At 58.6% G+C, this 57,671-nt stretch carries 46 protein-coding genes and 1 pseudogene (1 of these 47 cut by a window edge); 32 read left to right on the plus strand and 15 right to left on the minus strand.

Features of this window, described 5'->3' with window-relative positions; all coding sequences use genetic code 11:
- The 15 genes from mraY to ileS all read left to right on the plus strand — a co-directional run.
- Positions 1-131, plus strand: the final stretch of a protein-coding gene (mraY, locus tag HW450_RS11895; protein WP_182385825.1) for a phospho-N-acetylmuramoyl-pentapeptide-transferase. The gene continues 970 nt to the left of window position 1, outside the view; the window shows 131 of its 1,101 coding nt (coding positions 971-1,101); the start codon falls outside the window, past its left edge; its stop codon occupies positions 129-131.
- Complete coding sequence (murD, locus tag HW450_RS11900; protein ID WP_182385826.1) at positions 128-1,540, plus strand: UDP-N-acetylmuramoyl-L-alanine--D-glutamate ligase; 1,413 nt, start codon at positions 128-130, stop codon at positions 1,538-1,540. The genes mraY and murD overlap by 4 nt, the downstream gene beginning before the upstream one ends.
- Before the next feature lie 23 nt (positions 1,541-1,563).
- Positions 1,564-3,039, plus strand: a complete 1,476-nt coding sequence (locus HW450_RS11905; protein ID WP_232843266.1) for an FtsW/RodA/SpoVE family cell cycle protein — start codon at positions 1,564-1,566, stop codon at positions 3,037-3,039.
- A 2-nt stretch (positions 3,040-3,041) separates the two neighbouring features.
- Entirely contained in the window at positions 3,042-4,118 is a 1,077-nt protein-coding gene (gene murG, locus HW450_RS11910; RefSeq protein ID WP_182385827.1) for an undecaprenyldiphospho-muramoylpentapeptide beta-N-acetylglucosaminyltransferase, read from the plus strand.
- 79 nt (positions 4,119-4,197) lie between these two features.
- Positions 4,198-5,574 carry a UDP-N-acetylmuramate--L-alanine ligase gene (gene murC, locus HW450_RS11915; RefSeq protein ID WP_232843391.1) on the plus strand — a complete coding sequence of 459 codons (1,377 nt, stop codon included), beginning with the start codon at positions 4,198-4,200 and terminating at the stop codon, positions 5,572-5,574.
- Complete coding sequence (locus HW450_RS11920; RefSeq protein WP_182385829.1) at positions 5,575-6,249, plus strand: cell division protein FtsQ/DivIB; 675 nt, start codon at positions 5,575-5,577, stop codon at positions 6,247-6,249. It abuts the gene before it with no gap.
- A gap of 209 nt (positions 6,250-6,458) precedes the next feature.
- Positions 6,459-7,736 carry a cell division protein FtsZ gene (ftsZ, locus tag HW450_RS11925; protein WP_182385830.1) on the plus strand — a complete coding sequence of 426 codons (1,278 nt, stop codon included), beginning with the start codon at positions 6,459-6,461 and terminating at the stop codon, positions 7,734-7,736.
- Between the two features lie 11 nt (positions 7,737-7,747).
- Positions 7,748-8,470: a peptidoglycan editing factor PgeF gene (pgeF, locus tag HW450_RS11930; RefSeq protein ID WP_182385831.1), complete on the plus strand. Its 723-nt coding sequence runs from the start codon at positions 7,748-7,750 to the stop codon at positions 8,468-8,470.
- Positions 8,467-9,171 carry a YggS family pyridoxal phosphate-dependent enzyme gene (locus tag HW450_RS11935; protein ID WP_182385832.1) on the plus strand — a complete coding sequence of 235 codons (705 nt, stop codon included), beginning with the start codon at positions 8,467-8,469 and terminating at the stop codon, positions 9,169-9,171. The genes pgeF and HW450_RS11935 overlap by 4 nt, the downstream gene beginning before the upstream one ends.
- A gap of 50 nt (positions 9,172-9,221) precedes the next feature.
- Entirely contained in the window at positions 9,222-9,641 is a 420-nt protein-coding gene (locus tag HW450_RS11940; RefSeq protein ID WP_182385833.1) for a cell division protein SepF, read from the plus strand.
- Positions 9,642-9,965: 324 nt separating this feature from the next.
- Positions 9,966-12,104, plus strand: coding sequence for an alpha/beta fold hydrolase (locus HW450_RS11945; protein ID WP_182385834.1), 2,139 nt, complete (start codon positions 9,966-9,968; stop codon positions 12,102-12,104).
- A gap of 10 nt (positions 12,105-12,114) precedes the next feature.
- On the plus strand, positions 12,115-12,399 hold the full coding sequence (locus HW450_RS11950; RefSeq protein ID WP_182385835.1) for a YggT family protein: 285 nt from the start codon (positions 12,115-12,117) through the stop codon (positions 12,397-12,399).
- Positions 12,400-12,611: 212 nt separating this feature from the next.
- Positions 12,612-13,604, plus strand: coding sequence for a DivIVA domain-containing protein (locus HW450_RS11955; protein WP_182385836.1), 993 nt, complete (start codon positions 12,612-12,614; stop codon positions 13,602-13,604).
- A gap of 73 nt (positions 13,605-13,677) precedes the next feature.
- Positions 13,678-13,830, plus strand: a complete 153-nt coding sequence (locus tag HW450_RS11960; protein WP_182385837.1) for a hypothetical protein — start codon at positions 13,678-13,680, stop codon at positions 13,828-13,830.
- A 257-nt stretch (positions 13,831-14,087) separates the two neighbouring features.
- Positions 14,088-17,216 carry an isoleucine--tRNA ligase gene (gene ileS / locus HW450_RS11965; RefSeq protein WP_182385838.1) on the plus strand — a complete coding sequence of 1,043 codons (3,129 nt, stop codon included), beginning with the start codon at positions 14,088-14,090 and terminating at the stop codon, positions 17,214-17,216.
- A 423-nt stretch (positions 17,217-17,639) separates the two neighbouring features.
- Here the strand turns inward: ileS and HW450_RS11970 are convergent, their stop codons facing one another.
- The gene (locus tag HW450_RS11970) at positions 17,640-18,242 is read right to left on the minus strand and encodes a hypothetical protein (protein ID WP_182385839.1); all 603 of its coding nucleotides are present in this window, start codon (positions 18,240-18,242) and stop codon (positions 17,640-17,642) included.
- 94 nt (positions 18,243-18,336) lie between these two features.
- Between HW450_RS11970 and HW450_RS11975 the strand changes: the two genes are divergently transcribed.
- A complete protein-coding gene (locus tag HW450_RS11975; protein WP_182385840.1) occupies positions 18,337-19,188 on the plus strand; it encodes an EamA family transporter in 852 nt (283 codons plus the stop codon).
- On the opposite strand, the gene HW450_RS11980 is transcribed toward HW450_RS11975, so the two are convergent.
- The 5 genes from HW450_RS11980 to HW450_RS12000 form a co-directional block, all read right to left on the minus strand.
- Positions 19,091-19,732: a hypothetical protein gene (locus HW450_RS11980; RefSeq protein WP_182385841.1), complete on the minus strand. Its 642-nt coding sequence runs from the start codon at positions 19,730-19,732 to the stop codon at positions 19,091-19,093. The two genes, HW450_RS11975 and HW450_RS11980, sit on opposite strands and share 98 nt — an antisense overlap.
- 110 nt (positions 19,733-19,842) lie before the next feature.
- Complete coding sequence (locus HW450_RS11985; RefSeq protein ID WP_182385842.1) at positions 19,843-23,568, minus strand: multifunctional oxoglutarate decarboxylase/oxoglutarate dehydrogenase thiamine pyrophosphate-binding subunit/dihydrolipoyllysine-residue succinyltransferase subunit; 3,726 nt, start codon at positions 23,566-23,568, stop codon at positions 19,843-19,845.
- Between the two features lie 197 nt (positions 23,569-23,765).
- The gene (locus HW450_RS11990) at positions 23,766-27,512 is read right to left on the minus strand and encodes an ABC transporter ATP-binding protein (RefSeq protein WP_232843267.1); all 3,747 of its coding nucleotides are present in this window, start codon (positions 27,510-27,512) and stop codon (positions 23,766-23,768) included.
- A 3-nt stretch (positions 27,513-27,515) separates the two neighbouring features.
- Entirely contained in the window at positions 27,516-28,298 is a 783-nt protein-coding gene (locus HW450_RS11995) for a hypothetical protein (protein ID WP_182385843.1), read from the minus strand.
- A gap of 56 nt (positions 28,299-28,354) precedes the next feature.
- Entirely contained in the window at positions 28,355-29,167 is an 813-nt protein-coding gene (locus tag HW450_RS12000) for a shikimate 5-dehydrogenase (RefSeq protein WP_182385844.1), read from the minus strand.
- Between the two features lie 43 nt (positions 29,168-29,210).
- On the opposite strand from HW450_RS12000, the gene HW450_RS13170 reads away from it, so the two are divergent.
- The 3 genes from HW450_RS13170 to HW450_RS12015 all read left to right on the plus strand — a co-directional run bounded on the left by HW450_RS13170 (position 29,211) and on the right by HW450_RS12015 (position 31,120).
- Positions 29,211-29,933, plus strand: coding sequence for a (2Fe-2S)-binding protein (locus HW450_RS13170; protein ID WP_182385845.1), 723 nt, complete (start codon positions 29,211-29,213; stop codon positions 29,931-29,933).
- Between the two features lie 86 nt (positions 29,934-30,019).
- Positions 30,020-30,805, plus strand: coding sequence for a hypothetical protein (locus tag HW450_RS12010; protein WP_182385846.1), 786 nt, complete (start codon positions 30,020-30,022; stop codon positions 30,803-30,805).
- Between the two features lie 36 nt (positions 30,806-30,841).
- Entirely contained in the window at positions 30,842-31,120 is a 279-nt protein-coding gene (locus HW450_RS12015; protein ID WP_232843268.1) for a putative quinol monooxygenase, read from the plus strand.
- On the opposite strand, the gene HW450_RS12020 is transcribed toward HW450_RS12015, so the two are convergent.
- Positions 31,117-31,614, minus strand: coding sequence for a hypothetical protein (locus tag HW450_RS12020; protein WP_182385847.1), 498 nt, complete (start codon positions 31,612-31,614; stop codon positions 31,117-31,119). The two genes, HW450_RS12015 and HW450_RS12020, sit on opposite strands and share 4 nt — an antisense overlap.
- Before the next feature lie 88 nt (positions 31,615-31,702).
- Between HW450_RS12020 and HW450_RS12025 the strand changes: the two genes are divergently transcribed.
- Complete coding sequence (locus HW450_RS12025) at positions 31,703-32,920, plus strand: MFS transporter (RefSeq protein ID WP_182385848.1); 1,218 nt, start codon at positions 31,703-31,705, stop codon at positions 32,918-32,920.
- Positions 32,921-32,939: 19 nt separating this feature from the next.
- On the opposite strand, the gene HW450_RS12030 is transcribed toward HW450_RS12025, so the two are convergent.
- Positions 32,940-33,782, minus strand: a complete 843-nt coding sequence (locus HW450_RS12030; RefSeq protein ID WP_182385849.1) for a hypothetical protein — start codon at positions 33,780-33,782, stop codon at positions 32,940-32,942.
- A gap of 861 nt (positions 33,783-34,643) precedes the next feature.
- Here HW450_RS12030 and HW450_RS12035 point away from each other — a divergent pair.
- Positions 34,644-35,987, plus strand: coding sequence for an MFS transporter (locus HW450_RS12035; protein ID WP_182385850.1), 1,344 nt, complete (start codon positions 34,644-34,646; stop codon positions 35,985-35,987).
- A gap of 30 nt (positions 35,988-36,017) precedes the next feature.
- On the opposite strand, the gene HW450_RS12040 is transcribed toward HW450_RS12035, so the two are convergent.
- A complete protein-coding gene (locus HW450_RS12040; RefSeq protein ID WP_182385851.1) occupies positions 36,018-36,995 on the minus strand; it encodes a NaeI family type II restriction endonuclease in 978 nt (325 codons plus the stop codon).
- 52 nt (positions 36,996-37,047) lie between these two features.
- Between HW450_RS12040 and HW450_RS12045 the strand changes: the two genes are divergently transcribed.
- Together HW450_RS12045 and HW450_RS12050 are read left to right on the plus strand one after the other, a co-directional pair.
- Positions 37,048-38,106, plus strand: coding sequence for a DNA cytosine methyltransferase (locus HW450_RS12045; RefSeq protein ID WP_182385852.1), 1,059 nt, complete (start codon positions 37,048-37,050; stop codon positions 38,104-38,106).
- A gap of 263 nt (positions 38,107-38,369) precedes the next feature.
- The gene (locus HW450_RS12050) at positions 38,370-40,358 is read left to right on the plus strand and encodes a DEAD/DEAH box helicase (RefSeq protein ID WP_182385853.1); all 1,989 of its coding nucleotides are present in this window, start codon (positions 38,370-38,372) and stop codon (positions 40,356-40,358) included.
- Positions 40,359-40,412: 54 nt separating this feature from the next.
- Here the strand turns inward: HW450_RS12050 and HW450_RS12055 are convergent, their stop codons facing one another.
- From HW450_RS12055 to putP, 3 genes are read right to left on the minus strand one after another with little or no spacing between them, the layout of a single operon-like run.
- Positions 40,413-40,880, minus strand: a complete 468-nt coding sequence (locus HW450_RS12055; RefSeq protein ID WP_182385854.1) for a DUF2269 domain-containing protein — start codon at positions 40,878-40,880, stop codon at positions 40,413-40,415.
- Positions 40,881-40,919: 39 nt separating this feature from the next.
- Positions 40,920-41,552 (minus strand): HNH endonuclease family protein, encoded by a 633-nt coding sequence (locus HW450_RS12060; protein ID WP_182385855.1) that lies wholly within the window; start codon positions 41,550-41,552, stop codon positions 40,920-40,922.
- Between the two features lie 48 nt (positions 41,553-41,600).
- A complete protein-coding gene (gene putP, locus HW450_RS12065; RefSeq protein ID WP_182385856.1) occupies positions 41,601-43,151 on the minus strand; it encodes a sodium/proline symporter PutP in 1,551 nt (516 codons plus the stop codon).
- Between the two features lie 245 nt (positions 43,152-43,396).
- Between putP and HW450_RS12070 the strand changes: the two genes are divergently transcribed.
- From HW450_RS12070 to HW450_RS12085, 4 genes are all read left to right on the plus strand, one after another.
- Complete coding sequence (locus HW450_RS12070; protein WP_182385857.1) at positions 43,397-46,483, plus strand: DEAD/DEAH box helicase; 3,087 nt, start codon at positions 43,397-43,399, stop codon at positions 46,481-46,483.
- Positions 46,484-47,290, plus strand: a complete 807-nt coding sequence (locus HW450_RS12075) for an SWIM zinc finger family protein (RefSeq protein WP_182385858.1) — start codon at positions 46,484-46,486, stop codon at positions 47,288-47,290.
- Between the two features lie 67 nt (positions 47,291-47,357).
- Complete coding sequence (locus HW450_RS12080) at positions 47,358-48,479, plus strand: metallophosphoesterase family protein (protein WP_182385859.1); 1,122 nt, start codon at positions 47,358-47,360, stop codon at positions 48,477-48,479.
- 6 nt (positions 48,480-48,485) lie between these two features.
- Positions 48,486-51,089 carry an AAA family ATPase gene (locus HW450_RS12085; protein WP_182385860.1) on the plus strand — a complete coding sequence of 868 codons (2,604 nt, stop codon included), beginning with the start codon at positions 48,486-48,488 and terminating at the stop codon, positions 51,087-51,089.
- A 33-nt stretch (positions 51,090-51,122) separates the two neighbouring features.
- Here HW450_RS12085 and HW450_RS12090 read toward each other — a convergent pair whose 3' ends face one another.
- Complete coding sequence (locus tag HW450_RS12090) at positions 51,123-51,650, minus strand: YceI family protein (RefSeq protein WP_182385861.1); 528 nt, start codon at positions 51,648-51,650, stop codon at positions 51,123-51,125.
- A gap of 288 nt (positions 51,651-51,938) precedes the next feature.
- Here HW450_RS12090 and HW450_RS12095 point away from each other — a divergent pair, with 288 nt between their 5' ends.
- Positions 51,939-52,397, plus strand: a complete 459-nt coding sequence (locus tag HW450_RS12095; protein WP_182385862.1) for a MarR family winged helix-turn-helix transcriptional regulator — start codon at positions 51,939-51,941, stop codon at positions 52,395-52,397.
- A gap of 99 nt (positions 52,398-52,496) precedes the next feature.
- On the plus strand, positions 52,497-52,727 hold the full coding sequence (locus HW450_RS12100; protein WP_182385863.1) for a PspC domain-containing protein: 231 nt from the start codon (positions 52,497-52,499) through the stop codon (positions 52,725-52,727).
- A gap of 57 nt (positions 52,728-52,784) precedes the next feature.
- On the opposite strand, the gene HW450_RS12105 is transcribed toward HW450_RS12100, so the two are convergent.
- Complete coding sequence (locus HW450_RS12105; RefSeq protein ID WP_182385864.1) at positions 52,785-52,961, minus strand: hypothetical protein; 177 nt, start codon at positions 52,959-52,961, stop codon at positions 52,785-52,787.
- Positions 52,962-53,116: 155 nt separating this feature from the next.
- Between HW450_RS12105 and HW450_RS12110 the strand changes: the two are divergent.
- Positions 53,117-54,176, plus strand: a pseudogene (locus HW450_RS12110) (IS1/IS1595 family N-terminal zinc-binding domain-containing protein).
- A 110-nt stretch (positions 54,177-54,286) separates the two neighbouring features.
- On the opposite strand, the gene HW450_RS12115 reads toward HW450_RS12110, so the two are convergent.
- Positions 54,287-55,174: an Lrp/AsnC family transcriptional regulator gene (locus tag HW450_RS12115; RefSeq protein WP_182385865.1), complete on the minus strand. Its 888-nt coding sequence runs from the start codon at positions 55,172-55,174 to the stop codon at positions 54,287-54,289.
- Between the two features lie 99 nt (positions 55,175-55,273).
- On the opposite strand from HW450_RS12115, the gene HW450_RS12120 reads away from it, so the two are divergent.
- Together HW450_RS12120 and HW450_RS12125 are read left to right on the plus strand one after the other, a co-directional pair.
- Complete coding sequence (locus tag HW450_RS12120) at positions 55,274-56,710, plus strand: MFS transporter (protein ID WP_182385866.1); 1,437 nt, start codon at positions 55,274-55,276, stop codon at positions 56,708-56,710.
- A 3-nt stretch (positions 56,711-56,713) separates the two neighbouring features.
- A complete protein-coding gene (locus HW450_RS12125; RefSeq protein ID WP_182385867.1) occupies positions 56,714-57,670 on the plus strand; it encodes an amidohydrolase family protein in 957 nt (318 codons plus the stop codon).
- Position 57,671 lies beyond the last annotated feature (1 nt).

Here is a 57,671-nt window from a genome sequence, read left to right on the forward strand (position 1 = left end):
ACCACCACTTCGAAAACGGCGGTTGGGCTGAAACCACAGTGGTGATCCGATTCTGGTTGCTGACGGCCATGGCCTGCATGGCGGGCTTGGCATTGTTCTATGGCGACTGGCTTGCGAACGCGAGGGTATGACCATGACCGTTTTGCCACAGGAAATACAAGGTGAGGTGCTGATCACCGGCGCCGGTGTTTCCGGAGCGGGATGTGCACGGATGCTCGCGGAACTGGGGGTTTCCGTCACCGTTGCTGATGATGACGAAACCGCCCGGCTGCGGCTGGCGGAGGCCGTGAGCGTCAAACACCTGTGCGTGGCGCAAGCAAGGGCGCGCCTGCGAGACTTTCAGTTGGTGGTGACGTCGCCGGGATGGAACCCGCGTACCGCTGTGCTTGCCGATGCCCACGCTGCCGGGATCCCCGTTATTGGCGATGTCGAGCTAGCTTGGCGCTTGGACCAGGCTGGAGTCTTCGGCGAGCCGCACACCTGGGTTGCTATCACCGGTACCAACGGGAAAACCACCACCACCGCCATGACCACGGCCATGCTACAGGCAGGTGGCCTAGCAGCGGCTTCGGTAGGCAATATCGGGGTGGCCATCGGCGACGCACTTCAGGCCCCGGAGCGTATCGACGTGTTGGTGGCAGAACTATCAAGCTTTCAGCTGCACTGGTCACATTCGCTGCGGCCGGCGGTCGGCTGCGTGCTCAATATTGCCGACGACCACATTGATTGGCACGGCTCCTTCCTGGAATATGCTGGGGCCAAAGCGAAGGCGTTGCTGGCAGAAGTAGCGGTCTTTGGAGCTGATGATCCCGCGGTTGTGGCGCAAGTTCAGCAGCTGGAGGCTTCACGCCAGCTCTCCGATACCCGGAAAGTGGGCTTCACGCTCGGGAAGCCGGGTGCGGACCAGCTGGGGATCGTCGATAAGCAGCTCGTGGACAATGCCTTCGCAGCAGATGAGGTGCTAGCCTCGGCCACCGGAATTTCCCCTGCGGGCCCGGCGGGACAACTCGATGCGCTGGCAGCTGCCGCGATCGCCCGTGCTTTGGGCGTGTCCGGCGAGGCGATTGCCACAGCACTCGCCAATTTCGAGGTGGCCGGTCACCGGGGCCAGATCGTTCATGAGCACGGTGGCGTCACCTTTGTAGACAACTCCAAAGCCACGAACCCGCATGCGGCCGATGCCGCGATGCGCGGTCTGGACAGCATCATTTGGATCGCCGGCGGGCAGCTCAAAGACGCCGACGTCAGCGAACTCGTGCGCACCCATGCTGCGCAGATTAAGCATGCGGTGCTGCTGGGCGTCGATAAGCAGCTGCTTGCCGACGCCCTCCGCGACGTTCGCCCCGACCTACCGATCACCCTGATTCAATCGTCCGACCCTGAGGAAGCAATGACGGACGCAGTGCGTGCCGCAGCCGACACCATGGCCGCTGGCGACGTAGTGTTACTGGCACCAGCTGCTGCATCGCTGGACATGTACACCGGGATGGGACAGCGAGGCGACATGTTCGCTGCCGCCGCCCGCGCGATAGCTTCCTAACGGTCCATCAAAGGAGTGAGACGATGACAGCGCCCGAACAAGCCCCACGTCAAGGCGTGTGGCACAGAGTGACTGGCGTGTGGAGCGATCTCAGTGCGCGCCCCCTAGCGAGCTACACCATGATCATGCTCGCCGTGGGTTTCCTCACCGTGCTGGGCGTGACAATGGTGTTCAGCTCCTCCATGACCTGGTCCGTCATCGACGGTAACTCCGTGTGGGCCACCGCGACCCGCCAGGCCACCATGGTGGTAGCCGGCATCGTGGCGATGTGGATGGCGATGCGAATCCGGCCGGTCACCGTTCGGAGATTCGCCCCTTGGATCATGCTGCTGGCGGTGCTGCTCTTGATCGCGGTGCTCATCCCAGGAATTGGTACCGGCCGAGCAGAAGTGGGATCACAATCGTGGATCGTAGTCGGGCCGATTCGATTGCAGCCTTCGGAGTTTGCCAAGGTGGCGATCGCGATCTGGGGCGCGGCCTTCCTGGGAGTGTCCGACGAACTGATCGCAGCGAACAAACGCTTTGGCGTGTTCACCTTTGTCTCCGCGCTTATGACGCTGCTTATCATCGCGGAAGGCGATATCGGCATGGCCCTCACCTTCCTCGGGACCGTGGGCTTTGTCCTGCTCTTTGCTGGTGTGAGCATCCAGTACGTAGTGGGGGCGGCCGCCCTCGTGATCGTGGGGCTCGTTGGATTGGTGATGCGCGGTGGTTTCCGATCGCAACGCTTCGTGGTCTACTTCGATGCCCTATTTGGTCGCTTTGAAGATACCCGCGCGACGTCGTTCCAGTCCTACCAAGGGTTCCTGTCTCTCGCTGATGGCTCCGCCACAGGAGTCGGGGTGGGCCAGTCCCGCGCCAAGTGGTTCTACCTGCCAGAAGCGAAAAACGACTTCATCTTCGCCATCATCGGCGAAGAACTCGGGCTGTGGGGCGGCGCGATGGTGATCCTCGCGTTCCTGTGCCTGGCGTACTTCGGGATGAAGGTAGCCATGAAATCACAAAACAAATTCATGTCGCTGCTCGCTGCGTCCATTAGTGCGGGTGTGGTGGCGCAGGCCTTTATCAACATCGGGTACGTCATTGGGCTGCTGCCCGTGACCGGTATTCAGCTGCCTATGCTCTCGGCCGGTGGTACCTCGGCGATCATCACCCTGGCTTCCATGGGGCTGCTGGCTAGCTGCGCCCGTCACGAACCCGAAGCGATTTCCGCGATGCAGAACTACGGCCGTCCGCTCCTGGACCGGTTACTGTTTTTGAAGGAACCAGACTTGGCCGCGGTGGAAGGCACAACCGGCGTACGTTCGAAGGCGAAATCCGCGCCGCGCCGGGAACCAGTGGTGGGGCGTCCCACTACGCGAAACGAGGCCCGTAACTCAACCGGTGGTAGCGTCGATCACAGAAGTGAGAAGCGTCGGCAGGATCGCCGGCAACAAGCGCGCACACGGCAATATCAGTCGCCTCGTGGCGCGCGCCCAGAGCGCAGGAGGAGTAGCTGATCATGACGCATTCCGGACTTTCCGTAGTTGTTGCCGGTGGCGGTACTGCCGGCCATATCGAACCTGCGCTTGCGGTTGCTGATGCCTTGGTGGCAGAACACGGCGCGCGAGTGGTTGCCCTGGGGACCCCCAAGGGCCTGGAACGGGAACTGGTTCCGGCGCGCGGGTTTGACCTGGAGATGATTCCCCCAGTTCCGGTACCACGCAAACCTAGTCTTGCGCTGGCGAAACTCCCATTTCGTGTGATCAAGGCCGTGCAGCAAACACGTGCGATCTTGAAGAAAGTTGATGCCGATGTAGTGGTAGGTTTCGGCGGCTACGTGTCTGCTCCGGCATATATCGCGGCGAAGCTGAACAAGATTCCATTCGTCATTCATGAAGCCAACGCCCGGGCTGGTATGGCCAACAAACTCGGGGTTCGGCTTGGTGGCATTGGCCTCAACGCTGTGGAAGATTCCGGGATGAAAGGTGAAGTGGTGGGCGTGCCGATCCATGCCGCGCTGACCGAACCACCGAGCTGGGAAAAACGCAATGCGGCCTACGCCAAATGGGGGCTGGATCCGGAAAAGAAAACCTTGCTGGTCACGGGTGGGTCACAGGGGGCGCGGTCGATCAATACCGCACTCAGTGCCTGCGTTCGTGACATTGTCGATGCCGGATTCCAAGTCCTCCACGCCTATGGCAAGAAGAATGCCGCACCCGAGACCTTCCCCGGATATGTGGCCGTGCCGTACATCGAGACGATGGGGCTCGCCTATTCCATTGCGGACTTGGTCGTCAGCCGAGCCGGTGCCATGACGGTAGCGGAGGTAACAGCTGCCGGGATCCCGGCACTGTACGTGCCGTTGCCTCACGGCAACGGTGAACAGGCTCTGAACGCCACTCCCGTGGTTGATGCAGGTGGTGCGCAGCTCATCAATGACACTGAGTTGACCGGAGAACTGCTGAAAGACACCGTCATTGCGTTGCTCCGGGACGATGACTTGCGGTCACACATGGTACGGGCAGCACAGGCCACCGGTTTCGGTGAGGCTGCCACAGCCATCGCGCAAATTGTGGCCGATGTGGCGAAGAAGTAACGAGTAGAAAGCTGACAATCACGTGAACGATGCAATAGATCTGTCTCGGGTTCACCTCATCGGTATCGGCGGCGCCGGAATGTCTGGGCTGGCTCGCATCCTGCTGGACCGCGGGAAGGTAGTCACTGGTTCCGATGCGAAGGATTCTCGTATTATCTTTGCCCTGACGTCCGCGGGGGCCAAGGTGGCCATTGGCCATGCGGCCGACAACCTCCGGTTGGCGGGGGAGCTACCAACCGTGGTGGTCACCTCTTTTGCAGCTATTCCGCAGGATAACCCGGAGCTGGTTGCCGCACGAGAAGCTGGCATTCCGGTGATTCGTCGTTCGGATCTGCTGGCGGAGCTGATGGAAGGCTACCAGCAGGTGCTGTTGGCGGGAACCCACGGCAAGACCTCGACAACGTCGATGTCTGTGGTGGCGATGCAGGCGGCTGGTCTGGATCCTAGTTTCGCAATCGGCGGTCAGCTGAGTAAGTCGGGGACGAATGCTCACCATGGCACGGGAACTGCTTTCGTCGCAGAGGCCGACGAGTCTGACGCGTCGTTGCTGCGCTACCGGCCAACCGTGGCGGTGGTGACGAACATTGAGCCCGATCACCTGGATTTCTTTAAAACTCACGAGGCCTATTTCCAGGTCTTTGATGATTTTGCAGACCGGCTCAGCGATGACGGCACCCTCGTGGTGTGCCTGGATGACGAGCATGCGGCGGCGCTGGGCGAGCGGTCCTTGGCGCGGGGAGTGAATGTGCTTGGTTATGGCACGTCGGAGGCAGTGTCTCGTTATCCGGACATCCCGGTGGGGGTGGAGCTGACGTCACTGCGGGCGACAGATTTTGGTTCCGAAGCTGTGCTGCGGCTTGGTGGTGACGACCTCCCGGTTGATCTGCATATCCCTGGCGCCCATATGGCGTTGAATGCGTCGGCGGCGTTGCTAGCTGGCGTGCTCGTTGGCGGGGAACCGGCCAAACTGGCTGCTGGCCTGAGCGAGTTCACGGGTGTGCGACGTCGTTTTGAGCACCGTGGCACGATCACTGCCGGTGAGTTCGCGGGAGTCCGCGTCTACGATGACTATGCCCACCACCCGACTGAAGTTGAGGCGGTGCTCACGGCGGCGCAGCAGAAGGTGGACGCGGAAGGTAAGGGGCGCGTGGTGGTTGCGTTCCAGCCCCATCTGTATTCCCGCACTAACGAGTTTGCCGCGGAATTTGCCCAGGCTCTCTCCTTGGCGGACGAGGTGCTGGTGCTAGAGATTTACGGTGCCCGTGAACAGCCGGTTCCTGGGGTAACCGGGCAGATCATCGCGGAGAAGGTGACCAAGCCGGTGCGGTACGTGCCAGACTTTGACAAGGTGGCCACGCAGCTTCGTGAGGTGGCCCGCCCGGATGACATCATCTTGACGATGGGGGCTGGCAGCGTCACGATGGCAGCTGGTGAGATCCTGAAAGAGTTGGCGTAAGTGAAAGTAGCGCTGAGTCGCAAGGTCATCTTCGGTGGGGTAGGGGCGGCCGTGCTTCTGGCCGTCGTGGCAGCAGCCGTGCTGCTGTTCGTGCCTACCTTCCAGGTTTCCCGCATCGACGTGACCGGCAATAGTGAAACCGCCGCGGAAGAAGTGGAGTCCGCATCCGGTATTGCGTTGGGTGTGCCGTTGGTGCGGCTGAACCTGCAGCAGGCCGCGGAGGGGGTTGCGCAGCTGCCGTGGGTGGCGAAGGTGAACGTTGAGCGTGATTTTCCGAGTACGGCGCGGATTGTTGTCGAGGAGCGGCAGGCGGTGCTGTTTGCACGGCGTAACGACGGCGAGCACCTTGTCGACGCCACTGGCCGCCCATTCGTGATCCAAACGCCCCCTTCAGGGTGTGTTGAGGTGACCGGGCCCAAGGAAGATGACCCGGCCTTGTTTGCTGATGTGGTCACCGCGGTGACCGCCCTGGATCCCGGGGCGCGGGGCCACTTGGAGCGTGTGGATGCTCCGAGCAAGTTTGAGCTGAAGCTGTTTTTTGCCGGTGGCAAGGAAGTCTATTGGGGTTCCACTGAGCACGCTCATGATAAAGCGAAAGCCACATCCACGGTGTTGCAGCGCGAGGGACAGCGGTGGAACGTCAGTGCGCCTGGCTTGGTTACGCTCATCCCTTAAACTGGCGTGTGGGCGCGCGGGAAAGAGCACGTCAAAACCTTAAACCTTTAGTTTAGGGTCTCGACACGCGGGGAAAATGTCCCCATCTTTTCGCCTAATATGCGTGAAGATGGAAACCACGAACGCTACCCGCAGCGTTGGCGAAAATTTAGCCTATCCACTTTCCATTCCAGGCGAGATCCTCACACTCGAAAGGCGAGACGAAACACATGACCTCTCCGAACAACTACTTGGCCGTAATTAAGGTCGTCGGCGTCGGCGGCGGTGGCGTTAACGCTGTCAATCGCATGATTGAAGAAGGTCTTAAGGGCGTTGAGTTTATCGCCATCAACACGGACTCCCAGGCGCTCATGTTCTCTGATGCGGACGTGAAACTGGACATTGGCCGTGAAGCCACCCGTGGCCTGGGTGCCGGCGCCAACCCAGAGGTCGGTCGCGCCTCCGCTGAGGACCACAAGTCCGAGATTGAAGAGACCCTCAAGGGTGCGGACATGGTCTTCGTTACCGCTGGCGAAGGCGGTGGCACTGGTACGGGTGCTGCGCCGGTCGTTGCGAACATCGCTAAGAAGCAGGGCGCCTTGACCGTTGGCGTCGTTACCCGCCCATTCAAGTTCGAGGGTCAGCGTCGCACGAAGCAGGCGGTGGAAGGCATCGATGCGCTGCGCGAGGTGTGCGACACCCTCATCGTTATTCCAAATGACCGTCTGCTGCAGCTTGGCGACGCCTCCCTGTCCATGATGGATGCGTTCCGTTCCGCCGACGAAGTGCTCTACAACGGTGTTCAGGGCATTACCTCCCTCATCACCACCCCAGGCATGATCAACGTCGACTTCGCCGACGTGCGCTCCGTCATGGCCGATGCTGGTTCCGCTCTGATGGGCATCGGTTCCGCACGTGGCGAAAACCGTGCTATTACCGCGGCTGAGCAGGCCATCAACTCGCCTCTGCTCGAATCCACCATGGAAGGCGCAAAGGGCGTGCTGCTCTCCTTCGCCGGTGGTTCTGACCTTGGCCTGCTCGAAGTGAACCAGGCAGCCGAGATGGTCCAGCAGCAGGCAGACCCAGACGTCAACCTGATCTTCGGCACCATCATTGACGACAACCTGGGGGACGAGGTTCGCGTCACCGTCGTCGCCGCTGGTTTCGATGGCGTCGCCAACAACACCGCTCAGAGCGCAGCTGCTGGCGCAGCAGCGCCGGCCCAGCCAACCGCCACCCCAGCGCCTGCCGCGTCCGGTGGCCTGTTCCAGGACAGCGCTCCGGCACTTGACGAGGAGCCAGAGCAGCCGGTGGAGGAGCCAGTGTCCGACTACGAGCGTCGTTCCGATGCGGCACGTCACCGCCTGGACTCCGACCGCCGTGGCCTCTACACGGACTCTCGTGACCGTGGGTATGGGCGTCGTGAAGAGCGCCGTGACCACCGAGACGACCGCCGTGGCCGTCGCGATGACTTCGGTGACGACCTCGACGTGCCGAACTTCTTCTAAACTTAAGGGCTATGGCCCTCAACGATGATTCTCGCCCCGTCCGCAAGGTGTTTACTAACCGCGTGGGCGGGGTTTCGCATGCCCCTTACGACTCCTTTAACCTGGGCGACCATGTTGGGGATGACCCCGCAGCGGTAGCCGCCAACCGCGACCGCCTGGCGTCCGTCATTGGTTTGGCACCTGAACGCTTGGTGTGGATGGAGCAGATCCATTCACCGAACGTCACTGTGGTCAGCGGGCCGGTGGCTGAACCTGTGGAAGCGACGGACGCACTAGTGACAACGCAGCGGGGCCTGGCACTGGTTGTTCTGACGGCGGACTGCGTTCCGGTGCTGCTTTCCGATCACGAAGCCGGCGTCATTGCCGCTGTCCATGCTGGTCGGATGGGGGCGCGCAATGGCATCGTCGCCAAGACGGTGGAAAAGATGGTGGCCCTGGGCGCGGCCCCGGCGCGGATCCATGCACTCATGGGGGCTGCTGCCTCTGGCGAAAACTATGAGGTACCCCGCGCCATGGCGGAGGATGTGGAATCCCGCCTGCCTGGGGCCCTTGTGCGCACCCCACAGGGCACGTGGGGGCTGGACATTCGCGCTGGTCTCATCAGGCAGCTGCTCAGCCTCGGCGTGACTGCCATCGATTCCGATCCGCGCTGCACCGTCGCGGATACCAGCTTCTTTTCCTATCGCAGAGAAGGAACGACCGGTCGCCAGGCAGGTGTGGTGTGGTTGCCATGAGCCGTCTCGACGAACTCTCCAGCAGGCTCGCAGCGGTCCGAGCTGACATCGCCCAATACGAAGCAGCAGCGGGACGCCCACCAGGTTCCGTGACGCTGCTGCCCGTCACGAAGTTTCATCCGGCCTCAGATATTGAACTCTTGGCTTCGCTGGGGGTCACGGCCGTAGCGGAAAACCGGGAGCAGGAAGCACGCGCGAAAGCGGCCGAGCTGCCCGACGTGGACTTTCACATGATTGGCCAGATCCAGACGAAGAAGGCCAACGCCGTCGCCCGGTGGGCCTCGTGCGTACACTCCGTGGACTCCATCCGCCTGGCCACCGCGCTATCGCACGGCGTGGACCTCGCTATTGACCGCGGGCAGCGCCCCGCCGGCACGCTGCCGTGCTACATCCAACTCAGCATCGACGGCGACACCAGCCGTGGCGGGGCAGTGCACACCGACGTGCCAGCACTTGCCGACGCCATCTCGAACGAGCCGAACCTCGACCTTGCCGGAATCATGTGCGTCCCCCCTCGGGACATGGATCCCACCGCCGCGTTCACGGAAGCCGCCGAGGTGCTGGCACACCTGAGCTCCCAGGTAGGGCGGCCGCTCGGGTTCTCCGCGGGGATGTCTGGTGACATGGCAGCAGCAATTAAGTGTGGTTCCACAGTCGTGCGTGTCGGAACAGCAATACTCGGTTCGCGACCACTAGCGTAAAAAGCACATCACGCTGCACAGCACCCTAATAGCCAGCAAAGGATTAACACATGTCAGGTGTTCAGAAGTTCAAGGAATTCTTCGGCCTCGCACCATTCGAAGGCGAAGACGAAGCGTACTACGCAGATGAGCGTCGTTACGGCGCAGCTCCCGCATATTCCAGCGAAGCAACCGCCCGCGCCTATGAACCAGCGCCTCGCGCCTACGAACCCACCATCGTCCCAGTAGTAATTTCCGAATACTCCGAAGCCACCCTCATTGGCGAACCATTCCGCGATGGTGACGCAGTCGTCTTCGATATCGCGGACATGCCTACCGACGACGCTCGACGCATCGTCGACTTCGCCGCAGGCCTCTGCTTCGCGCTGCGAGGCCGCATGGAAAAGGTGGAATCCCGCGTCTTTGCTGTTATTCCAGAAAACGCACACATCTCTAGCTACGAGCTGAAGCGAGCAGCGCGCCTGGGCTAAGCAGGCTCCAGGTGCGGTGCAGTACTGTTCTTTGAGAGGTACCAAGACCCGATCGGCATTGCCCGGTCGGGTCTTTGCTTATGGGATTTTTGGGGTTTAGGGGTGGGGCAGACGCAGAAACCCGGGTTCGGAAGGAAAACGGCCAAATAGCAACTGTGAAGCTTAAATTTGCGCCGAGATCCGGGGAATGCTTCCCGGGGATTAGAGAGGAGTGCGCTCTAGCAGCCCCGGGATCCGTACGCTGTATTTGCGTTGCCTTAGCCTCCAGCACCTGTGCTACCTTTTTTCTTGAACACTGTTTAAGAAATAGAGAATCGAGCAGCAATGAGCGAACCATACGATGTCCTCATCGTGGGAGCAGGCCTGTCTGGGATTGCGTTGGGGGTGGAACTTGCGAAGGTTCCAGGATTAACGTTTCGGGTCGTCGAGAAGCGGGCGCGCGTGGGCGGTACCTGGGACATCTTTACCTACCCTGGGGTGCGCAGTGACAGTGAAATGGAGTCGTACCGGTTTTCGTTCGAGCCGTGGCGGGGCACTACGCCACTGGGTAAAGGTGCGGAAATCAGGGATTACCTTGAGAATGTGGCCACCAAACATGGCGTGGCTCAGCACATTGACTTTGGTGTAGCTGTCACCGCTGCGAACTGGAACAGTGAGCAGCAGGTATGGTGCGTCACCACGAACAGCGGGGAATATCAGGCACGCTACCTGCATATCGCCGGCGGGTACTACAACCATGAACACGGCCACCTACCCACGTGGGAGGGGGAATTCGGCGGTGAGCTGATCACTCCGCACCACTGGCCGGAGAACCTCGATTACCAGGGGAAAAACATCGTGGTCGTGGGGTCGGGGGCGACGGCCGCGACGCTGGTCCCTGAACTGGCGAAAACCGCGCAGGTGACCATGCTGCAACGATCGCCGAGTCATATGGCCCCCATGCCCAACCACACGATGAAGTTGCCGGATAACCTCAATCGGTTGCGCGCAGTAGCCACAAACCAGCTCATCATCGCGATGGCGCGCCACATGCCGAAGCTGCTGAACAAGGCGCTGGACGTGCGGCGCAGTCGGATCCTGCCGCCGGAGCAGCGCGCACATTTCCGTCCTAACTACCCTGTGTGGGACCAGCGCGTGTGTCGCATCCCGGACGGGGATTTGTTCCATGCCATTGCCGACGGCGCGGTGCGCGTGATTACCGATCGGATCGCGCGGCTAACCCCCACGGGCATCGCGCTGGAAAGTGGAAGGGAGCTTAACGCGGACATCATCGTCGCTGCCACAGGTTTGGAACTGCAGGCGATGGGTGGCGTAGAGATCATTGTCGACGGCGCCGCAGTAGCAGTGGGGGAGACCGCCGCGTATCGGGGTGCGATGCTGAAAGGCGTGCCAAATTTCAGCTTCACCATCGGGTACGTCAACGAATCCTTCACGCTCCGCGCCGAGCTGGTTGCCCAGTTTGTGTGGGGTGTGCTGGAACGGATGCGCGCCAGCGGCGCTCAGGTGGTTACCCCGACGGGAGAGGTGAGGGGCACAAAGGGGCGCATCATTGACCTGAATGCTGGCTACGTGAATCGCGGTATCCACCAGTTCCCATACGTCACGGATACCGAGCCGTGGGCGCTGCACAACAGGCACTTCACTGAGGCCCGTAGCTTCCGTACCTGCGACTACACCGGTCTTGACTTTGGTGACACCACCCTGGCAGGCATCCGAGCACGCGTGCGTGGCACGGGCGAAACAGTCGTGTTGCTGCACGGCATCGGGCGCGGGCTCGAAGACTACGACGCCCTGTCCATCCCCGGCGTGCGAACCATCGCGCTAGACATCCCGGGTTTCGGAACCACCCCCGGCCTCACCCGCCCCACCATGGCCGGACTTACCGACGCCCTCTGGCGCGCACTCGATGGCGAAGACAACGTCACGTTGGTCGGAAACTCTATGGGTGGGGCATTGGCTATGCGCATGGCGCTCGCGCACCCGGAACGCGTTTCAAAGGTCGTGCTGCTTGCGCCAAGCGGGTTTAGTACTGACATCACTTCCTCGGTGAAAATAGCCGCCTGCCCGCTGGGTAAGGGCTTCCTCCGGCTCGCCACAGGCCCGTTGCTCGCCAAGGTAGAGCGCGCCGTGGTTGCCGATCCGGCATTGGTCACCGAGGACACATTACGTGTCGCCCAGCGCACGGCCCGGAACCGCGATTATGTACGGACCTTTGTGGCCTTGTCCCGAGAACTCGTCGGGGTGCAGGAAAGTGAGCGACTGGACGTCGTTAAGGCATATGCCGGCCTTGGCCTGCCGACTCGCATCGGATGGGGAACAGCAGACACCATTTTGCCCGTTGGACACGCGGAGACCGCGCGGACGATCCTGCCAGGGGCAGACATCAGGATTTTTGAAGGTGCCGGACACATTTTGCAACGGGAACGGCCAGCCGAAGTATCCGAGCTCATCCGGATGCCGTAGTGTCATGGGGGTGACTAGCATTACCTACATCTTGGCGCTCCTGCTGAAAATCTATTTGGATCTGCTCATCGTCCGCATCGTGATTGAGATGATCCAATCGTTTTCGCGCCAGTTCCGTCCGCCACGCTGGTTCGCACTGATCGCAGAACCAATCTTTATGGTCACGGATCCGCCGGTGAAAGCCGTCCGGAAGCTGGTACCCCCAATCCAAATGGGGGGAGTGGCCATGGATGTATCGATTCTGCTGCTGTTTTTGATCATTCAGGTGTTGCTGTTCATCGTCTTATCGATATAGTGCAGCACAAGAGTCGTGCCCAGCTCCGACTAAATGTAAACTTAAGAGTTGATTTCTATTCAAGCGGGAAAGAAAAATGCCGTAAAACCGGGCGTTTGCTACCCATTGTTTGAGAGAATTAACTACACTGTAAAGAAATTTGCTGTGGGGAATGCCCACAGCGTGCCTCCAAAACCTTGGGGGCTGCAAAAGTATCGCGAAGGGAACCGTCAATGCCGCTGACTCCAGCTGACGTGCACAATGTTGCTTTTAGCAAGCCTCCAATCGGTAAGCGTGGCTACAACGAGGATGAGGTGGATCAGTTCCTCGACCTCGTCGAGGACACGCTGGCACAGCTCCAGGAGGAGAACGAAGAGCTCCGCAACCAGGTAGAAAACTCCTCTGGCGCAGCTCCAGTTGCAGCGCCAGCCAACAACGTTGACGTTGCGGCTATTGAGAAGAAGGCAGCAGCTGACGCAGAGGCAAAGGTCCGCGCTCAGTACGACAAGAAGCTGGCCGACGCAGAGGCTGCTTCCAAGAAGGCTCAGGAAGAGCTGAAGAAGGCTCAGGACGACGCCCGCAAGGCTCGCGAAGAAGCCGCAGCCGCGAAAGAAGAGGCAAAGAAGGCAGCAGCCTCCAAGCCAGCTTCCGCTGCCCCTGCTGCAGCCGCCGCTGTGGCAGCATCCGGCGACGCAACTGCAGACACCCACATGCAGGCAGCCCGTGTCCTCGGCCTAGCCCAGGAAATGTCTGACCGTCTCACCGGCGAAGCTCGTGCAGAGTCCAAGGCGATGCTCGACGAGGCACGCGCCGCCGCCGAAAAGACCATCAACGATGCAAACTCCGCATCCGCAGCAACTCTCTCCGAGGCGCGCGCCAAGGCAGACAAACTCACCTCCGAAGCTGACGAGCAGGCAAAGGCAATGATCGCCGACGCCACCCAGCGCTCCGAGGCAATGCTCGCTGAGGCAACCACCAAGTCCGAAACTCAAATCAAGCAGGCTGAGGATAAGGCGAACGCCCTGCAGGCAGACGCAGAGCGCAAGCACACCGAGATCATGGCTACCGTCAAGCAGCAGCAGTCTGTGCTGGAAGGCCGCATCTCTGAACTGCGTACCTTCGAACGCGAGTACCGTACCCGCATGAAGACCCTGCTCGAGACCCAGCTCGAAGAACTCGTCTCCCGCGGTCCGGCTGCACCATCTGGTACCCCAGAGAACCAGTAATTGAAGCGTCAACTCCCTCTTGTCTTACACTTGGCAAGGGGGAGTTTTTGCGTTTCACTTGGAAAGGGTCCCGATGACCGTCTTAACCCTAATCTTGGCGCTGGCCGCGTTTGCAGCTTTCGTCGCCGGCGCAGCCACAGGCGACGTGATGTGGTACATGCTTGTGGTCATTTTTGCGATTACCGGGCTCATCGTGTGGGTAATGGATTTGCGCTCCAAGAAGTAGCGGAGGGGAGCGACTGCGCACCCATAGCGTGCGTAAGCTATACTGATACGCAACGTAAGCACTGATCCGGCTATCACCGGGGAGCTTTCCGGAAGAACAGCCTAGAAAAGGCCTATTAGACCCGGACGGGTGGGACCGTGACACACCTTCTAGACCAATGAAGCGGGGCCGTGAGAAACGGCCCAAGCGGGGTGGTACCGCGTCCTCATCGGGCGTCCCGGCAGCAACGAAAAACGATGTAGCTGCTAGGAGTACCTATGAACAACACGGGCCGTGTGTACCCACGGGAGGACCTCTCGGGTGGGTCGTCCAAGTTCCCAGAGATGGAACGCAACGTCCTTGAATTCTGGTCAAAGGACAAGACTTTTCAGGCATCGCTGGATAACCGCGAGAACAACCAAGAATACGTCTTTTACGACGGCCCTCCGTTCGCCAATGGTTTGCCACACTACGGCCACCTGCTGACCGGTTACGTGAAGGACATCATCCCTCGTTACCAGACGATGCGTGGCAAGAAGGTTGCCCGCGTGTTCGGCTGGGACTGCCACGGCCTGCCAGCGGAGCTCGAGGCGGAAAAGCAGCTCGGCATTAAGACCGGTGAAATCGAAGGCATGGGCCTGGCCAAGTTCAACGATTACTGCGCCACCTCCGTGCTCAAGTACACCGAGGAGTGGAAAGAGTACGTTACTCGCCAAGCCCGGTGGGTGGACTTCGACAACGGCTACAAGACCATGGACCTGGACTTCATGGAGTCCGTCATGTGGGCGTTCAAGGAACTCTACGATAAAGGCTTGATCTACCAGGGCTTCCGGGTGCTGCCGTACTCTTGGGCAGAGCAGACGCCACTGTCCAACCAGGAAACCCGCCTGGATGACTCGTACAAAATGCGGCAGGACCCGACGCTGACGGTGACGTTCCCAGTCGTCGGTAAGCGCGGCGGTGACGTACCCGCAGAACTCCAGGGCGTGAAGATCTTGGCATGGACCACCACGCCATGGACCCTGCCTTCCAACTTGGCGCTCGCTGTCCACCCTGAGGTCGACTACGTGGTGGTGCAGGCCGAGGACGGAGAGAAGTACCTGCTCGCGGAGGCTCTCGTTGGTACGTACGCGAAGGAACTGGGCGATTACGCTACCGTTCACACTGTGAAGGGCGCGGAACTGGAAGGCCTGGAGTACACCCCGCTGTTCGACTTCTTCAAGGACGCCCCGAACGCGTTCCAGGTCATCGTGGCGGACTACGTCACCACCGAGGACGGCACAGGTATCGTCCACCAGGCACCTGCCTTCGGTGAAGACGATATGTTTGCGTGTGCCGAATATGGCATCGATCCCGTTATCCCAGTCGGCATGGACGGCAAGTTCACCTCACTGGTGGCCCCTTACGAAGGTCAGCTGGTCTTTGATGCGAACAAGCAGATCATCAAGGATCTGAAAGCCACCAGTCGTGTCGTGCGCCAGCAGACGATCGAGCACTCTTACCCGCACTCCTGGCGCTCCGGCGAGCCACTGATCTACATGGCACTGCCATCGTGGTTCGTGGCTGTGACTAAGTTCCGCGACCGCATGGTCGAGCTGAACAAGGAAGGCATCGACTGGATGCCTGCTCACATCCGCGACGGCCAGTTCGGTAAGTGGCTGGAAGGCGCCCGCGACTGGAACATCTCCCGTAACCGCTACTGGGGCTCCCCAATTCCGGTCTGGATTTCTGACGATGAGAAGTATCCACGTGTGGATGTCTACGGATCCTTGGATGAGCTGGAGCGCGACTTTGGCGTGCGCCCAACCTCCCTGCACCGTCCCTACATCGACGAGCTGACCCGCCCGAATCCGGATGATCCGACCGGAAAGTCCATGATGCGCCGCGTGCCAGAGGTCCTCGACTGCTGGTTCGAGTCCGGCTCCATGCCGTTCGCCCAGAAGCACTACCCGTTCGAGAACAAGGACTGGTTTGATACGCACTCGCCCGCGGACTTCATCGTGGAGTATTCCGGCCAGACCCGCGGTTGGTTCTACACCCTCCACGTGCTGGCCACGGCGCTGTTTGACCGCCCGGCGTTTAAAAAGGTTGTGGCTCACGGCATCGTTCTCGGCGATGACGGCCTTAAGATGTCCAAGTCCAAGGGCAACTACCCGAACGTCAACGAGGTGTTCGACCGCGACGGTTCCGATGCCATGCGTTGGTTCCTGATGTCCTCCCCAATCCTGCGTGGTGGCAATCTGATCGTCACAGAACAGGGCATTCGCGAGGGCGTACGCCAGGCTCTGCTGCCAATGTGGAACGCATACAGCTTCCTGCAGCTGTATGCTTCCAAGCCTGCCGAGTTCTCCACTGACGCCACGGATGTGCTGGACCGCTACATCCTGGCCAAGACCCACAATTTGGTTGCCGACGTGCAAAAAGCGCTGGACAACACCGACATCGCGAGTGCCTGTGACCTGGTGCGCACGTTCTGCGACGTGCTGACCAACTGGTACGTGCGCCGTTCCCGTGACCGGTTCTGGGCGGGCGACGAGCAGTACCCGGAGGCCTTCAATACGCTGTACACCGTGCTGCATACCCTGACCCGCGTGGCTGCTCCATTGCTGCCGATGGCAACCGAGGTGATCTACAAGGGCCTGACAGGGGAACGCTCTGTCCACCTGGCGGACTTCCCGGTGGCTGCGGACTACCCAGCGGACGATGCCCTTGTCGAGGCAATGGATGGCGTCCGCGGAGTGTGCTCGGCGGCGTCCTCGGTGCGTAAGGCAAACAAGCTGCGCAACCGCCTGCCGCTGCCTCAGCTCACCGTGGCGCTGCCTGGTTCCGAGCGCTTGGCCGAGTTCGCCCCGATCATCCGCGACGAGGTCAACGTCAAGAACGTTGTGCTCTCCGACGATGTAGATGCGGTCGGACGCTTCGAGGTCGTGGTGAATGCTAAGGTCGCAGGCCCTCGCCTGGGACGCGACGTCCAGCACGCCATCAAGGCAGTGAAGGCGGGGAACTACACCCGCAACGGTGACACCGTGCTCGCCGATGGCATTGAGCTTCACGACGGCGAATTCACCGAACGCCTCGTCGCCGCTAACCCCGATTCCACCGCACAGGTGGTGGGCTTCGGCGGCCTGGTGTCCTTGGACATGACCGTCACCGAGGAACTGGAAGCCGAAGGCTGGGCAGCCGACGTGATCCGTGGCCTGCAGGATGCACGCAAGGCAGCTGACTTTGATGTCACGGACCGCATTCAGGTGGTGCTGTCTGTTCCTGCTGAGAAGGAAGAGTGGGCACGTCGCCACGCTGATCACATCGCGGCGGAAGTGCTAGCCACCTCCTTTGAGGTCGCCACTTCTCCGGTGGAGGGCACTGAGGTGCTCAAGGGCGTAGTGGCTCAGGTGGCTAAGGCCTAGCCACTGTTAAAAAGGGGCAAAAAGTGTGTCTAGCTTCCGTGATGGAGCAAGGTCAGGACATGTAAATTACTGGTGTATATTGCTTCGGGTCGTATAGACGCACAACCCTTGATCAATACTGTGATTGATACCGCACCTGTGCTAGCAGGTGCGGTTTCGTGTCTCCGGTGACCCGGAACCATATCATTTACTAGACGCAACAATGCCCGGCCGACGGGGACAGAATTCTTGCTCTTTAACCCTTAAGGCGAGCGTCATCTATAACCATTGTCTACCAAGCGGCCCTATGCGATGTAGTGCCCTCTTCCACCCTGAGATGGAACACGTGGACGTTATCTCAATCCACGAGCAACGCAACGTCGGAATACAAAAACACCATCGGATAGAAGCGATGTCGACCCGACACACTTTTGCTACCCAACCCTAAAGGATTGTTTTGGGCGCTTTTTGCAGCTGGAGTCCCACTTTGGCTAAGTAGAACGCGATGCAGCTCTCCACCACCATGCTTGGTCCCCAGGCCAAAACTTCCAGAAATAAGTTCCACCCAGTCTGGGAAGTGATGATGTAATAGGCAACCCAGAACGTCGCGTCTATCGCCAACGCAATCGCAATCCAGGATGGGAACAATGGGTGCTGTAGGAAACAATACGATAACGCGAAGAGGCCGCCAGCATAGAGAAGCTGTGCGAACAAAAAAGAGGCGGTGAACTGCCCGATATTCGGGATATGCTCCATCAGATTGAAAACACCTGACAGCAGCACTGCACTGCCTATGAGAGCGAAGCCAACAGTGATTCGCGTTGGGACTTTCAAGAAAGCCGGCATGCTGCTTGGGAATGCGAGGACAGCACAAATGAACACAGTCGTGCTGCCAAACCTGGTTAGTGCAGAGAAGATCGAGCCGGGGTTAATGATGTCAGCGACAGACACCAGAATTAAATAAACTACCCATCCGCCTGCGCAAAAAAGCATAGCCCGGCCTTGATCCAGACAGTCGTAGGCGGTGCCTAGACTACGCTCATTCACTTTTTCTCCACTTACATTTCCGGGGATGTTACCGTCGCAGAATCTTACCAGCTTTAAGAACCTTCTATCATCACACACCGCTATTGTTAGCTAGGTGAGAACTGTTCCAATCATCCTGACGCTCGTCTCCGGGGTCTCGCTTTACTGTGGCGCCGCGGTGGCAGTCAGTCTGTTTGCGCAAGCTAACCCGCTGTTCGTGGCATGGCTGCGCGTAACGACGGCCGCTGTGCTGTTGCTCATTGCGGTTCGGCCATCGTGGGCGTCGTTTAGCGGTGCAGCTGGCGGAGCTGCGGCCCTTTATGGCCTGGCTACGATCGGGATGAACATGTCGTTTTACGGGGCCATTGCTGAGTTGCCACTGGGCACAGCGGTGGCGATTGAATTCTTTGGACCTGTGGTTGTGGCCGCACTTGGAACGCGTGGTTGGAGAGACTGGGGCGCTTTGCTTCTCGCGGGAAGTGGCGTGATCCTGCTGTCGGGCGTGCAATGGTCGGGCAGTGCGCGCGGGGTAGCGTTCGCTTTGCTCTCGGCGCTGCTGTGGGCGCTATACATAGTGCTGGGACATCGAGTGTCCCTGGATAAACCGGTGCAGGGCCTCACTGTGGGCTTCGTCTATGGTTCACTGCTGACCCTGCCCGTGGCGCTGATGATGGCGCCGCATCAGGTGGCAGCTGGCTGGCCCCAGTTCATAGGACTTGCCTTCGTTCTGGGGATTTTGTCTGCGCTCATTCCATACACCCTAGATATGAGATCTCTTGCTCTCGCCGGATCGAGCTATTTTGCATTACTCACAGCGCTGCTTCCGCTTGTGGCTACCGTAGTTGGCTTCGTGGTACTACGCCAGCAGCTCAGCGCAGTGGAGATGATAGGGATTGTGATGATCGTCGTTGCAGTGTTTGTTCGAACGCGTAGCTCTGCATCTGTGCCCCAGCGCGAAAGCCGATGATTCCCAGGGAAACTTCAAAAAGAATGAACGGGATCACCGCATACTCAGTGGGGGAACCGATGAGAAGCCCCTCGGTGGCAATCCAGTAATAGCCTGTCCAGAAAATGCAGTCCAGCACAATTCCGACAGCAATCCAGTTTGGGAACAGCGGATGTCGGTAAAAACAGTACGCCAACGGTACCGCCGCGGCGATCATGAGGGCGTGTGATATGACTAAAGCGGTCAGTACCTGATCTATCTGCGGGAACACTGCCAGTTGCTCCCGTGCGCAGAGGAACTGCAGCGCCAAAGCTAAGAGAGCGATGACGATGCTCAGGTTCTTTGGCAAATTCAGTGACTTCGGAAGCGCGAAATTCAAGGCAATTACAGCCATTAGAATCATGAAAAACGCACCAAAACGCCCGATTCCTGAGAACACTGAGTCTATTGGCGTGAAGTCCGCAAGCCACACTAAGGGCATAAAGCTGAGCCATCCAAGTGCCGCTAACTGCATGGCATAGCCCTGATCTTGAACCTCGTGAGGTGTGCCGAGCGTATTGATCATCTTACCAATTCTGCTATATAGGAATAATCTGAGATGCGGATAAGTATAACAGAAAAACCGGCTATCCCGTGAGTTGGGATAACCGGTTTCACGCTCGTGCCACTAAGGCATTAGGCAAATGCTTCGTCGATAAGCGCAGCCTGCTCGAGCTGGTGCACCTTGTTGATGCCCGTCGAGGTGGAGGACTGTGCACGGCGAGATACGCGCTTCATCTTCGGTAGCTCAGGCAGCACCTCTGGCAGGTTCAGTGCGTAGAACGGCCATGGGCCTTGGTTGGCTGGCTCGTCCTGGCAGAAGCGAACCTCTTCCAGGTTGGTGAACATCTCGAAGATTTCACGGAGACGGTTGTGGGGGATTGGGTGCAGCTGCTCAAGGCGAACAATCGCGACATCCTCGCGGCCGTCCTTCTTGCGACGCTTCTCCAAGTCGTAGTACAGCTTGCCGGACACCAACAGCACCGTCTTGATCTTGGACGGATCGCCGACGACATTGCCGAAAGCGTCCTGGATGCGTGGGTCGTTGATGACGGAGCGGAACTTCTTCACCTTGGTGAACTCCTCAATTGAGGAGGTTGCAGCCTTCATACGCAGCATCGACTTCGGGGTGAACACGACCAGTGGGCGCTTCAGCTCGCCGAGGGCGTGACGACGCAGCAGGTGGAAGTAGTTCGCTGGGGAGGTAGGCTGAGCCACCGTCATGGAACCCTCAGCACACAGCTGCAGGTAACGCTCGATGCGAGCGGAGGAGTGGTCTGGGCCCTGGCCCTCGTAGCCGTGTGGCAGCAGCAGGATCACACCAGACTCCTGGCCCCACTTAGCCTCACCGGAAGAGATGTACTCGTCGATGATGGTCTGGGCGCCGTTAGCGAAGTCACCGAACTGTGCTTCCCAGGCGACAACAGCGTCCGGGTTACCCACAGAGTAGCCGTACTCGAAGCCCATGGCTGCGTACTCCGTCAGTGCCGAGTTGTAGATCATGAACTTACCGCCGTTGCCCTTGGCCTGGGCCAGCTCGTGAACTGGGTTGTACTCAGCAGCGGTCTCTGGATCGATCATCACCGCGTGACGCTGGGTGAAGGTACCACGACGGACATCCTCACCCGCGAGGCGAACAACCTTACCGGCGTTAGCGAGAGAGGAGAAAGCGATGAGCTCAGCCCAACCCCAGTCGATGCCACCCTCGACGGCAGCCTTGGCACGCTTCTCCGCGATCGGAGCGACACGCGTGTGGGCCTTAAAACCTTCGGGGATGTTGTGCCATGCGCCACCGATTTCAGCCAGGTCAGCTTCGGTGATAGCGGTCTCCAGGCCGTGAGGCAGTTTCTGGGAACCGGTGATGCCCTCTTGCTGGCGCAGCGGATCCTTCTCGGCAGACTTCACTTCGTTGAAGACGGATTCCATCTGGTCGTGGAAGTCACGAGCAACTGCCTCCGCCTCGGCGTCGGAGAGATCACCGCGGCCCAGGAGGTTGTCTGCGTACTGTGCGCGCACGCCTGGCTTATCGTCGATGACGTCGTACATCTTTGGCTGGGTCATCGATGGGTCATCGGCCTCATTGTGGCCACGACGGCGGTAGCAGATGAGGTCGATGAAGACGTCCTTACCAAAGCGACGACGGTACTCGGTGGCCAGCTGGCCCACCCAGACAACAGCCTCTGGGTCATCGCCGTTGACGTGGAACACAGGGCAACCGAAAGCCTTGGCGTAGTCAGTGGCGTAGTGGCTAGAACGGCCGGAATCAGGGGTAGTGGTGAAGCCAATCTGGTTGTTCACCACAATGTGGATGGTGCCACCGACGTTGTAGCCACGCAGCTGGGACAGGTTGATGGTCTCTGGGACGATGCCCAGGCCAGCGAAAGCAGCGTCGCCGTGCAGCAGAATTGGGACAACAGTGTAGCCGTCTGGGCCCTTGTCCAGGATGTCCTGCTTCGCACGTGCGATACCTTCCATCACTGGGTTGACAGCTTCCAGGTGAGATGGGTTCGCAGTCAGGGTGACCTTGATTTCGCCATCGCCGAACATCTGGATGTGCTTGCCCTCAGCACCCAGGTGGTACTTCACGTCACCGGAAGCACCAGCGGTGTCGATGGACATATTGCCCTCGAACTCGTTGAAAATCTGGCCGAAAGGCTTGCCCACAATGTTGGCGAGCACATTCAGGCGGCCGCGGTGTGGCATACCGATGACGACCTCGTCCAGGCCCTGGCCAGCAGCGGTGTCAATGGCAGCATCCATCAGCGGGATGAGAGACTCTGCGCCTTCCAAGGAGAAGCGCTTCTGGCCGACGAACTTGGTCTGCAGGAAGTTCTCAAATGCCTCTGCAGCGTTGAGCTTCTGCAGGATGTACTTCTGCTCCGCGCGGGTTGGCTTTGGCATACCAGCCTCGAGGCGGTCCTGCAGCCAGGTGCGCTCGTCGCGGTCGAAGATGTGGGTGTACTCGGAACCAACCTTCAAGGTGTAGGCGGCGCGCAGCGTCTTCAGGACTTCACGCAGCGTCATGGTCTCACGGCCGGCGAAGCCACCGACATGGAACGTGCGGTCCAAATCCCACAGGGTCAGACCATGCGAAGCGATATCCAGATCCCGCAGGTCCGGAACCGGCATGCCCTCCTGCTTGTACTGCAGTGGGTTGGTGTCTGCGATCAGGTGTGCACGAGAGCGGTACGCCTCGATGAGCTGCATCACGCGGGTGTTCTTGTCCACACCCGTGTTTGGCACGTCCTGGGCCCAACGGATTGGGGTGTATGGGACATGCATCGTGTCGAACACGTGATCCCAAAACACGTCGTCGATAAGCAGCTGCGACATGGTACGCAGGAACTCGCCGGACTCCGCGCCCTGAATGACGCGGTGGTCGTAGGTGGAGGTGATGGTCACCAGCTTGCCGACGCCCAGCTCAGCCAGACGATCCTCAGAAGCGCCCTGGAACTCGGCTGGGTAATCCATGGAGCCGACGCCCACGATGAGGCCCTGGCCCTTGGTCAAACGTGGCACAGAGTGGCGGGTACCGATGCCACCTGGGTTGGTCAGGGACACCGTGATGCCCTGGTAATCATCCATGGTCAGCTTGTTCTCGCGACCACGCTTGACGATGTCCTCGTAAGCGTCGATGAACTCGGAAAAGCTCATCTTTTCACATTCCTTGATAGCTGCTACCACGAGGGCGCGGGAGCCATCCTTTTGTGGAAGGTCGATAGCGAGGCCAAGGTTAATATGCTCATTGCGGATGAGGGTTGGCTTGCCGTCGACGACATCATACGAGTTGTTCATGTCTGGGTGAGCCATGATGGCCTTCACCAGGGCGTAGCCGATGATGTGGGTGAAGGAGATCTTGCCACCCTTAGTACGCTTCAGGTGGTCATTGACCATCGCGCGATTTTCAAACATGAGGCGGGCAGGCATATCGCGCACGGATGTTGCGGTTGGAATCTCCAACGAAATATCCATGTTCTTTGCAATTGCCTTGTAAATACCCTTCAGCGGAGCCTTTTCAGCGGCAGGAAGTTCGCCAGCGCGCCCCATTGGGGACTTTGCCTTCTTCGCCTCTTCGGCCTTGCGCAGTGCAGCCGCAGACGAGTTGGATGCGGGGCCGGAGCTGGTTGGCTTCTTCGTCGCAGCGGCTGGCTTCGAGGCAGCTGGCTGTGGTGCAGCTGGGGCCGATGCGGTCTCCGGGGTTGGCTTCGATGCCTGTGCTGGTTTTTCGGGGGTAGCGGGGGCGCCTTGCTTCTCAAAAAGTTCGCGCCACTCAGGATCTACCGATTGCGGATCCTTTTGGTATTGCTGGAACATGTCGTCAACTAGCCACTGGTTCTGGCCGAAGTTACTAGCGCTGCTCACGGCAGGGTCTCGCCTCATTTCCGTTGTAAAAGATTACGTCAGATTCAACTGTAGTAGTTCACTACAGGCTAACGTGTTTTAGCCCATAAAGTCACGCAGTTAAGCGGGGTTTTATCTAGTAACAGAACTCTACCCCTATTGGGGTGTTTTTAGGGGGAAGGGGCACGCTTATCGACGGCCCGTTCCCCACTCGCTGGTTAGGGCTGCGCGTGCCACATCGTGGCATACGCGCCTTTGGTAGCGAGTAGCTCGTCATGGGTGCCATCTTCGGTTACTTGACCGGCGGATACGACGAGGATGCGATCTGCTCGGGCGGCGGTGGCGAGCCTATGCGCCACAATTATTGATGTTCGGGTTGAGGTGACGCGGTCTGAAGCGTTGAGGATCGTGGCTTCGGTTGCGGGGTCGAGGGTTGCGGTGGCTTCGTCGAGCAGCATGATCGCTGGTTGGCACATTTCTGCCCGCGCTAGGGCGATCAATTGACGTTGCCCGGAGGACAGTCCCCGACCTCGTTCGCCGACGGGATGGTTGAAACCACCGGGAATTGCTGCGATCGCGGTGAGTGCGCCGACGCGTCGCGCGGCAGCGGTGATCTCTGCTTCGTTCGCCGTGGGACGCCCGTAGGCGATGTTGTCGGCTACGGTGCCACTGAACAGATGCGACTCCTGGGGGACGAGCCCGATGGTACGACGCCAATCATGCAGTGGGAAGTGCTGGATATCTGTGCCGGACGCAGTTACTGTTCCAGCGACCGGGTCGTAGAAGCGGGCGAGCAGTTTGACCAAGGTGGACTTCCCGGAGCCGGTTGCGCCCACGAGAGCCACCGTGGAGCCCGGTTCGATGCTGAGGGACAAGTGTTCGGTAACCACAGGAAGATCGGGACCGTATCCAAAGGAAACATCGGCCATGGCCAGCGTGCCTCGGGCGGCGGTGTCGGCGCCGGGCGCGGTTCCGTTATCGGCGACAGTCGGCGCGGTGGCGAGCAGTTCCGAGATTCGGGTTAGCCCCACGGCTGCCTGCTGGTAGCCGTCGAAAAGCTGCGAAAGCTGTTGGACGGGCCCAAAAAGGAGACCCATGTACATCACGAATGCAACGAGCACGCCGGCGGAAATGTCGCCCTGGAGGACGTGGTGGGCTCCGAAACCGAGGACAGCGGCGGCCGCGAGTTCGTTGAGGGCGCCGATGCCGGGGAAGTAGAGGGCGACCGCGGTTTGCGAAGCGATTCGGGTACGACGGTACGTGTCGGCCGCATCCTCGAACTCGCGGAGCGAGTGTGCTTCCATGCCATGCATTTGGGAAATCCGTAGCCCGGAGATGTTTTCGTGGAACATGGCGTTGACCGTGCTGATTTCCTCGCGGGCTTGGGCGTAGAGGCGTGCGGAGATTCTACGGAAGAAGTGGGTGGCCACGATCAGGATAGGTAGCGACGCGAGCGCGACGAGCGCGAGGCGGGTGTCGGTGGCCAGTAGCATTCCGGAAATTCCCAGCAGGGTAGCGAGCGACACAATTGCTTGTGCCACCCCGGTTTGCAGGAACGAGGAGAGCGCGTCGATGTCAGTAGTCATGCGCGTCATGATGCGACCGGACATGGTGCGTTCGAAATAGTCGAGGCTGAGCCGCATCAGGTGTGCGTAGGTGCGGAGTCGCAGGCCGAACAGAAGCCGTTCGCCGGTGCGGGCTGTGAGCACCGTTTGAACCATGGCGGTGATCCAGCTGATGAGCACAATGACGGCACCAACTCCGGCGATGAGCCACAGAGCAGAGGCATCCTGCGCTAAGACTCCACGGTCGATGGCGAAGCGGACGAGAGTCGGGAACGCAAGGTCGGCGGCGACTCCGATGAGCAGGCAGACGATCACCGCCACGATCAGCCACCGCACCTGCCGGAACAAGGGCATCAGCCGGAAGGGCTCCTGGGTAGTGCGGGCCTGCCGGGTATCTAGTCGCGGGCTTTCCGACGCCGGTGGCAGTTTTGCCACCTGCTCTAACAGCTCCGGGGTAGCTGGGATCGCCGCAGCCATTCCCATGCCTCCACGGCCACCGCCCCGACCCATAGGGCCGGCGACCATCCCGGCGGCTTCTTGTGTAGTGACAGCGGTGATTCCTTGTGGGTTCGGTTCTTGGCAGGGCCAGAGCTTGTCCCACTCGGGTTCGGCGCATCCTTGCTCATCAAAGGGCAAGTGTTCGCCGGTGTCCTCCCGGAAGTTCAGGTCCATCAGGCGGGCGAAGCGCGCGTTGCCACGCATCGTCGACAGCGGGCCTATCGCAGTGACCTGGCCCCGCTCGATGAGTGCGATTCGGTCTGCTAAGTCAAGTGTGGATTGGCGGTGGGCGACGGCAATGATGGTGACGTCGTGGAAGTCGCGTCGGAGCGCCGCATAAATGCGGGCCTCGGTGGTGGCGTCGATGGCTGAGGTGGCATCGTCGAGGATGAGGATCCTCGGGCGGGCCAGTAGCGCGCGGGCGAGGGCGATCCGCTGGCGCTGACCACCCGACAAAGTGAGCCCCCGCTCGCCGACGACCTGGTCGTAGCCATCTGCTAATTCAGTGATGAACTCATGTGCCTGGGCGGCGCGGGCCGCGTGCTCGATCTCCTCTTGCGTATAGGCCCCTCCCATGGTGAGGTTCATGCGAACGGTGTCGCTGTAGAGAAATGGCTCATCAAAAACCACGCAGATGCTGCGACGCAGCTCCGCGCGGTGCAGTTTAGCGAAATCAATTGCGCTATTGCTGCTCAGCAGGGACAACGAACCGCTATCGGGCTGGTAAAACGCGCCCATGAGCTGCACCGCCATGGTTTTTCCCGCGCCGGGAGGCCCGACGAGAGTGAGAGTTTCCCCGGGGCTGACGGTGAAACTCAGCTTATCTAGGATACGGCGGTCACCGTCACGGAAGATGACATCGTTTAGCGCTAGCCCGAGTGGACCGTCAGGAATGGGAGTGGGCGTAGTTGGGTCTTGGTGTTCTGGCTTGAGCTCGAGGACGTCGAAGATACGCGACACGGACGAACGGGACATATTGATCCGAAGCGCGAGCCCGGAGAGCATGCGGGACACGGCGGTGAGGGAGGAGAGATAGGCAGCGAAGGCAACAAACGTACCGATGGTAATGGCCCCAGAGAGCGCAAGCCAACCGCCAAGCGCAATATTTGCCACTAATGCGAGCTGGGGGAGTTGGTCCACCATTGGTTGGAAGCGTGCGGTGAGGCGAGCGCTACGCATCCGGTCCGCATACACTTTCCGGCCAGCTTTTTCGATGGCGTCGATTTCACGTTGCTCCTGCGCAAACGCCTTGACAACGCGAATACCGGTAACAGTTTCCTCCACGTGAGTGGCGAGGTCTGCTGCGGATTGTTGCGCTGCCCAGGTGGCCGCGAACATGGGTTTTCGGGAAGCAAGGGCGCCGAAGAAGATCAGCGGCAGTGAGGCTATCGCAACGAGTGCAAGCAAGGGGGACAGCACTAACATCACGACCACCGTGAATATCAGTTTCAACACATGGCCGACGCCGAGGGGGAACATCGCCACGAGGCCTTGGATCATGGTGATGTCCGAAATGGATCTGCTCACTACTTGTCCGACGCGGATGCGGTCTTGGCCGGGGCCATCGAGTTTTTGCAGCGCGTCGAGGATAGCGATACGCAGGCGGTGTTGCACGTTGATGGAAAGCAGGCCAGCGGTGTAGCGACGGCCGAACTGGGAGATGAATCTCCCGAGCGCAACGGCGACGAGCACGATGATGATGGTGAGCAGCGGAGAGAACTGGGGGACCAGCCGAGTGGCCCAGGCTCCGGTTGCCTCGCCGAGAGCGACATCGACCGCATCTTTGGTGAGTAGCGGGATGGTGAGCTCGAAGGAGACGACACCGACGGTGGCCAGCATGGCGAGCAGCGTGGCCAACGGGGATGAGACGACGACGCCCCACAGTTTCTTGGTGTTATTCAACGGTTATTTCTTCTTAGTCAGCTTCCAAAGGCCGCGCTGCTTCTTCGGCTCCTTCTGTGGCAGGGGCTGGAGGAAATCCCCTGGGATAGGGCCCATGGATTCGCGAGTATTTTTAATGACCTGGTCCGCGAGCTTGCGGTTCGCCACGGTACCGACAACCAGCCCGACTCCCAGTGGTAGCAGCTTACCGATCCACATGTTCCGGATACGCTTGGTGAGCCGGGCACGGGCCATTTTCATCAATTGGGCATTGATAGTGCTGAGTCCTGGGATGGTGGCCCGGTTGATTCGGGCAGCTACGTTGGCGTCTTTTCCTGTGCCGATGTCGCCGAGCAGCGTATCAACCAGCGCGGTACCAGGAGCGCCCAGTATCACCACCAGGATGAGCGCGCGGCGGCGTTCTGGATCGCGGATGTCTACACCGCGCAGGTGGGCGGAGGCCGCGGTGTACAGGGCTGCTGCGTCGAGGAAAACGAGGGATTCAGCGCCGACAGCTGCTGCACCGGTGACGAAGCCGACACCTGGTAGCGCGGAAGCAAGTCCCGCGGCACCGCCAGAGCCGGTGGCGAGACGCTTAAAGTGCTTGTCTAGTTCCAGCTGGATCTGCGCCGGGGTGGCGTCAGGATTGTTGCCACGGACCCAGCGGACATAGCCTTCCACGGCGCTGGTCTGGATGCGGACTGCGTGATCGAGGCCGTCGATAAGCATGCGCCCGCTGATACCGGCGTTTTCCTTGAGGGTGGCTGCGTCGGAGCTCAGGGCGTCGGTGATCACTGGGTTGGTCATTGGTTTTCTGCCTTTCGTTGCGGAATTCCTGGCTGGTGGCCAGGATCAGTCCAACATCAATTCTGCTGCGAATATTCCTCAGCGGCCATGATTTGTTCATCGGTGGGGCGGATACCGGTGTAAAGAATGAATTGTTCGGCGGCTTGGAGAGCCACCACTTCGCCGCCATTGATAGTTGGTTTGCCTAGCCGAGTAGCGGCCTTGATGAGTGGTGTTTCCACTGGATATGCCACGACATCGAAGACGATGGTGGCCCGAGAGATCTGCTCGTCGGTGAAGGCTTGTTCGCCTTCGGCATCCCCGTACATTCCCAGTGGGGTGACGTTAACTAACAATTCGGCATCTTCTGGGACAAAAGTGGAAAACTCCCACCCGTAGCGCGCTGCAAGGGCGTTGCCGGTGACCTGATTGCGGGCAACGACAGTGCCGGTCATGCCGTAGTCGGCCAGTGCTGCGACTACCGCGTTGGCCATGCCACCTGATCCGCGCACCGCGACGTGGAGTTCTCGTGGCACTTGGTGAGATTGGAGCAGGTGCGCTACCGCGATGTAGTCGGTGTTGTAGCCCTTGAGGTGGCCATCGGTGTTGACGATAGTGTTGACGGATTGGATGCGTGCGGCGCTGGGGTCGAGCTCGTCGATCAGTGGGATCACGTCCGCCTTGTAGGGCATGGATACGCCCGCACCACGGATAGCCAGGCCACGTATTCCTGCAACAGCTGCCACGATGTCAGTGGGGGCCACTGCTTTATACAGGTAGTTCAGCCCTAATTCGGCGTAGAGCCAATTGTGGAACCGTACCCCGTGATTGGAGGGGCGCGCAGCTAAAGAAATGCACAAAGTGGTGTCTCGGTCGACGAAATTAACCATAATGACAAGGGTAATGCGTTTTTCGATGCTGAGGAGAAACATCGTGTCATTGCCTTGGGGGTCCTTGGTGGCTGAAAGTCCCCGGTTTGAGCAGTTTGTGTCTGGCGGGGCGGTGGTTTCCGGTACCGACTGGATCGCGGACTCTGTTGCTGCGGGCGCGGAGCAGTTCCAGTTGCCTCCTAAGCAGTTGGCGCAGTTGTGGTGGTACAGCTTCGGCGGTGGTGTGGTTGCACCGTCGGTGCATCTGATGGTGGGGTTCGATGCGGTTCCTTCGCTGTCATTCGATGCGGGGGAACTGCGTTGTTCTGGGTTTTGGACGGGCTTTTCCACGTCTGTGTCTGCGCCGTCTGTGGCGGAGGCCGGGGCCTGCCTTGCTGAGTCGACTGCACCGCTTATCGACCTCTTGTGCAGTGAGTTCTCATTGCGGCCGGCGCCGTTAGTGTCTTTGATGGTGGATGCATTGCGGCAGTCCGCGTTGGAGGCGGGGAACGAGCATTTCTCTCCGGCATTGGGGGTGTCGGTCGCTCGGGACTTGGTGGCGGGGTTCGCTGGGCCTGCGGGATCGTATTTCGGTGTGCTGGATGGTGAGGTGGTGTCCCTCGCAGATGCGGAAGCAACAGATGATATGTTTGTTTTCGCGCCCCGCCAGTCGTGCTGCATGGTGTACCGTTCACCGGGGTCGGGACTGTGCACGTCGTGTCCGAAACGCCCTGCTGAGAAGCGGGTGCAGGATATGATTGCGCTGGCTGATTCGTTTGCGTGGTGATTTTCACGGCGCGGTGGGGAAGTTCCGACTAGGCTGAGACGAGTCGGAGTCTCTCCTGTAGTTTTCCGGAAGGAACGTGTCACGTTATGAGCTTTTTCGAAGACATCGCCGCCGCACTTGATGCGGAAGGTATCGAATCTAGGGTTAACGACGACACCATGTTCGTACCGATCACGTCGGAACTGGAAATCCAGTTCGTCGAGATCGACCCGATCCTGCCCGCTGCCAATGTCTATGTTGCGGCAGCTGACGTCACGGAGGATGACGAGGATTTCGAGGCGGTCCTGGTGTCGGTGGTGTTCTCTGTGGAGGATGCGCTGACTACGGTTGGACGCCACGTGGCCACCGACCAGGTTGTGACCTTGCTGTCTGACTTGTTGCTCGGAACTGATGAACGCATCGCTGACCTGGAGTTTTATCAGTCCGCCGACGATCCTAACTTGGTCATTGCAGATGTTGCGGAATCCTCTGAACTCCGCGTGCTCGTTGACGTCCACGAAGATGTTCCCACAGCCTTTGTCGCCTTCGTCTCCGTAGATGCCAGCTACGAGGATCTTGTCGATGAAGCAATCGCGGAGGTCTGGGACGCGGAGGATACCGAAGAGCTGAGCGATGAAGATCGTGCGCGCCTGTTCGACAGCATCCAAGAGGATGTGGCGAGCCAAGTGAGCGAAATTCTTGATCTGGGCAGCTTCACGGACTTTGATCGGCTTTTCGATGTCCTCTCGCTTGCCGCAGACCAAGCAGAAGATTGGGAATCCCAGCTCACACCGTTTGACGACGACGAATTTGATGGGCCGGAAGTCTATGACATCTTCGCCGAAGAGCTTGATGAGGAATTGGACGACGACCTGGAAGACTACGAGGACTAGCTCCTGGAACCCTATCCCGTTCTGGAGGAAGCGATCGTGACGATTCGACTCACCGGTATGCTGCGATGCGCAACGAAGGAGGATGCGCAGCTGGTGAGTAACTATCTGCCCGCGCATGTGGCCTTGACCCGTGCCGAGCCGGGGTGCCTGATGTTTGAGGTGACTCCCACCGAAGATCCGCTGGTGTGGCAGGTTCGGGAAGAATTCACAGACAGGGACGCATTCGAGCTGCATCAGAGACGTGTTCAGGCTAGCGCCTGGGGGAAGGCAACCAGCCACATTGCGCGTGACTACCACGTGACAGACCTTCCCTAGGCAGCCGATGTTGCGGGCTTGAACAGTGACGCGGGGGATTCAATGGGCTGGAAGTGTTGGTCGACTACCCAGCAGTAGGTGGGAGCGCCTGCGCCAGCCATGCGGTGAACGGTGTATTGACCAGCGTCGGGTAGGAGTGCGCGGATCCAACTTTCCGCTTCGGTGTGGCACAGTTGGCGCCCGTCGGAGGCGGTGAGTCGAACCGTCATCAGGTAGGCCGCGGTGCGGGTCTCGCCGTAGCCGCGGATTCTGGCGCGGGCGAGTTGTCCGACGCGGCGCCGTGAAATGGTGAAATTGATTGAAGACAATCCGAATTCCGGACTCATCCGGATGGTCGGGGGACGCCAGGTAGGGGTTTCACGTGCGAGCGAGCGGGGGTGAGACATGGTCATGGCTACCGTGTCGAGAGCACGCTGACTGTGCTGTCGGATGTGGGCAACTGCGTCTGGAGTGGACAAGGGAAACGTACTGGTTGTGTGCTGTGCTTTGATCATGGCCTCACAATAAATCTAAATCCGGACACGATTATTAAAAACTAGCACACATGTTCGAATGTGAAACGGTGGTAGCCTGTTAAGTGCCATGCCAACAAAAACCAAAATTCCCTACGAAATCTGGGTTCTCGTTGCCGGCGCGTTCATCATTGCCCTTGGATTTGGCATTATCGCGCCGATTCTGCCGCAGTTTGCGCGCAGCTTCGATGTGAGCGTTGCTGCAGCTAGTGCGGTGATTTCCGTGTTTGCCCTGTCACGGTTGCTCTTCGCGCCTTTTTCGGGAATGGCCGTCGATAAGCTTGGCTCGCGTCGGGTGTACATGCTCGGACTGGTGATCGTCGCGGCGACCACTGGAAGCATCGCTTTCGCGCAGGAATTTTGGCATATTTTGGCGCTGCGGCTAATCGGGGGCGTGGGGTCGACGATGTTTACGGTCTCAGCAATGGGCTTCATTGTGCAGCATTCTCCGCCGCAGATTCGGGGTAGGGCATCGTCGGCCTATGCGAGCGCCTTCCTGATCGGCAATGTGCTCGGCCCGGTGTTGGGCGCGCTGGTGGAGCCCCTCGGTATGCGGGTGCCATTCCTGATTTATGGCGGGGCGTTGTTGCTGGTGACAGTGTTGGTTGGCTTCCTGCTGCGCCCGAAACCGGAGCAAGAGCAGGTCAAGGTGGCGTTGCCCGCGGTGCTGGTCAGCGAGGTCATTCACCATCCCTCTTATCAATCTGCATTGCTGTCCGGCTTTGTGAACGGCTGGGTGAACTTCGGCGTCCGTGTCGCCATTTTGCCACTCTTCGCAGCATCGGTGTTTCATAAAGGTGGTGCCATTGCGGGCCTCGCCATGGCAGCTTTTGCTCTGGGCAGCGCTATCGCCATCCAGTTTTCTGGCAGGCTTGCCGACGCCCGTGGCCGCAAACCCATGATCGTCACCGGGCTGTTGCTCAACCTGCTCTTCACAGGCATCCTAGGCTTCGCCTCGACCCCGTTAGCGGTCATCGCGTTCAGTCTTCTCGCTGGCATCGGTGGCGGTCTGCTTAACCCGGCGCAGCAAGCTACGCTCGCAGATCTCATCGGCAATGACCGTTCTGGTGGCAAAGTTCTCGCCAACTTCCAAATGGCACAAGACCTTGGCGCCATCATGGGTCCCATCCTGGTCGGTGCCCTCGCCGACGCCTACGGCTACAACACCGCGTTCCTTTCTTGCTCCGCAGTCGCGATGGTTGCTGCGCTCATGTGGATGTTCCACGGCAAAGAAACCCTGGTTCAGCGCAAACCGCAAAAGATAACGACCACACAAAAGCAGGCTTAATGACGGCGGTGAGTTGGATCTAGATCACTCCGAGTTCACGTTTGGGATAAATGCTCCCCCTGCCATATGGCCACGACTCAATGATTTGCTGCTGTTCGGGTGGAAGCTGTTCGGAATAATGAACAACCAAGGCTCTAGTACGGTCCACCGAAATTGAAGAATCTTTAGGGAGGGCGCCCACTCGTGCGATGAAGTCTGCAAACTCGTCGAGGGTCGGGTTGGGTGCTTCAGCGGGAGAGCTGTAGCTTGCTTTCGAATCGGCGCACCCTTGGAAAGTAACGAAGTAGCCGTCCTTGGTGGAAGGTGACGAGGAAACGATGGGGGTGACCTCTTTGATTTGTGAGGCGCATTCTTCGGCGGTTTTAGCGCTGAGCTCCCGGGTGAGGGACGGTGTTTTATCGTAATAGGCGTACGTGGAAAACGAGTCTCCGAACTCGGCAAATAACTCCTCCGTATGTTTGTATTTGGTCACGATTTGGCTGGGTTCAGAGGTAACATGAATTGCCGTGGTCCCAAGCGGGAAGGATATAAAGGTCTCGTCGTTGCCTGTCAGATGTTGTTCCGCCAGAAGTGCGAACTCTTTCATAAACTCACCGCGCTGTTCTTTGGGTAAACCATCGGGAATGTTGACCGTAGCGATTTTCCCGAATCTTGAATCAGAGACATGAATCTTTGTGCCCTTGGGGGAGACTTTGCGGATGGCCTTGCTTAGGGCTTTAGTCTCGTCTGTTTCCTTGATTCCATACTTCATCTGAGCCAACGGGTAGCGGATGAAATTAAAACTCTGGGGAGAAAGAATAGCGCCAATTGCCAGTGCAACCATCGCGATAGCAGTAAAGAGCAAAACGTTTTTCTTGGTCATGGTTATCCAGTCGTGGAGTTGAATGATCGTTGTTCTAGGTCTGTGATGAAACGGTTCAAACGGGTAACAAGCTAGTCTGGTGCGCTTCTCGACGCTGACGGCCTCTCGGTTGAGTAGCTCTCGATCGTTTGGAAAGTGACCTCGCAGAAATCATCTCTGGGCAGCTTCGCCAGGAAACGTGATGGTGGCGAAGCGTGCCCACATACTCATCACGGGACGCGCCAGTGATGCTGGTGAAGAACCGTTGCACATAGTGATGCGACGTTTCTGGAGCATTGAGTGCGCCGATTTGCTCCAATCCAACTGTGATCGATGTGCCGTGTGAATTGTCCAGTAGCTGTTGAGGCGAAATGCCTTGGTCCACGTGACTCCGAATCATGTGCTCCCGCGAAAACCGAGACTTCTGAAACGTTAACTTGGGTTCCGGGAGCTCCAGGCTGAAATAAGCTGCAGAAGGAGTGAAGGCTCTTAACTTGAGGATTTGGGTGCGAGCGAAGAACATCACAATAGCGCTGGCTATGGTGCTGAATTTTGAGATAGCTACTACCACGTACCTGCGGTTCATTGGCTCCCCCGATAGTAAGTGTTGTTTCCAGTAAATTACCCGACCGGGCCGGTTCTTGCAGGGGATAGCAATAAGGGGGTAGCTACAAAGACCCCCTTAGCAAACTTTACTGAGGTTAAAAATGTGTGTTATTGCAAGCGTATTACCCCAGGTAGGGGTGTGTTTAGTTCAATTAACGATGGTTAACCGTTTGTAAAACTGGCCTGGTCATTGTGGCAATCTCTTGCTAGAAACATGGCATGTGATTCGGATTACTGCCGAGTTGCATTGTGAATCGTTTGGAGAAGGAGAACACTATGACCGTAACTGCCACGGCGCCTTCCCGCGCCGCAACCGCCCCTGAAAAGTGGCGCTCGCCGAAGCACAGGCTTTCTGTGTATGGCGTCGTTGCCATCATGTTCACCGCAATGATTTTTGACGGCTACGACATCACCGTCTACGGTGCCATCCTGCCAACCCTGCTTGCAGAAGATCACCACCTCGGACACATCAGCCCCGCTGTAGCCGGTACCCTCGGCTCTTACACCATGCTCGGAATTATGGTCGGCGCACTTGGGGCCGGCGCTATCGGTGACCGCATTGGCCGACGCCTAATGATGCTGATAGCTTTCGCCTGGTTCTCTGTCGGCATGGCAGCCGGTGCGCTGGCTACATCGGTCGCATTTTTCGGTGCGACTCGATTCTTCACCGGACTCGCCCTTGGTGTTATCACAGCCGGGGGCGGAGCTGTGATCGCTGAGTTTGCCCCAGCTCACCGAAAGAACATGTTCAATGCCATTGGCTACGCCGGCATCCCTGCTGGTGGTGTGCTCGCAGCGCTGTTCGCGATCTGGTTCGAGGATGCCATTGGTTGGCGTGGACTCTTCCTTATCGGAGCTACCCCAATTCTCTTCCTCCTTCCGATGGCGCTGATCATGCTCCCGGAATCCCCACGCTGGCTCACCGCCATGGGGCGCCATGACCGTGCCCGTGCTATCTGTGACAAATACGACTTCCCAGCAGAACAATTCACTGCGGAACAAACCATCGTCGCAGCCTCCGGAGAAAAGAAAGAAAAGATCGGCTTCGGGGCAATCTTTTCCCGCACGTACATTGTGGCTACCGTGCTTATCGGCATCATGAGTTTCATGGCCATTATGGCAGTCTACGGACTCAACACGTGGCTACCACAGATCATGAAGGAAGCTGGCATTTCCGCAACCAGCGGCCTCTACACCCTTGTTGCCCTTAATTTCGGTGCCGCAGCCGGAGCGTTGGGAGCCTCCAAGGTGGCGGACATGATCGGCCCGAAACCAGTTATCGTCTTTACCTTCAGTGCTGCAGCCCTATGCATGTTCGTTATGCCATACCTTGTCTCCCCATTACTAATGTACCCGGCCATCGCCATCACTGGCATGGGAGTTACTGGCACTCAGATTTTGATTTACGGTATGACCTCAAACTACTACCCAACCCAGGCTCGTCAGGCTGGAATGTCCTGGTCTTCCGGGTTTGGTCGCCTCGGTGGAGTTGTGGGGCCAACTCTCGGAGGTGTCCTGATCACCTCGGGGTTCGGAGCATCCGATGCCTTCATGATCTTCGCGGTGGCCACCGTGATCGGCGCCATCTGTACCATCCTTATTCCGCTCAAGCGCCGGTAGCCGAGTCCTCCGGAGAATCTGGTGGAGATGTTAGAGCGGACGGATTTGCTTTAATGTCTCCATCATTTTTCTTTCTACAATTGAGGGCGTGTGACTGAAACTCGGAGCAATCACCTCGGGATCTTCAGGGGCGGCGATACGCCACCAGGAGTCTTCAAGGAAGACTTCTCCGTCACTGTCATTTAAGTGATCGGTAGGGTACAGGCGCACTGAGATGGAGTCGCCGTTGTGGGGAACTGGAATCTTAAGGATCTGTGCGAGCATTTGATGAAATTGATATTCGCCGAGAATAACAATTCCATGCTTTCGGAGGTGGCTGCGTGCCCCGCCGTTCCCGCGTAGACGTTTCATATAGTCCTTTTGCTGAGCGACTGTGGCAACGGTTCCGCGAGGGATTAAAATTCCCTGGATTAATTCAAACAACTTGTTGATCTTTTGCTGGCCTGATGGCGCCCCGAGAATCTTCTCTCTAATTTCGTTTGGGGCATGTAGAAGGATATTCTTTGGCATCGGATGATCTAGCCAGGCCCACTGTATCTTGGAGCGATTGACGGCTGTGATTGTTCGTTTCTGATCTCGATTAGAACCCTTGCTTAGGATCTCTTCTGTGATACGAATGAATCCAAGACTCCAAGTAGAAGTGGTGTCGTTCGCGTGGCATACCATTGCAACATGTCCCACAGCTTCATTTGGGATCATCCAGGAACCCATTTTTTGGGAAAATTTGCAGTCAACCTCAATTCCAGCAATTTTGTAGTCCAGTACGTCGCCATCTTGAATCAGATGGTGGAAGGCTCGCCGGATGTTGATTTCAATAAGGGTTCCAAAATGGGTTTTCTCAGTTTTAGTTAATTGATTCCAGTGATAGCGGCCGGTGTGAACGCCATCGTAGATTTGGTCGAAGGTTTCCCGAAAAACGCGTGACAGCAACTCTCCGTGAGGGTCTGCGGAGCGAAACAGTGAGACAAGCTGACTTTCCGCACTTTGATCCGTTGGTGAATCGAACAACTGTTCTACCCCTTTCGTTAGGTGTCTGATGGATATGGCATGCTATCTAACTATGGAGAAGCTAACGTCGTTGGAAATTTGCGCCGGGGCCGGTGGCCAAGCACTGGGGCTTGAGCAAGCTGGCTTTTCTCATGTCGCTGCCGTAGAAATCGATGCAGATGCCATCGAGACTCTTAAGCTTAATAGAGATAACGATTCACTCCCCCCTGAACAGAGATGGAATGTCTTGCATAAAGATGTTCATGAACTTGATGGTTCAGCCTATGACGGGATTGACCTATTCGCCGGTGGTGTTCCCTGCCCGCCGTTTTCAATCGCAGGAAAGCAGTTGGGGCAAGACGATGAGCGTGACCTTTTCCCGAAGGCTCTTGAGTTGGTGGAAAGTAGTCACCCCAAGGCGGTGCTGCTAGAAAACGTGCGCGGGCTTGCGGGTCCGAAGTTTGCCAACTATCGAGCGCAGATTGTTCGTCGACTCAATCACCTGGGATATGAAGTCATCTGGCAGGTGATATTGGCATCTGAACATGGAGTTCCACAGCTTCGACCTCGCTTCGTTCTGGTCGCATTACAGCGCGAGTATGCGCCGTATTTCTGGTGGCCGCGTCCGAAAGGAACTCCGCCAACTGTTGGTGAGACTCTATATGAGTTGATGGCAGCAAACGGATGGCCCGGTGCATCGGCTTGGGCGGCAAGAGCTGACAGTATTGGTCCTACTTTGGTTGGTGGTTCGAAGAAGCATGGAGGTCCGGATCTCGGGCCAACTCGTGCTCGGGAAGGCTGGGCAAAGCTGGGTGTGAAGGGATCCAGTATTGCGGAGGAAGCTCCGGGAGAAGCCACTCCGGTTGATGAGATGCCACGCTTGACTGTCAGGATGGCAGCGCGTATCCAAGGGTTTCCAGATAGTTGGGAGTTCTATGGCCGTAAAACAGCTGCATATCGTCAGGTGGGAAACGCCTTTCCTCCGCCTGTTGCCAAAGCGTTGGGAGAGTCAATTCGTGCCGCGCTCTTAAAGGATGATGAGTTACTATCTCAAGCGATTGCGAGTTCGGAAGCTGACGGGTCTATCTCCTTGAGTGGGCCTGGAACGGGAGTTATACGGAATATTCTGTGATTTCGCTGGGGGTGAAAAGCAGATTCTATCCGCAGCGTTGTGAACTGCGATGCTTTTAGATCTCCTTTAAGAAGCCTTACTAGGTTGAATAGTCAAGGAACTTAAGCTTTTCCATTCATAACTAGTAGTCATGGCTAGATTGGGTGTAAGTGAAAACATTTGCTGCTGGCAGAACTCTTAGGTCCTGGAACAAACTTCAAAATACTGTGGCCCGGCACACTGACTTCGCATTTCGTAGCAAATTAGCGTAGCCTGGGTGGACGATGAGTAACACCGAGAACGTTGCCAGCGGCGTCGAAGAGCTGGAAAATGTCACAACGTCGGAAACTCAGGACAATTCGCTGGACGTCGAACAGGACGTCAGGGATGCGAACACTTCTGAGGACGACTCCACGCAAGGTTTCGATAAACTAGGGCTTCCTGCAGAAGTACTAAAGGCTATTGCCAAGGTTGGTTACGAAACCCCATCCCCAATTCAGTCCGAAACTATTCCATTGTTGATGGAGGGCCGCGATGTTGTCGGCCTCGCGCAGACCGGTACTGGTAAAACTGCAGCGTTTGCCCTCCCGGTGCTGTCGCGCATCGATAAGTCTGTTCGTGCCCCGCAGGCGCTCGTGCTGGCCCCTACCCGTGAGCTTGCACTGCAGGTAGCTGACTCTTTCCAGGAGTTTGCTGACCACCTCGGTGGAATCAACGTGCTGCCGATTTACGGTGGTCAGGCTTATGGTATTCAGCTGTCCGGTTTGCGCCGTGGCGCGCAGATCGTCGTCGGTACGCCAGGTCGCGTCATTGACCACTTGAAGAAGGGCACGCTGGACATTTCCGGCCTGCGTTTCCTGGTTTTGGACGAAGCCGACGAGATGCTCAACATGGGCTTCCAGGAAGACGTCGAACGCATTCTGGAAGACACCCCAGCTGAGAAGCAGGTGGCACTGTTTTCCGCGACGATGCCGAACGGTATCCGTCGCATCTCCAAGCAATACCTGGTTGACCCAGCAGAAGTGACGGTGAAGTCCGAAACCCGGACGAACACCAACATCACTCAGCGCTTTCTTAATGTTTCACACCGCAACAAGCTCGACGCACTGACCCGCATTCTGGAAGTCACCGAGTTCGAAGCGATGATCATGTTCGTGCGCACCAAGCACGAAACCGAGGAACTGGCCGAGAAGCTCCGCGCCCGTGGCTTCTCCGCAGCGGCCATCAATGGTGACATTGCGCAGGCACAGCGCGAACGTACCGTGGACCAGCTCAAGGACGGTCGCTTGGACATCCTGGTGGCCACCGACGTGGCAGCCCGTGGTTTGGACGTGGAACGCATCACCCACGTGTTCAACTACGACATTCCGCACGACACCGAGTCCTACGTCCACCGCATTGGCCGCACCGGCCGTGCTGGCCGTTCCGGCGAAGCGATCCTCTTCGTCACGCCACGCGAGCGTCGAATGCTGCGTTCCATTGAGCGCGCGACTAATGCGACGCTGGAAGAGATGGAACTGCCGACCGTGGATGAGGTTAACGAGTCCCGCAAGGCTAAGTTCGCCGACTCCATCACCAACTCTCTAGAAGACTCCCAGTTGGCGCTGTTCCGTTCCCTGGTCAAGGCCTACTCCGAGGAACACGACGTTCCTCTGGAGGACATCGCTGCCGCGCTGGCCACCCAGGCGCAGGCTGGCGACGAGTTCCTGATGAAGGAACTGCCACCTGAGCGCCGGGATCGACGCGACCGTTTCGATCGCGACGACCGCCGTGACCGTGACCGGGGTGGTCGATTTGAGCGTCGTGACCGCGGTTCCCGCTTCGAGCGCAGCCAAGACATGGACGTGTACCGCCTTGCCGTGGGTAAGCGGCAGCACGTACGCCCTGGCGCTATCGTTGGCGCCCTGGCGAACGAGGGTGGCCTGTCCTCCAAGGACTTCGGTCGCATCATCATCGCCGTGGACCACACCCTGGTAGAACTGCCGAAGAACATGCCGGCTTCTGTGCTGGAACGCCTCGCGGACACCCGCATTTCCGGCCAGCTCATCCACATCGAGGCTGCTCCTGGCGCTGACATGAACCAGCGTCCTGGTGGCTATGGTGGTGGACGTGGCGGCTACCGGGATCGTGATGATCGCCGTGGCGGCCGGGGCCGCTTTGATCGGGATGATCGCCGTGGCGGCCGAGGCGGCTATGACCGTGATGATCGTCGTGGTGGACGTGGCGGCTACCGGGATCGTGATGATCGCCGTGGCGGCCGCTACGATCGCTAGCAGCGCATAAGAAAAGCGCCTCCCAGATCCAACCGGGAGGCGCTTTTGTTGTGACTAGATAAACATCAAGATCGCGGTGACGAACCACAGCAGCGCGAAGATGCCACCGAACATGGACAGCTGGCCCTTGGCCTTGTTCCAATCGGCGATCTCGGTGTCAGCTGGCACCTCGTCAGCATCGAGCAGCCCGAGTGCACCCAGCATCTTCTTCTGGCGTGGCAGGATCAGGAAGAACAGCACCGCCCACGCGACCACAGACAGGCCCACTGCGGCGTGGTACTGGCCTTGCTTCAGGTACGCAGAATCGGTCATGAACACGCCAACACCCAGCAGCGGGACCAGCAGGGACAGCATGCCGTAGGTGCTGGAGATGTTGTGGAGCAGTTTCGCAGCGCCACGAGCGGTGTCATCGCCGGAGTGCGCAGCCAGAGCCTTCGCATGGAAGGTAGAGGTAGCCACGGTGACCGGGCCGAGGAACAGCACCGCGGACAGGATGTGCAGTGCGGTCATGATGGTATCCACAGGGGTTGAGCCTTTCCAGTTAGGGGTTTTGTCAACGTCTCACCCTAGCCAGCCCGCCGGGAATTCGCTAACCGAGCAGGCTCGCTGCATCACCCGCCGGTCTGAACGGGGGAGAGGTAACTCATAGGCAGCCGCCACCGCGGCTAACCGACGCGCATACCAACAACCCCGCCGCACCTCCGGCATCCACTGGCTGGGAAGCAGGTCAGACTTCTCTTGGTTCGCCTGCGCCGATACCGCAACCAGGTTCGATGGATCGTTGGCGAAGCGTTTTCGTTTCTCCGCCGGCCACGAGTGCGCTCCCAAATCCCAGGCAGCGCGAAGGGGAAAAATGTGGTCGATCTGGATGTCCTCCGGGAGGCTGGAGCCTGTGTAGGGGTCTGTGACTGAGGTCGGGGTGATCTCGCAGCCCGCAGCTACAGCGGATTGAAATGTTTGGGACAGGATGAGGTGCCGGGTGGTGCAGGACTGGCCGTCGATAAGCATGGGTGCCCAATCTCCGAAGGCTGCCCGGTCGTAGCCCAGCACGGACTGGCGCTGTGGCACGCTACCTACCCGAGCTAAAGAACTGTTCAACGAAGGGGTGTCGGTGGGGTAGACAGGCCGATAGATCAGGGCGGTGACAATGGTGAAAAAGACAAGGACGAAAAGAAAAAGGCGGCTAGGCGTCATACTTAATTAGACTGCTCAGCCACCCCAAAAGGTTGCAGCGAATTTTTTTTAGGCCTCGCGCACCATCTCAGAGGTGAGCACACCCTTGACCTTCGACAGCTTCACTGACTTATCGAACTCGCGGTTGATCTCCTCGGAAGGAGCTTTAGTCAGCAGCGTCACCACGACCATCAAAACGATGTTGGCGATGAAACCAGGGACGATCTCATACATCAGATCCGACAGGGCGCTCTGGCCCCACGCAAACGACACCACAGCACCGGCAATCATACCCGCGATAGCACCAGGAGCATTCAGGCGCTTCCAGTACAGCGACGCAATGATGATCGGACCGAACGCGGAACCGAACCCGGCCCACGCGAACGCCACCAAACCGAGGATCGAGTCAGATGGATTGGCTGCCAGCACACCCGCGATCACGGAAACGGAGAGAACGGCGATACGCGACATCCAAATCAGGTTCTTCTGCGTTGGCTGGCGCTTCACCACGATCATGTACAAATCCTCGATCAGGGCAGAGGACGTCACCAGCAGCTGAGAGGCAATAGTCGACATGATCGCTGCTAGGACAGCGGTGAGTACCAGGCCTGCGATCAGTGGGTGGAACAGGATCCGGCCCATGTCCAGGAAGACGGTTTCGAAGGCATCGCGGTCCGTGACGGCGATGTGAGGGTTCTGTGCGAAAAAGACTGTGCCGATCATAGCGGTAAAGACCGCGCCCACTACGCAGAGCAGCATCCAGAACACGCCGATCCGGCGGCCGCTGGTGGCGTCGGAAGGCTTACGCATCGCCATGAAGCGCACGATGATGTGTGGCTGCCCGAAGTAGCCCAACCCCCAAGCCAGATTGCCGATGATGGCAGCGAGAGACACACCGGTGATCATACTGAAGTAGGTCGGGTTACCCTCGCCGGAGGTGTAGGGGCCGTAGTCATTCATGGTCTGCCACCCGAAGATATCCATCGGATTCTGCAGGGCGAAAAGCGCCATGATTGGGACAATGATGAGCGACGCGAACATGATCAGGCCCTGCACGGCGTCGGTGTAGGACACCGCCAGGAAGCCGCCGATAAAGGTGTACGCCACCGTAATGACCGCGACTATCAGCATGCCGGTGAGGTAGTCGCCACCGAACGTGGACTCAAAGTACTTGCCGCCCGACACCATTCCGGAGGACACGTAGAAGGTGAAGAACACCAGAATGACGACTGCAGAGACCACGCGCAGAATGCGGGATTTATCATTCAGCCGGTTTTCCACGAAGCTCGGAACGGTAATCGAATTCTTGGCCACCTCTGTGTACGAACGCAAACGGGGAGCGATCCACTTCCAGTTAGCCCAGCAGCCGATCAGCAGGCCAATGGCGATCCACAATTCAGAGAAACCAGAGACGAACAGTGCACCCGGCAGACCCATCAGCAGCCAGCCTGACATATCGGAAGCACCCGCAGAAAGTGCTGCGACGGCGGGGCCAAGCCCACGACCACCCAGCATGTACTCGTCATACTTCTTCGTCTGCGTGTAACTCCAATAGCCAATGCCGAGCATCAGCGCCATGTAGATCACGATCGCAATGATGAACCAGGTCTGTTCACTCACGTGTGTTCTTGCCTCCAATGGTCAATAGGGAATGTGGGGACCGATAAGCCCTAACGCTCCATGGTAAGAAACCTAGCCATAATGTGACGATTTTCTCACTCCAAGTGAGCTGTTTAGTTATCTTAACGTGATAGAGCTGTGACTGACTCGGTTTTGCGCAGCTTTTTTGTGTCCGAGGTCACTGATTGTCCGCTAGATGAACTCCGATGAGTGGAACCACCTAACGGACTGGTACAAACAAATGTATGACCTCGCACCTGCTCCACGGCTTTTGGACCAAAACGTCCGGGCTCCATCTGTGGATCGAGCAGGTCGAAGGACACCGGATTGTCCTCCCGGATAACCTCTCCGAAGGGGACCTTCCGCCGCAGGTCATGGCCATCATCGCTGGGAAAAGCTTCCGGCATATGCGCCGCACGACATTGCGCACCCCCAAGGGTAGGGAAGTGACCCTGGACATTCCCACCGCCGCCTACACCCCAGAACAAGCAGTGGACGTGTTATCGCAGCTGGCGGTGTTTGACCTCGAAACTCCTACCACTCCCACAGTTGGCAGAGCTGCGATCGCTCCTGATTTGCTCTGGTTGATTCACGCATTTCTTGGACTGGAACGCTTCGTGCGCGCCGGGCGCCTGGTGCTGCGTCTGCGCTGGGATGACAGCAAGTGGTGGCCACAGTGGCAGTTGGCCACGGGGCTCGGGGAGCTGGGGTGGATCGCGGAAATGACGGCTTCTGCCCCCGGGGTGGTCGTGGCTAACGGCGGTTCGGGGGTCATGGAGGACATCGCCGATGAACTGCCACATTGGATCGCGAATGCGCTGCTCAAGCCACTGTATGAGTTGCCACGCCCCTACCCGTGGCACGAATTCGTCGGAGCGTTGCTTGGATCTACCCCGATCCGGCGGGGGAGTCCGCAGCTGGTGGCGCTGTTGAAAAAGTGGAAAGACTCGATCGCTGGTGAAGACGTCTCCCTGGTGGTGATCGTGGAAGAGCCGGCGGAAGAGGAAACGCCTGCTGATGATCGCGGCTGGATGGTGCGGGTGCAACTGCGCCTCGGTGTCGATTCGCCCCGCCCAGTGCGTTTTCACCAGCTAGACCCCGCGACGAGAAAACATGTGGAAAAGCACTATGAGAAGTTGAGCTCCATAGCGCCTGTGCTTGCCGACGAAGCGGGTCGCAGCCACGCGCGTACCGCAGTAGAACCAGTGGCGATGTCCGAGTCAAGCGATCTGGACGTCTCCCTCACCACGGAGCAGATGGTCGGATTCATCACGAACGATGTGACGCGACTTCGCGACGCCGGATTCACCGTCCTTCTCCCCAAAGCGTGGTCCGTGTACGAACCGAAACTCCGCCTCGACCTGCGCGAACCAGGGGACGCCCCACTCGGGGCCACGAAATCGCTCATCGGCCTGGAACAGTTAGTGGAATACGACTGGAAAATGAGCCTCGGGGACCTGGAGCTTTCCGACGCTGAAATGCGCGAGCTCGTTGAATCCAAAGCAGGTCTGGTCAAGCTGCGTGGCCAGTGGGTACTGGCCGATAGTGGTGCTTTGCGAAAAATCTCTGCCTACGTGGAAGAACTCAGCCAAGGGTCCCGTAAAACGCTCAAAAAGCGCATGGAAACCGCCATGATGGAGGCCCAACTCGCCCGCGCCAACGGCGACCCCAACGCGGAGGAACTGGAAGAAAAAGCGCAACAGCTGTTGGAAAAGTTTAATGCGGGGCTGGAAGAGATCGCGCAGGTAACGCTCGCACAGCTGCGCGACCTCGCGCTGCGACTTGCGGAAAGTTCACCGATCGAATTTACCGCCACCGGATGGCAGTCTGCGCTGCTCGGCGGCACCAACACCCCGGCCCCCAAGCGGGTCGAGCTGCCCGACACGATCCATGCCGAGCTGCGTGAATACCAGCGCCGGGGCGTGGACTGGCTGTGGTGGATGAGCCAAAACGGCCTCGGCGCTGTGCTGGCCGACGATATGGGTTTGGGGAAAACCCTGCAGCTGCTCTCCCTCCTCGCGGTGGAGCGCCAGCACAACCCAGAGGTGGGACCCACCTTGGTTGTGTGCCCCACCTCTGTCGTTGGAAACTGGGCTGCAGAAGCCGCAAAATTCGTTCCCTCTCTGGTCACCATCACCCACCATGGCAGTAACCGGCTCACAGGGGACGCCTTCCTAGCACGAGCCCAAGCAGCAGACTTGGTGATCACCAGCTACGGAGTCGTAAGCCGCGACTTTAGCCTCCTGGGCCAGCTGAAGTGGGATCGAGTGGTGCTGGATGAAGCGCAAGCGATTAAGAATTCGGGGACCAGGGCGTCGAGAAGCGTGCGCTCGCTTCCCTCCGCACACCGCGTGGCGCTGACCGGCACGCCCGTGGAAAACCGGCTGTCGGAAATGCGTTCCATCCTCGACTTTTGCAACCCTGGCGTGCTCGGATCGGCCAGCTTTTTCCGTAACCACTTCGCCAAAGCCATCGAACGCGAAGACAACGAGGAGATGGCGAAACGGCTGCGCGACCTCACCGCACCATTCATCCTGCGTCGCCTCAAGACCGACCCCGCTGTCATCGACGATCTGCCCGAGAAAAACGAGGAAATCATTACTGTCCACATGACAGCAGAACAAGCTGCTCTCTACACCGCGCTCGTGCACGACATTGAGGAAAAACTCGCTGCGGCCGAAGGCATCCAAAAACGAGGCCTCGTGCTGTCCACCATCACCCGGATCAAACAAATCTGTAACCATCCCGCCCACTACCTGCAGGACGGATCCCTCATCACCCGGCGCGGAAAACACCGCTCCGGCAAAGTCGAGGCACTGATGGAACTGGTGAAAAGCTGCACGGAGCGCGGCGAAAAGATGCTCATCTTCACCCAGTACAAGGCGTTCGGTGACATGCTGGTGCCGTATCTGTCCGGGCGGATGAGTCGTGACATTCCTTTTCTCCACGGCGGGGTGTCAAAGGCCGGGCGTGACAAAATGGTCGCTGAATTCCAGTCCCCGGACGGGCCACCAGCCATGATTCTTTCCCTCAAAGCCGGCGGTACCGGCCTAAACCTGACCGCGGCGAACGTCGTGGTTCACATGGACCGGTGGTGGAACCCCGCCGTGGAAAACCAAGCCACTGACCGCGCCTACCGCATTGGACAGCGCAAAGACGTGCGGGTGTACAAGATGATCACCCAGGGCACCATGGAGGAATCCATCCAAGATATCCTGGACGGAAAACTGCACCTCGCCAGCGCCATCGTTGGCGAAGGCGAAGGCTGGATCACCGAGCTGTCGCCGGAAGACTTGGCACAGCTCATGAGCTATCGGGGGAGGGAGACCTAGATGTCCATCCGCGCGCGCGAAGATAACGTCATCTACGCCAACTTTGGCAAGAAAACTCGTGTCAGCACCCCGCCGCCCGAGCGACGCCGGATCCACTCCGAATCCCTCCAACAAGCCCTCATTCGGGACGTCTACCGCACCAGCACTGACGAAGGCCGCATCTCTCGTGGCCGGGCATACGCGCGCAACGGCAACGTGGTGGCATTCAACGTGATGCGGGACCGGATCGTGGCTAGCGTCGCGGGGTCCCAAAACGAACCCTTTGACGTGGGCATCATCTTCCCGCGCCGGGGCTCAGAGGACCTGCTGAAGGTTTCCAAGACGTTGCTTTCCTCCCCAGGGTTGCTCGCGCAGGCGCGCGAAGGGCGATTGACCCCCGACGTGGTGCACGCACTGCTTGCCGACGCCCCGAGTGACATTCGAGTGCTGTGCGATTGTCCGGATAGAACGCTGTGCTGTAAGCACGGCGTGGCAGTCCTGGACACCCTAGCGGAGAAGGTGGCGGCAACGCCCGGTTTGTTGTTCGAGCTGCGCGGACTGAATTTTGCGCAACTGGAACTGACGATGCAGGAAGAGGCCCGCGCGCAGTCCGAGAAACGCGCCGGGGACGACGCTTCCCCCGAGTCTTTCTGGGAGGGGTACCCGCTGCCGATGCTTCCCACACCCAAGGTGGCGCCCGCCCTCGACGACTCCGACATGGACGCCTTGCACAAGGCAATGCGAGCGGTGTCTTATACTTCGGCAGATGAGCTGCGGGCAGTCAGCGATATCGAGGATCTCTATGACTTCCTCACTAAGCTGCAATAGGTGTGCTGACCAGGCATGTTCGAATGACATGAGAACTGTGTCCGGTGGGCATGTTAAGAGTTAACACATGACTGAAATAACTTTCTTGCACACCTCAGACTGGCAACTGGGAATGACGCGCTGGTTCCTGGATGATGACGCCCAAGCGCGGTTTGACGCCGCTCGATTAGCCGCGATTAAGAAACTAGGGCAGACTGCACTGGAGCACGGCTGTGCTTTTATCGTCGTAGCCGGTGACGTGTTTGACGCAAATTCCCTGGAACGTCGCACCCTGGCGCGCGCCTTGGATACTCTGTCGGAGCTGCCCGTTCCGGTGTATCTCCTGCCCGGCAACCACGATCCGCTCACCGCGGACAGCGTGTTTTACTCCACCACAGATATCGCGGGCGTGACCGTTCTATCTGATAGCAAGCCAGTTTCCGTGGCTCCAGGCGTGGAAATAGTCGGGGCTCCGCTGCTCAGCAAACGCGCGACCACAGATCTAGTATCGGCGGCTATAGAGCCCCTCGCGCCCTATGACGGCGTACGGATCTTAGTCGGGCACGGCCAGGTGGCCAGCAGGGGAGACATCAAACCTGACCTTATTGACCTCGCGCGTGTCGAAACCGCGCTTAACGACGGCACCCTAACCTACGTGGCCTTGGGAGATACCCACTCCACGGAATCGCTCGGAACAACTGGGCGTGTCTGGTTCTCGGGTTCTCCCGAAGTCACTGATTTTCATGACCATGCCACCGCCGGCGGAGGTGAATCAAACTCCGGCAATGCCTTGGTCGTGACCGCGACTGAGAACAGTGTTGACGTCTCGGAGATACCGATCGGCACATGGACGTTCGACGCGCTGGACTGGGAACTGCTTAGCTCGGACGATGTGGACGCCTTCCTTGGAACCCTCAAGGACTATCCCAATAAACCCTGTACGGCCATCAAATATGGGCTTCGGGGTACTCTCGATGTTCCGACCATGCAACGGTTGGAGCAGGGGCTTGATGATCTCGAGCCGGTCTTCGCCTCCCTCAAACCCCGGGAACGCCTCATGGATCTGGTCCTGGCCCCGCAACCGGAAGATCTCGCCGAGCTCAGTATCGCTGGCTATGCACGCGCCGCTCTCGACGAACTGATTGACAGCTCTGATCCCGCAGCAGACTCTGCGGTTCGGCTCATGTTCCGCCTGGCAAAGGGAGCTTAACTAACAATGCGTATCCATGACATCGAACTCACCAACGTCCGCGGACTGGAGCACTTTCGGCTCACTGACATCCCCGAACATGGGGTAATCGTGATCTCAGGCGACAATGAGGCTGGAAAATCGACAGTGGTTGAGGCGCTTGCGATAGTGCAACAGTTCCGCCATAGAAGCACCAATCGTAACATCCGAGCTCTCCAACCTAGTGGCAAAGACGTCCCCGTCACTATTGAGCTGCGCGCCACCGTGGGAGAGACGACCTTCCGTATCCGCAAGCAGTACTTACGTAAAGCTGCTGCAGAACTGATTATTGAACAGCCGCGACGCGAAGTTTTCACTGGGGATGCTGCCGAAGATAAACTGGCAAGCCTTTTGGACGAGCATGTGGACTCTGCGCTGGCAGAAGCTCTCTTTGTCAAGCAGGGAGACGTGGACACTGCTATCGCAGCAGCGGGAATCCCTTCGTTGCGCGCTGCCTTGGAACGAGCCGAGGGCAGTACAGAGATCATCGACGACACTGACTTTATGAAGTCTGTAGAAACCGAATATCAGCGTTTCTACACTGCGAAAGGGAAAGAAACCGGCGAGCTTGTCGCGGCCATTAAAAAACTCGCCGTCGCTGAGGAAAGCTTTCAAGACGCTCAGGCACGCAACGCGGAGCTGGAAAGAAATCTCAGCATCGTCGAGGATCAGAAGAGACTTCTGGAAGAACTACGCACCAAGATTCCCAAGGCCGTAGCAACCGCGGAGAAAGCTCGGGAAGAACTAGCACAGGCGGAGCGGCAACAGCGGGAACTCGACACCGCTCAAGCTACCCTCAACCACCACAATCTGCTGGTGAAAACAGCTGACCAGGATGTGGCGCAGCGCGCTGAACTCGCAGCAGCAGTCGAAACCAAGAAACAGTTATTGGACAAGCTCACCGAGCAACACACCAAGCTCACTGAAAGGAAGGCCGAGCACTCCGAGAAGCTGCAGCGCGCAAAAGAAAACCTGGCAGCGATCACGGCGCGCCTTAGCGACGCCCGCAAAGCCCTCAGCACCATGCGAAGCCGTCACGCCGCAGCAGTGGCAGCAGAAAAACTCGACACGCTCACCGCGCTCATCACCAAAGCTGAGCAACGAGAACGCACAGTCAGGGAGCTGCAAGAGCAGGTGCCGTCCACTTTGCACACCAAGGAGCAGCTTCATGCAGTAGCTGATGCCAGGCTCGCAGTCACCATCGCGGAAACTAAACTCCATGCCGAATCCGCCACGCTGCGTCTTACCGGTGCGCCAGGAACCATGGTGACAATAGGTGATGAGGAAATTGCGTTAAGCAAAGAGTCGAAAGACTTCCATCTCACGCAATGCACCGACATCACCATCGGGGATACGGTGGCAACGTTCATCCCACCGAGTACCGGCGACAGCGCTCGGACCGAGGTAGCCGCTGCGAAGGAAGCCCTAGCCTCGCTCCTGGCCCAAGCTGGTGTTCCCGATGAAGAAACCCTCCGATCTGCCTTTGACGAGCAAGAGGAAACCCTTCGCTCTCTGCAGGCAGCGCGCCGCGAGCTGAGCGTGGTCCTGGGCGAGAAAGACCTTGCCACGCTGCGTGCGCAGGTGAAAGAGCTTGAACAAACGGATCCCGACCCAGACCCGATTCCTGTTGAAAAAGCAACCACCATGATAGAGGAGCTCGAAGCCGAGCTGCGCACTGTGGAATCCGAGCACGCGGCAGCGAGCGCAGAGTTGCGCGAGGTGGAATCAGACAGCGTGCAGACCGACCTAAAGGTGTCCGCCGCGCGTATCGACGACGCAACTGCTCAGTTACAGCGGGCTGAAGAACAACTAGGCACTGCGAGGGCCAGCGCCTCTGATGAGGAGCTAGCCACACGCACTGCGCAGGTTGTGGATGATCGTGACAGAGCACAAGAGCGGGTGGAGCGGCTGAACGAAACCATGCCAGACATGGAACTGTGTAGCTGGCGTGCCACGAGCTCCGCGGAAAATCTGGCATCACTGCGTAACGAAGAAAAAGAAAGTTCGCTGAAACTTCAGTGGCACGGCGGCGAAGTGGAACGTGCGGAAGGTGTTGCTGAACAACTAATCAAGGCTTCAGAGGTAAAGGAAGCCGCCCAGTATCGCTACGAGCGGGTCCGTGCTCAGGCAGACAGTGTCAATCTGCTTCGAAGCACACTGATCAAACACCGAGACGCTGCTCGGGAGCGTTACGCGGCACCGTTTGCAGAGAAGCTCAGTGGCCTAGCCAGCACCGTTTTCGGTATGGGAGTGGAGTTTTTCCTTAATGATTCGCTGCAGATCGAACAGCGCGTGGTGGATGAGACGGTGGTCTCGGTGTCTGATCTGAGCGGAGGAGCCCAAGAACAGCTGGGACTGTTGGCTAGGTTCGCTATCGCGGATTTGGTGGCCGACGAGGAGGGCGTTCCGATCTTTGTTGATGATGCGCTGGGTAACACCGACAACCTTCGCTTGGAACTGATGAACTACGTGTTCTCGCGGATGGGCAGCCAACACCAAGTGTTTGTGCTCACCTGTATGCCGTCGCGTTATCAAAAAATCTCCGGTAAGACGTCATTCAGGATGGAGGATCTAAAAATGGGCCGGCCGTGATAGCTGGCCAGCCCGTAGCTAAGGAAGGGCGTTTTAGGCGTCCTGGCGGATGGCGGAGCCTTCGATCTCGATGTGGATGTCCTCGGAGATAAGCACGCCACCGGTGTTCAGCGGAGCGTTGAAGTCAATACCGAAGTCTGTGCGGTTGAGCAGGGTAGTGGCCTCGAAGCCAAGGCGGGTCTGGCCGTCGGGGTCGACGGCGGTGCCGGAGATCTCGACGTCGAGGGTGACCGGCTTCGTGATGCCCTTGATAGTCAGGTCGCCGGTAACGGTGCCTGCGTTGCCATTGATGTTGAACTCGGTGGCGGTGAAGGTGATCTCTGGGTAGGTCTCGACAGCGAAGAAGTCGTCGCTGCGCAGGTGGTTATCGCGGTCATCGTTGCTGGTGTTGATGGAGGCCACCTTAATGACTGCGGAGGCTGCATTTTTCTCGCCGTAGCTAAGGGAAGAGTCGAATTCGGTGAACTCACCGCGGACCTTGGTAACCATGGCGTGGCGGAGCCAGAAGCCGATGCGGGAGTGGGCTGGGTCGAGGGTGTAGGTGCCGTTGAAGTCAGACATTGAAAAGCTCTCCTTAAAGTTGGGTTCCACATTTTCTAATGGACTGTCCGTCCGTAGTCACATAGTACTGCTATCTTGTAGACGTGTCAACAACAAATATTTTTTGCGCACAACGTGCAGCTTGTGGCCTATTTTTGAAGGCTGGGACAAAGTGATCTTGGCGACGTATGAAGGTTTGGATACCGGCCCGATATCGCCTATGGTTATAAGCATCTTGTCGGGATCGTGTTTTATTAATTTGTGGAGCGTTCCTTGCCCCGCACACAAAATGAAGGTTAAGTGACGTAAATGACAAAGGGCTCAGGCTGGCTCAACGACGACGAACAAAAGCTGTGGCGTCTCCTTCTAGGGGGGATCCGCCACCTCGAACGCGGAATGGAAGAAACTCTCCAGCAGGATTCCGGCCTCGGGGCCAGCGAGTTCGCGGTCCTCGTCTCCCTGTCTGAAGCGGAGGATCAGTCGCTGCGCCTGCGTGACCTGTGTCAAAGCCTGGAATGGGATCGGAGCCGTGCGTCCCACCAAATCACCCGGATGGAGCGACGCGGGCTCGTCGTGAAGCAAAAGTGCGAAGACGATGCACGCGGTGTGCTCGTGGTGCTCACCAAGGAAGGGATGTCGCGCCTCGAAGCAGCTGCGCCAGGGCACGTGGAATCTGTGCGACGTTTGGTCTTCGATCACCTCACTGATGAAGATGCTGTGGTTCTTGAGCGTTTCTTCGGTAATCTTGTGGCCACTGAACTGGGATAATGCCATATCAGGGTGAAAATCAGGGTTTTACCCGATGTGCTTTTTCACTCACGCTGCAATAGTGAGAAGTGACCGGCAAGTACAAGAAAGGAACCCACAATGACCACCCCACACGACTACTCCAAGCTCGACGGAACTATCCCGCTGCTGAACCGCAAAATGCACCGCAGCAAGACCAATTCTGTGTTGTTCGGTGTCCTCGGTGGCATCGGTGAAACCTACGACGTTGACCCCAACCTGCTACGCGTCCTCGCGGTGGTCGCGTCCCTGTTCACAGGAATCCCCGTCGTCATTTACATCGCGGCGGTGGTGCTGATGTGGAACACCTAACCGAGTCTTGCTTCGCCGGCACCCTGAAGAGGGTGTCGGCATTTTGGTTCGTCTACTTTAGGCGACGAAAAACAATGAGTAGTCGTGGCGGCGTTTGTAGAGGACAGTAAAGCCCTGTTGGGGCTGCGTAATCCGGGTAGATAGTGACGCCCTAACCGTTGGGTCCTCATCGACGCCACCGTGTTCCATGTGGTCCAGTAGGAGGGTAACCCACAAGGTTGGCTTAAGGGACATTTCGTGTGGATAAATTTATCCGGTTTCCCGTGTCACACTGGGGATTTCGCCGATTTTCGTTTTCCACGGCTTCCAAAACAGGGCTCGACTGAATCTTCACGGATTTGGGACAGGGTTGTGGTAGAGGCAGTTCGCTGCGGTGCTAGGCCAAATACATGGCAAAAAAGAACCGGCCTTTCTGCGCGTTGTGCGGACACGGCCTCGTAAAAAACGGGAAGACTGCCGCTGGCACTCAACGCTGGATATGCCCAGCCTGTAAAGCCTCGTCGATCAACACACGCCCCATCGTGCAGGAAAAACGCCACTTCGCCATGTTCCTCGACTGGATTTTGTCCGGTGAATCAGCAGACCATCTTGCCAATCGGCTCGGGATTAGCCACCGCACACTCACCCGGTGGTTTCGCTTGATGTGGTTTATTACCGTCCCCACCTATACCGACCCCTATCGGGTCTATGTCCAGGTCTTTATCGACGGCACCTACTTCCACAAGAAGTGCCTGCTGTAGCCTGCACGAAAGACCACGTTATTGCCTGGCATTGGTGCTTGAGGGAAAGCTCCTACGAGTACCTCAAACTCCTCGACAAAATTGCCGAACCGCTCGTCGTGACCACTGACGGCTCCGGCGGCGCACTCAAAGCCATCCATACGACATGGAAGAACGTGCAGATTCAACGCTGCCTCGTCCACGTTCAGCGCAATACGTTCACCAGCATCAGTCGCAACCCCATATACCCAGCTCACAAAGCCATTCGGCGTTTGGGTTACATGCTCACCCAGGTACACCCACCGCAGTGCACGTCGCGCCCTGTGCCGTCTAGAAAAGCTTGCCGCCAGTGGTGAACTATTCGTCTACCTTGCCCCACCCAACGGCGTGACCACGGACCTAAAGGCCACAACCAATGTTCTAGAAGGAGGAATCAACAAGCAGCTCAAAGACCTGGCAGGCAACCATCGCGTCAATGTTTGACGAGCACCAACGCATCGCCATGGACTGGTGGCTCTACATCCATACAGAACAACCAACACCACCACTAGAGCTAGCCCAGCAACAAGACTTCGGACGAGTTGGAGAACAATCCGCACGCACTGCTTGGGCGAAAGAAGAACTCCACAGACGCGGCCACCTAGATGGACGACCCGCCACATACGACACAGGCATCGACGCCGTATGGAACCCCAGCATAGGAGTAAGAAAAGGCTGGGTCGGCAGATGAAAAATCCACACGAAATGTCCCTTAACACACAAGGTTGCGTTGGTTAGATATGGCGTCACTCACCCCGTTGCTGCTGCCAGATGAAGAGATTCGTCGGATGTCACGGCGGATTACCGAGATGTTTTGACAGCCGGCTCGAATGCCTGGATTTCAACCCCCGACACACCAAACCTGGCAAGTGTAATGTCCACAAAGTCCAACACCTGCGACATGACGGGCGCAGACAGGGAAACCACCAGGGAAGTAGGGCCCGAGGTGGCAGCGACAAACCGCACCTCCGGCAAGCTGCTGAGCGCTGTAGCCAACTCGCGAATCTGCCCGGGGGCCATCGTGAGCCACACCAACACAGAGGACTCTAGGCGGTGGGCCTCCAGATTCATCTCAACTTCAAAGAAGAGAATCTTTTCATCGCGCATACGCTGGACTCGGCGTGACACCGTCGCAGGATCAATATTTAAGGAGGTAGCTACGTCGCGGTGTGGGCGACGGCCGTCGGCGGCTAGCTCTTCCAAAATTCGGCGATCAAGCTCGTCCACCTCGCTTGCAAGATTAAGCGGGTTTGTTTGCCCCTGCGCACCCCAAGTTTGTAGCAGCTGGACGACGGTGACGGTGCCCACCCGCGGATCCTTTTGTAGCGCCTGGATGACGCTGTCTTGACCGGCCGGCGACGAGATCAGGCCGAACGTGACCTCATCATGGGCCATCGTGACGCGAACCCAGCGGGTACGGGGGATGCTCGCGAGTTCGCGTCCCACTGCCTGGGCGTGTCCGGCACGGACCTGGGCGCGGATCATCCATGCTACGGTTCCTCCAAACCCGGGGAGGGTGCGGCCGAAAACACGAATGATGCCCATGCGGTGCAAGCGTTGATAGCGTCTGGCGACAGTACGCTCGGCGAGGCCTGTCTGTTTTGAGAGCTCGCGGAAGCTCGCAGTGGGGGAGAGATTGATGGCGTCGATAAGCGTGCGATCGGCGTTGTCAATAGGTGAGGATGTCATGAGGATCAAATGTCGATTTATTGAATACTTCGCGGTTACTTTGACTACATGTTGCATAGAGGTGGATATTGCTGGATATGTCCTAGTGTAATGCTCTCTATGACCAACCCAAAAGAAATGACTGAGCAACGCCCCGCAGTGATAGAGCCCACCCCGAAGCGCGCTGGAATGACCCGCGCGGAGATGGCCGGCGCGTACGCGGCACTCGTCGTGACGCTCCTGCAGACGCTGGTAGTGCCCCTCACCCCACGATTCCCACAACTGTTCGACACCACGGCCTCGATGGCCGCGTGGATCGTCACCGCGACGCTGCTCACCGGTGCGATTGCCACCCCGATCCTGTCGCGTTTGGCAGACATGGTGGGCAAGCGCCGAATCATTTTGGTGTCCCTGGCGCTGGTGTTGGTCGGTTCCCTCATCGCCCCGTTCGGCGGGATTGTGGGAATCATTGTCGGACGCAGCCTGCAGGGTATTGGCACCGCAATCATCCCGGTGACCATGGCCCTGATGCGTGACCATGTGCCACACGAGCGCCTGCGTCCGGCTCTCGCGCTGATCTCCGCGATGCTCGGCATCGGCGGTGGCCTGGGCATCCCGCTGGGCGGCGTGATCATGAAACTCGCTGGCTGGCAGTCAATCTTCTGGCTTTCCGCAATCATGACCGCACTCGCCATTGTCGCGATTGTGCGCGCCATCGAACCAGAAGAACGCACCGTCCACGGCGGCAGCTTCGACCTACGCGGCGCGGTCGTCCTTTCCATTGGCTTGACGACGTTCTTGGTCGGCATGTCCAAGGCCGGAGAATGGGGATTCGCCTCACCACTGACCATCAGCCTGATCCTCATCGGCCTAGCGGTTCTGGGACTGTGGACCTTGCTGCAAAGCCGCACCGAGCACCCACTGATGTCCATGCGCACGGCATTCGAACGACCCATCTTCATGGTTAACGTCGCGGCACTCCTGCTCGGCTTCACCATGTTCATGAACCTGCTGGTCACCACCGTGCAGCTGCAGAACCTGCGCGTCGAGCACGGCTTCGAACTGGGGCCACAGGCCGCCGGTCTGGCCATGCTGCCATCCGCGATCATCTCCGGACTAATGGCTCCTGTGTCCGCCCGCATCGCAGAACGCTTCAGCCCCCGTGTCCTACTCGTTCTCGGCTCCCTGATCGTCGCCACCGGCTACCTGCTGCGCTGGGGGATGAGCCCCAACGTGGGCATGGTCATCTTCTGGGCCACCTTCCTCACCGTCGGCATCTCCCTCGGCTACTCCGCGCTGCCCATGATCGTGGTGCACCACGTGGACCGCGCGGACACCGCAAGTGCCAACGGCCTCAACGCACTGCTGCGCTCCATTGGTATGACTCTCGGCTCCACATTCGTCGGCATGGTGGGTGTACTACTGGCAGTAGAGCACGCTAGCCACGCCGGACCATCCTGGAATGCCAACGTAGCAGTGTTCCTCACCGGTGCTGTCGCCGGACTCATCGCAGCAGCAGCGGCCTTCCTCACCGAAACCCGACACGAAAAGAAGTAAAGGATGTCATACTCCGTCGCAGCAATCGATACCCACGCCCACGTGTACCCAGCCTGGTACCTCGACCGACTGGTTGCTGCCGGTGGCGACCCAGCAGCAACAGCCGTCGCACGCGGTATCCGTGCAGACAGCACCCCAGAAGACATTCAAGCCCGCATCGCAGGAATGGACATCGCAGGAGTTGAAGTGCAGCTCCTGGCGGTCACCCCGCAATCGCCCATCGTGCCAGATGCAGCAGCTGGGGAGAAACTAGCCCGCGACATCAACGAAGAATACCTGCGCCTCCACACCGAGTATCCTGGCCGATTCTGGCTCTACGCAGCACTTCCACTGCCACACGTTGCGGCAAGCCTCCGCGAAATCGAACGCATCGCCACCGAACCCTTCCTGGGCGTCAGTTTCCCAGCACTCCTCCCAGGCGGCGGATCTCTCAACAACCCTGACTTCGACCCCATTTGGGAAGCCCTCAACGACGCACACGCTGTAGTCAACATCCACCCCACCGGCCAAGGCGCCTGCTCTGCCCCGATGCTCGAACACCGACTCGAATGGGTAAACGGAGCACCAGTCGAAGATGCCATCGCAACCCTGCACCTACTGAAAGCCGACATCCCAGCCCGATACCCAAACATCCACTTCCACGTGGCACACCTCGGCGGCGACCTCCCATTCCTCGCCCAGCGCATCGAAGACAACTACACCGACTGGAACGCCTTCCCCAGCTCACCACGGCAAACCCTCAGCAAGTTCTACTTCGACGCCGCCAACTTCCACGAACCATCACTCCGCCTAGCAGCAGAAACATTCGGGCCAACCCAAATCATGGCGGGCTCTGACTTCCCGTACTTTCAAGACTCCAAATACACCCGGGCGTTCTCCTACGTGCGTGATTCCAGCCTCTCCGAAGAACACCGCGAAGCCGTCTTGCGTGGCAACGCCATGAGGCTGTTTGGGAAGTAGA

The sequence above is a fragment of the Corynebacterium hindlerae genome (genome assembly GCF_014117265.1).
In the GTDB taxonomy this organism is placed as follows: domain Bacteria; phylum Actinomycetota; class Actinomycetes; order Mycobacteriales; family Mycobacteriaceae; genus Corynebacterium; species Corynebacterium hindlerae.

Excerpts from the sequence above, each read along its gene's own strand:
- HW450_RS12030 (WP_182385849.1), bottom strand. The coding sequence starts at position 33,782 with ATGACCAAGAAAAACGTTTTGCTCTTTACTGCTATCGCGATGGTTGCA.
- pgeF (WP_182385831.1), top strand. The coding sequence starts at position 7,748 with ATGGCCCTCAACGATGATTCTCGCCCCGTCCGCAAGGTGTTTACTAAC.
- ftsZ (WP_182385830.1), top strand. The coding sequence starts at position 6,459 with ATGACCTCTCCGAACAACTACTTGGCCGTAATTAAGGTCGTCGGCGTC.
- HW450_RS12100 (WP_182385863.1), top strand. The coding sequence starts at position 52,497 with ATGACCACCCCACACGACTACTCCAAGCTCGACGGAACTATCCCGCTG.
- HW450_RS12080 (WP_182385859.1), top strand. The coding sequence starts at position 47,358 with ATGACTGAAATAACTTTCTTGCACACCTCAGACTGGCAACTGGGAATG.
- HW450_RS12070 (WP_182385857.1), top strand. The coding sequence starts at position 43,397 with ATGACCTCGCACCTGCTCCACGGCTTTTGGACCAAAACGTCCGGGCTC.
- murD (WP_182385826.1), top strand. The coding sequence starts at position 128 with ATGACCATGACCGTTTTGCCACAGGAAATACAAGGTGAGGTGCTGATC.
- HW450_RS11995 (WP_182385843.1), bottom strand. The coding sequence starts at position 28,298 with ATGACCAACCCAGTGATCACCGACGCCCTGAGCTCCGACGCAGCCACC.
- HW450_RS12035 (WP_182385850.1), top strand. The coding sequence starts at position 34,644 with ATGACCGTAACTGCCACGGCGCCTTCCCGCGCCGCAACCGCCCCTGAA.
- HW450_RS12075 (WP_182385858.1), top strand. The coding sequence starts at position 46,484 with ATGTCCATCCGCGCGCGCGAAGATAACGTCATCTACGCCAACTTTGGC.
- HW450_RS12025 (WP_182385848.1), top strand. The coding sequence starts at position 31,703 with ATGCCAACAAAAACCAAAATTCCCTACGAAATCTGGGTTCTCGTTGCC.
- HW450_RS11940 (WP_182385833.1), top strand. The coding sequence starts at position 9,222 with ATGTCAGGTGTTCAGAAGTTCAAGGAATTCTTCGGCCTCGCACCATTC.
- HW450_RS12045 (WP_182385852.1), top strand. The coding sequence starts at position 37,048 with ATGGAGAAGCTAACGTCGTTGGAAATTTGCGCCGGGGCCGGTGGCCAA.
- HW450_RS12105 (WP_182385864.1), bottom strand. The coding sequence starts at position 52,961 with ATGTCCCTTAAGCCAACCTTGTGGGTTACCCTCCTACTGGACCACATG.
- HW450_RS11945 (WP_182385834.1), top strand. The coding sequence starts at position 9,966 with ATGAGCGAACCATACGATGTCCTCATCGTGGGAGCAGGCCTGTCTGGG.
- HW450_RS12020 (WP_182385847.1), bottom strand. The coding sequence starts at position 31,614 with ATGATCAAAGCACAGCACACAACCAGTACGTTTCCCTTGTCCACTCCA.
- HW450_RS11935 (WP_182385832.1), top strand. The coding sequence starts at position 8,467 with ATGAGCCGTCTCGACGAACTCTCCAGCAGGCTCGCAGCGGTCCGAGCT.
- HW450_RS12060 (WP_182385855.1), bottom strand. The coding sequence starts at position 41,552 with ATGACGCCTAGCCGCCTTTTTCTTTTCGTCCTTGTCTTTTTCACCATT.
- HW450_RS11960 (WP_182385837.1), top strand. The coding sequence starts at position 13,678 with ATGACCGTCTTAACCCTAATCTTGGCGCTGGCCGCGTTTGCAGCTTTC.
- HW450_RS12095 (WP_182385862.1), top strand. The coding sequence starts at position 51,939 with ATGACAAAGGGCTCAGGCTGGCTCAACGACGACGAACAAAAGCTGTGG.
- HW450_RS12085 (WP_182385860.1), top strand. The coding sequence starts at position 48,486 with ATGCGTATCCATGACATCGAACTCACCAACGTCCGCGGACTGGAGCAC.
- HW450_RS12120 (WP_182385866.1), top strand. The coding sequence starts at position 55,274 with ATGACCAACCCAAAAGAAATGACTGAGCAACGCCCCGCAGTGATAGAG.
- HW450_RS12115 (WP_182385865.1), bottom strand. The coding sequence starts at position 55,174 with ATGACATCCTCACCTATTGACAACGCCGATCGCACGCTTATCGACGCC.
- HW450_RS11905 (WP_232843266.1), top strand. The coding sequence starts at position 1,564 with ATGACAGCGCCCGAACAAGCCCCACGTCAAGGCGTGTGGCACAGAGTG.
- HW450_RS12125 (WP_182385867.1), top strand. The coding sequence starts at position 56,714 with ATGTCATACTCCGTCGCAGCAATCGATACCCACGCCCACGTGTACCCA.
- murC (WP_232843391.1), top strand. The coding sequence starts at position 4,198 with ATGTCTGGGCTGGCTCGCATCCTGCTGGACCGCGGGAAGGTAGTCACT.
- HW450_RS12000 (WP_182385844.1), bottom strand. The coding sequence starts at position 29,167 with ATGGTTAATTTCGTCGACCGAGACACCACTTTGTGCATTTCTTTAGCT.
- HW450_RS12050 (WP_182385853.1), top strand. The coding sequence starts at position 38,370 with ATGAGTAACACCGAGAACGTTGCCAGCGGCGTCGAAGAGCTGGAAAAT.
- HW450_RS11980 (WP_182385841.1), bottom strand. The coding sequence starts at position 19,732 with ATGATCAATACGCTCGGCACACCTCACGAGGTTCAAGATCAGGGCTAT.
- HW450_RS12090 (WP_182385861.1), bottom strand. The coding sequence starts at position 51,650 with ATGTCTGACTTCAACGGCACCTACACCCTCGACCCAGCCCACTCCCGC.
- HW450_RS11955 (WP_182385836.1), top strand. The coding sequence starts at position 12,612 with ATGCCGCTGACTCCAGCTGACGTGCACAATGTTGCTTTTAGCAAGCCT.
- murG (WP_182385827.1), top strand. The coding sequence starts at position 3,042 with ATGACGCATTCCGGACTTTCCGTAGTTGTTGCCGGTGGCGGTACTGCC.
- HW450_RS12010 (WP_182385846.1), top strand. The coding sequence starts at position 30,020 with ATGAGCTTTTTCGAAGACATCGCCGCCGCACTTGATGCGGAAGGTATC.
- ileS (WP_182385838.1), top strand. The coding sequence starts at position 14,088 with ATGAACAACACGGGCCGTGTGTACCCACGGGAGGACCTCTCGGGTGGG.